Genomic DNA, 57,467 nt, shown 5'->3' with positions numbered 1-57,467 from the left:
TGGATCTGCACTGGTCCAGAACTGCGCGGCACGGCTTGGCCCGTGCGCGAGCAGTTCACGCTCGGCCAGCAAGCGTTTAACCTGCCGTGCGACCGCAGCGCCAGTATCGATCAGGCTGATGTCGTCGGGGATCATCTGCTTGAGCAACGGCTTGAGGAAGGGGTAATGCGTACAGCCGAGAATGATGGTATCCGCACCCGCGCCAAGAAGCGGTCGAACATAATCTTCAAGTAACTGGCGCAAGGCGGGACTGTGCAGATCACCCTTCTCGATCAGTTCCACCAACCCTGGGCAAGGTTGGGTGATCACCCGTACATCGGTAGCGAAGCGATCGAGCAACGCCGCGAACTTCGCGCTCTGCAACGTACCTGTCGTGGCCAGCACTCCGACTACACCACTACGTGTAGCGGCGGCAGCAGGTTTGACCGCGGGCTCCATGCCGACGATAGGCCACTCGGGGTAATCGCGTCGCAGGTCCGCTACGCCGGCGACCGTTGCGGTGTTGCAGGCCAACACCAAGGCCTTGGCGCACTGCCGCTGAAAGAAATCAGCCATGACGCTGCAACGTTGCTGAATAAATTCCGGGGTTTTCTCGCCGTAAGGAATATTCCCGCAATCGGCGACGTACAAAAGAGATTCGTTGGGCAACAAACGCTGGATCTCGGCCAGTACCGAAAGCCCGCCGACTCCGGAGTCGAACACGCCAATTGGCGCTTCACGCATGCTTGGCCCCACAGACGCTGCAGCCCGGATCACGCTTGACCCGCAACTCACGGAAACGCGACCCCAGCGCATCGATCAACAACAGGCGCCCTACCAGCGGTTCGCCAAAACCCGCCAGCAATTTCAGCGCTTCAAGGGCTTGCAGGCTGCCGACCAGCCCCACCAGCGGGCCCACCACGCCGGCTTCGCTGCAGGTCAATTCGGCTTCGCTGCCGTGCCCATACAAACAGTGGTAGCACGGACTTTCCGCGCGGCGCGGGTCGAACACCGACAACTGCCCTTCCAGACGAATCGCCGCGCCACTGACCAGCGGTTTGGCCGCGGCCACGCAAGCCGCGTTGACGGCTTCACGGGTAGAAAAATTGTCGGAACAATCGAGGACCAGATCCACCCCGGCCACGACAGCTGCCAGGGAGTCTTCATCCAGTGCCGCGCGATGGGCAACCAGTTGAACCTCAGGATTGATGGCCGTCAGGCGCTTGATCGCCGAATCGACCTTGCTCATGCCGACGCTGTCAGTGTCGTGGATGATCTGGCGCTGCAGATTGGTCAAATCGACCGTGTCAAAGTCCGCCAGATGCAATTCACCAATACCCGCGGCGGCGAGGTACAGGGCTACCGGTGCACCAAGACCGCCAAGGCCGACGATCAGAACGCGGCTGCCCTTGAGTCGCAACTGACCATCGATGTCGATGTGCGCCAGCAGAATCTGCCGGCTGTAACGCAGCAATTCCTGATCATTCAGCACGGCAGGCGCCCCAGACTGATGCGTTGATGACCGCCCAGATCGGTGCGGCTGTGGACTTCCTCAAAACCACGGGTCAGCAGCAGATCGCGTACAGCCTCGGCTTGATCGTAACCATGTTCGAGCATCAGCCAACCACCGGCTTCCAGGTGATCCGGTGCCTGGGCGACGATCAAGCGCAGATCGTCGAGCCCGTCGACACCGGCCACCAACGCACTGGCCGGCTCAAAGCGCACATCGCCTTCCACCAGATGCGGATCGGCCGCAGCGATGTAGGGCGGATTGCTGATGATCAATTGAAAACGCTGACCTTGCAGAGCGCTGAACCAATGACTGTTGAGCACCGTGGCGTTGTTCAGGTGCAAGCGCTGGCGATTGCGCTCGGCCAGGGCCACGGCCTCCAGCACGCGGTCTACGGCGGTGACCTTCCATGCCGGACGCTCGCTGGCCAGGGCCAGTGCGATGGCCCCGCTACCGGTACCGAGGTCCAGTACCTTTGCAGCTGTGGCTGGCAACAATTCGAGTGCGGCCTCCACCAGCAACTCGGTGTCTGGACGCGGGATCAGCGTGTGCGGCGCCACCTCCAGATCGAGCTTCCAGAAGCCTTGCTGGCCAAGAATGTAAGCCACCGGCTCACCGCCACGTCGACGTTGCAGGTACTCGGCAAAGGTCAATGCCGCTTCGCTCGGGACGATGCGCTCCGGCCAGGTGTGCAGAAAGCTGCGGGACTTGCCCAACGCCGCCGCCAGCAACAATTCGGCATCCAGACGCGCCGTGGGCGAATCAGGCAAATCGGCGGCGCGCAACAAACTGGCGATGATCGTCATTTACTCACCTATCGCTGCCAATTGATCCGCCTGGTACTCGGCCAGCAGCGGCTCGATCACCGCTTCGACGCCCCCGGCGAGGATTTCGTCGAGGGAGTACAGCGTCAGGTTGACCCGGTGGTCGGTGACTCGACCCTGGGCAAAGTTGTAAGTACGGATGCGTTCGGAACGGTCTCCGGAGCCCACCAGCAATTTGCGCTCGCTGGCGATGGCATTCGCAGCCGCACTGGTCTGCTGATCATTGAGCTTGGCCGACAACCAAGCCATCGCCCGAGCGCGGTTCTTGTGCTGCGAACGTTCTTCCTGACACTCGACGACGATGCCAGACGGCAAGTGGGTAATACGGATCGCCGAGTCGGTCTTGTTGACGTGCTGACCGCCGGCGCCGGAGGAGCGATAGGTATCGATCCGCAGGTCTGCCGGGTTGATCTCGATCGCTTCCTGTTCGTCCGGTTCGGGCAATACCGCCACGGTGCAGGCCGAAGTGTGGATGCGCCCTTGGGACTCTGTCGCCGGGACCCGTTGCACGCGATGGGCGCCGGATTCGAACTTCAGCTTGCCGTAGACGTTTTCGCCCTCGACCCGGGCGATGACTTCTTTATAGCCACCGTGTTCGCCCTCGTTTTCCGAGAGAATTTCCACGCGCCAGCCGCGACGCTCGGCGTAGCGAGAGTACATACGGAACAGGTCACCGGAGAAAATCGCCGCCTCGTCACCACCGGTGCCGGCACGGATTTCGAGAAACACGTTGCGCCCATCGTTCGGATCCTTGGGCAACAACATGCGCTGCAGACTGGCTTCCAGTTCGACCAGGCGCTCCTTGGCCTCGCGGACTTCTTCCACGGCCATTTCACGCATGTCAGGGTCGCTGTCCTTGAGCAGTGCCTGTGCACTTTCGAGATCGTCCTGCACTTTGAGCAACTGTTTATAGGCATCGACAATCGGTTCAACTTCCGCGTATTCCTTGGAATAGGTGCGGAATTTGTTCTGATCGGAAATGATCTCGCCATCGCCAAGCAAGGCGGTCAATTCCTCGAAACGGTCCTGGAGGACATCCAGTTTATTGAGCAGTGACGCTTTCATTGCGGTTTTTTATCCGAAAAGCTTTCCGATGAACCCTCATTGAGGGCAAAGAGTTCCTGGGCCATCGCCAGCGCATCGAGGCGACCTTCGGCAGAGAGCTTTTTCAACTGCACGCTCGGTGCGTGCAACAACTTGTTGGTCAGGCCACGGGCCAGTTGCACCAGTACCTCTTCGGCGCTGCCACCGTTGGCCAACAGGCGCTGGGCCTTTTGCAATTCTTCGTCGCGCAGGCGTTCGCTCTGTTGACGATAGGCCTTGAGCACGTCCACCGCCGCCAATTCGCGCAGGCGGACCATGAAATCCTCGGCACCGATCGAGACCATCTCTTCCGCGGCCTGCGCCGCGCCTTGACGGCTCTTCAGATTCTCGGCCACCACCTCGTGGAGATCGTCGACGCTATAGAGGTAAACGTCGTCCAGCTCGCCAACTTCAGGTTCGATATCGCGAGGAACGGCAATATCCACCATGAAAATCGGTTTGTGCTTGCGCAGTTTCAAGGCACTTTCCACGGCGCCCTTGCCGAGGATCGGCAACTGGCTGGCCGTGGAACTGATGACGATATCGCTGCGCACCAGTTCGGTCGGGATGTCCGAGAGCAACACAGCGTGGGCGCCGAACTGCTCCGCCAGGGTGCTCGCCCGCTCCAGCGTACGGTTCGCCACCACGATACGCTTGACCCCAAGATCATGCAGATGGCGGGCGACCAGGGTAATGGTCTCGCCGGCGCCGATCAGCAAGGCCTGGCTGCGTTGCAGGTCGCTGAAAATCTGTTTCGCCAGGCTGACTGCGGCAAACGCCACGGACACCGGGTTCTCGCCGATAGCGGTGTCGGTACGGACTTGCTTGGCCGCATTGAACGTGGCCTGGAACAACCGTCCGAGCAACGGACCGATGGTGCCCGCTTCGCGGGCCACGGCGTAGGCCGATTTCATCTGGCCGAGAATCTGCGGTTCGCCCAGCACCAGCGAGTCGAGCCCGGAAGCGACGCGCATCATGTGACGAACTGCCGCATCATCTTCGTGCACATAACTGCTCGCGCGCAGCTCTTCGAGGCTCAGTTGATGATATTCGGCCAGCCAGCGCAGCACGATATCGGCCGACAGGTGATCCTGTTCTATATAGAGTTCACTGCGATTGCAGGTGGAGAGGATCGCAGCTTCGCGGCTGTCGGTCAGTCGGCAGAGCTGCTGCAGGGCCTCAACCAGCTGCTCAGGGGTAAAGGCCACGCGCTCGCGGACGTCTACAGAAGCAGTCTTGTGGTTAATACCGAGTGCAAGGAAGGCCATTCAAAGTCGCTGATGGTGACGTGAAGCCGGCAATTGTCCTACTTCGTCAGATTCAGGACAACTATTCGATATCTATCGCTCTGGTAGGCATCACCGCCTACTGAGATCCGTTCTCGTTAAAGCGCGACAGATATAGGCCGAGCGGGTAAATTGGCGGGCCGGTTATGTTTGACCCAAGGCTTGTGTCATGATGATCCGACCGCAGGTTAGTCGTCCTCTTCCTATATGAATAGATCTTCCGCGTTGCTTCTCGCTTTTGTCTTCCTTAGCGGCTGCCAGGCCTTGGCACCCGTATCGTCGGACGGTACGCCGCCGGCCGAGGACAGCACTCCGGCGCCTGAAAAACCCAAGGTTTACAGCTCATTCAGCGAAGACACGGTCTTCAGCCTGCTGAGCGCCGAACTGGCTGGCCAGCGCAATCGTTTCGACATTGCCCTGGACAACTATGTAACCCAGGCCATCAACACTCAGGATCCAGGCATTTCCGAGCGGGCATTTCGCATTGCCGAATACCTGGGCGCCGATCAGGCCGCCCTGGACACCGCACTGATTTGGGCAAAAAACGCCCCGGACGACCTTGAGGCGCAGCGGGCGGCAGCGGTCCAGTTGGCGCGCGCAGGCCGCTACGACGACTCCATGGCCTATATGGAAAAAGTCCTGCAAGGCAAAGGCGACACCCACTTCGACTTTCTCGCCCTGTCCGCGGCCGACACCGACCAGGACACACGCAATGGTCTGATGAAGAGTTTCGACCGTTTGCTACAGCGCCACCCGAACAACGGCCAGCTGATTTTCGGCAAGGCCTTGCTGCTGCAACAGGACGGTGATTCCCGAGGCGCGCTGACCCTTCTGGAAAACAATCCGCCGGACGACGGCGAAATCGCTCCGATCCTGCTGCGCGCACGCCTGCTGCAAACCCTCGATCGCGGCGATGAAGCCTTGCCGTTGTTGCAAAAAAGCATCAAGAAATACCCGGACGACAAGCGCCTGCGCCTGACCTATGCCCGCATGCTGGTCGAACAGGACCGCATGGACGACGCCAAAGCCGAATTCTCGAGCCTGGTTCAGCAATACCCGGAAGACGACGAACTGCGTTACTCCCTGGCACTGGTCTGCCTGGAAGCCAAGGCCTGGGACGAGGCCAAAGGCTATCTCGAAGACCTCATCGCCCGTGAAAGCCATGTTGACTCCGCGCACCTGAACCTTGGGCGTATCGCCGAAGAGCGCAACGATCCTCAAGGTGCTTTGATCGAATACGGCCAGGTCGGTCCGGGCAACGACTATCTGCCAGCCCAATTGCGTCAGGCCGATATCCTGATGAACAACGGCAAGACCGCCGAAGCCCAGAGCAAGCTCGCGGCCGAGCGTGACGAACAGCCGGACTACGCGATCCAGCTGTACCTGATCGAAGCCGAAACCCTGTCCGCCAACAATCAGGGCGACAAGGCCTGGAACGTCCTGCATCAGGCACTGCAGAAGTACCCGGACGATCCAAACCTGCTTTACACCCGAGCGATGCAAGCAGAAAAACGCAATGATCTGGCGCAGATGGAAAAAGACCTGCGACTGATCATCAAGCGCGACCCGGACAACGCTATGGCGCTAAACGCCCTCGGTTACACCCTGTCCGACCGAACGACGCGTTATGCCGAAGCCAAAGCCCTGATCGAACAAGCCCACCAGATCAACCCGGAAGACCCGGCGGTACTCGACAGCCTCGGCTGGGTGAATTTCCGTCTTGGCAATCTGGACGAAGCGGAGCGCCTGCTGCGCAAGGCACTGGAGCGCTTCCCCGACCAGGAAGTCGCCGCCCACCTGGGCGAAGTCCTGTGGGCTAATGGCAAGCAGAGCGAAGCCAGACAAATCTGGGGCAAGTTCCTCAAGGAACAACCCGACAGCCCTACCCTGCGCAGCACCATCAAGCGCCTGACCGGATCAGAGACTCTTTAAGATTATGTTTTTGCGCCACATCATCGTTTTCAGCTTCATCGCCCTGCTTGCCGGCTGCGCCGGCATGGGTGCCCGTGAATCGGTTGGCGGGCACGGCAACGCCAGCCAATGGCGTGAGCACAAACAACAACTGACCAACCTTGACGGCTGGCAGATCGACGGCAAGATCGGCATTCGTGCGCCGAAGGATTCGGGCAGTGGCACACTGTTCTGGCTGCAGCGCCAGGATTACTACGACATTCGCCTATCAGGCCCTTTGGGTCGTGGCGCCGCACGCCTGACCGGACGCCCCGGCAAAGTCTCCCTTGAGGTCGCCAACCAAGGCCGCTACGAAGCATCGACCCCGGATGCGTTGCTTGAAGAGCAACTGGGCTGGAAGCTCCCCGTCTCCAACCTGGCCTGGTGGGTCCGCGGGCTCCCGGCTCCAGACAGCAAAAGCAACCTGACCCTGGATGGCGACAGCCGCCTGGCCAATCTGGAACAGGACGGCTGGCAGGTCGAATACACCGCCTATACAGAGCAAAACGGTTACTGGTTGCCCGAGCGGATCAAACTCCACGGCACCGACCTTGATGTCACCCTGGTAATCAAGGCTTGGCAACCACGCAAACTGGGAAGCTGACATGACAGCCAATCGACTGACCCTGCCCTCCCCGGCCAAGCTCAATTTGATGTTGCACATTCTTGGTCGCCGCGAAGACGGCTACCACGAACTGCAAACGCTGTTTCAGTTTCTGGATTACGGTGACGAAATCACTTTTGCCGTGCGCGAAGACGGTGTCATTCAGTTGCATACCGAATTCGAAGGCGTCCCCCACGACAGCAATCTGATCGTGAAAGCCGCGAAAAAACTTCAGGAGCAATCCGGCTGTTCGCTCGGCATCGATATCTGGATCGAAAAAATCCTGCCCATGGGCGGCGGGATCGGTGGCGGAAGTTCTAATGCGGCAACGACGCTGCTCGGCCTGAACCATCTCTGGCAACTGGGCTGGGACGAAAATCAACTGGCCACGCTGGGCCTGACGCTCGGCGCCGATGTCCCGGTTTTCGTGCGTGGTCACGCGGCTTTTGCCGAGGGCGTGGGAGAGAAACTGACGCCGGTTGACCCCGAGGAACCCTGGTATGTCGTGCTGGTGCCGCAAGTCTCTGTAAGTACGGCAGAAATTTTTTCTGATCCGTTGTTGACACGTAACACGCCGCCCATTAAAGTGCGCCCCGTTCCCAAGGGAAACAGTCGAAACGACTGCTTACCGGTGGTAACAAGACGTTATCCAGAGGTACGTAACGCCTTGAATTTGCTAGGTAAATTTACCGAAGCAAAACTCACCGGAACTGGAAGTTGTGTGTTTGGGGGCTTCCCAAGCAAAGCTGAAGCTGATAAAGTCTCGGCCCTTCTTACAGAGACCCTTACAGGGTTTGTAGCAAAAGGAAGTAACATTTCGATGTTGCATCGCAAGCTACAAAGTCTGCTCTAAAGGAATCGAGTACTCGGTACTCGTTGCAACAGATACAGGGGCGTCGCCAAGCGGTAAGGCAGCAGGTTTTGATCCTGCCATGCGTTGGTTCGAATCCAGCCGCCCCTGCCATTTTCCTATACTCATCCAGGTATACCCTCAGCCTTCAGGTACTGCGCGTGTCCAAGATGATGGTCTTTACGGGGAACGCTAACCCCGATCTGGCTCGGCGTGTCGTACGTCAGCTGCATATCCCTCTCGGTGACATTTCTGTCGGTAAATTTTCCGACGGCGAAATTACAGCCGAGATCAATGAAAACGTCCGCGGTAAAGACGTCTTCATTATTCAGCCGACTTGCGCTCCGACCAACGATAACCTGATGGAACTGGTAGTGATGGCTGATGCCTTCCGCCGCTCCTCGGCTACTCGTATCACTGCTGTTATTCCTTACTTTGGTTATGCCCGTCAGGATCGCCGTCCGCGTTCCGCACGTGTGGCTATCAGCGCGAAAGTCGTTGCTGACATGCTTACCGTAGTCGGCATCGACCGTGTTCTCACGGTTGATCTGCATGCTGACCAGATTCAGGGTTTCTTCGATATTCCGGTAGATAACATCTACGGCTCCCCGGTTCTGGTGGATGACATCGAAGATCAGCGCTTCGAAAACCTGATGATCGTGTCCCCGGACATTGGCGGCGTCGTGCGTGCACGTGCCGTTGCCAAATCCCTGGGCGTGGATCTCGGGATCATCGACAAACGCCGTGAGAAAGCCAATCACTCTGAAGTGATGCATATCATCGGTGATGTCGAAGGGCGTACCTGCATCCTGGTCGATGACATGGTCGATACCGCCGGCACCCTGTGCCACGCGGCCAAGGCCTTGAAAGAGCATGGCGCTGCCAAGGTTTTCGCCTACTGCACGCACCCGGTGCTGTCGGGTCGGGCGATCGAGAACATCGAAAATTCCGTGCTGGACGAGCTGGTGGTGACCAACACCATCCCGCTGTCCGCTGCTGCACAAGCCTGTGCGCGTATCCGTCAACTGGATATCGCACCGGTCGTTGCCGAGGCGGTCCGCCGCATCAGCAATGAAGAATCGATCAGCGCGATGTTCCGCTAAGGGCCCTGCCCTTCTCGAACATCTCGTTGACGAAAAGCGCCCCGCCCCGGCATTCCTGCCGGGGCGGTGCTTTTTTGCCCATACCGTGTCTGGCGCTGGTCGCAAACGCCTGCCGGTGATGGCTATTTTGGAGATACAAAATGACTGAATTTACTCTGAACGCTCAAGCGCGTACTGACCTGGGGAAAGGTGCGAGCCGCCGCCTGCGTCACGCTCTGAACATCCCTGCCGTTGTATACGGCGGCAACAAGCCTGCTGAATCCGTGACCATCCTGGCCAAGGAAATCGCCAAGCTGTTCGAAAACGAAGCAGCTTTCAGCCACGTTATCGAGCTGAACGTCGACGGCACCAAGCAGAACGTCGTTGTTAAAGCCATGCAGCGTCACCCAGCCAAGCAATTCATCATGCACGCTGACTTCGTGCGCGTTGTTGCTGGCCAGAAACTGACCGCTATCGTTCCAGTGCACTTCATCAACGAAGAAGCTCCGGTCAAGAAAGGCGGCGAGATTTCGCACGTAGTTGGCGAGATCGAAGTTTCCTGCGAAGCCAAGGACCTGCCTGAGTTCATCGAAGTCGACCTGGCTAACGCTGAAATCGGTTCGATCATTCACCTGTCCGACCTCAAAGCCCCTAAAGGCGTTGAGTTCGTTGCTCTGGCACACGGTGATGACAAGGCTGTTGCCAACGTCCACGCTCCACGTGTTGCTCCAGAAGCTGCAGAAGGCGCTGCAGAGTAATTTCACTCTGTACGCCGGAGTGACGGAAACATCGCGGACTGGAACGTAGCGAGAAAGCGGGCGGGAACGCGGAGTTTACATTCATGGTAAATGAGCAATTTTCGTCCACTTTCGCCGCTCGCACTGTTTGCAGCGAAGTTATCCACCACTTCAAGGAAGGGCCCCTATCGTGACTGCCATCAAACTGATCGTTGGCCTGGGAAATCCAGGCGCTGAATACGAACAGACCCGGCATAACGCAGGGGCCCTTTTTGTTGAGCGCATCGCGAACGCCCAAGGCGTCAATCTTGTGGCTGACCGCAAATATTTCGGCCTGACCGGGCGCTTTTCGCATCAGGGTCAGGATGTTCGTCTGCTGATTCCCACCACCTACATGAACCGCAGCGGCCAGGCCGTAGCGGCACTTGCCGGTTTCTTCCGCATCAAGCCCGAAGAAATCCTGGTGGCACACGACGAACTCGACCTGCCTCCGGGCGTTGCCAAACTCAAAGTGGGCGGCGGCCATGGCGGTCACAACGGGTTGCGCGACATCATTGCGCAACTGGGCAATCAGAATACCTTTCACCGCTTGCGGCTTGGCATTGGCCACCCGGGCGTTGCCAGTATGGTTTCAAACTTCGTCCTGGGTCGTGCGCCACGCGCCGAACAGGAAAAACTCGATGCCAGCATCGATTTTGCCCTCGGCGTGCTGCCGGATATCCTCGCCGGTGAATGGAACCGCGCGATGAAAAACCTGCACAGCCAGAAGGCCTGACTCTTACCCGAGGGGAAACACCATGGGATTCAATTGCGGCATCGTCGGCCTGCCTAACGTCGGCAAGTCCACCCTGTTCAACGCCCTGACCAAATCCGGTATCGCGGCCGAGAACTTCCCCTTCTGCACCATCGAACCCAACAGCGGTATCGTGCCGATGCCGGATTCGCGCCTGGATGCCCTGGCAGCCATCGTCAATCCAAAGCGCATCCTGCCGACCACCATGGAATTCGTCGACATCGCCGGTCTGGTTGCCGGTGCGTCGAAAGGTGAAGGCCTGGGCAACAAGTTTCTGGCCAACATCCGCGAAACCGATGCCATCGCCCACGTGGTCCGCTGCTTCGAAGACGAGAATGTGATTCACGTCTCCAACAGTGTCGACCCGAAACGCGACATCGAAATCATCGATCTGGAGCTGATCTTCGCCGACCTCGACAGCTGCGAAAAGCAACTGCAGAAAGTCGCGCGCAATGCCAAGGGCGGTGACAAGGATGCCGTGGTCCAGAAAGGCCTGCTGGAGCAATTGATCGCTCACTTCACCGAAGGCAAGCCGGCGCGCAGCCTGATGAAGAACATGAGCACCGAAGACAAACTGGTGATCAAGGGCTTCCACCTGCTGACCACCAAGCCGGTCATGTACATCGCCAACGTGGCGGAAGACGGCTTCGAAAACAACCCGCACCTTGACGTGGTCCTGGCCATCGCTGAAGAAGAAGGCGCAGTGGTTGTACCGGTCTGCAACAAGATCGAAGCGGAAATCGCCGAGCTCGATGACGGCGAAGAGAAAGACATGTTCCTCGAAGCCCTGGGCCTCGAAGAGCCTGGCCTGAACCGCGTGATTCGCGCCGGCTACGAAATGCTGCACTTGCAGACCTACTTCACTGCCGGTGTCGAAGAAGTCCGCGCCTGGACCGTCCGCGTCGGTGCCACCGCACCACAAGCCGCTGGCGTGATTCACACCGACTTCGAAAAAGGCTTCATCCGTGCCGAAGTAATCGCCTACAACGACTTCATCCAGTTCAAAGGTGAAGCCGGTGCCAAGGAAGCCGGTAAATGGCGCCTGGAAGGCAAGGACTACATCGTAAAAGACGGCGACGTGATGCACTTCCGCTTCAACGTATAAATCACCGTCCCAAGAAAAAGCCGCGTTTGATACGCGGCTTTTTTGTGCCTGAAATTCCTGTAGGAGCCCATTACGCCTTTTTGGTTCGCGGCAAAAAGATCGCCAACACCCCCAGCAACGGCAGGAACGAACACAGAAAGTAAACGTACTCGATGCCGTGAATATCGGCCAAATGCCCCAGCAGTGCAGCCCCGATCCCGCCGAAGCCGAACATCAGGCCGAAGAACACCCCGGCGATCATCCCGACATTGCCCGGCACCAGCTCCTGGGCATACACCACGATGGCCGAGAACGCCGAGGCCAGAATGAAGCCGATCACAACGCTGAGAACGCTTGTCCAGAACAGGTCCACGTGCGGCAGGATCAGGGTGAACGGAGCGACGCCGAGGATCGAGAACCAGATCACCGCCTTACGCCCGATCCTGTCGCCAATCGGTCCGCCAAAGAAGGTCCCCGCCGCTACCGCCCCAAGGAACAGGAATAGATGCAACTGTGAACTGGCCACCGACAGGTCGAATTTCTCGATCAGGTAAAAGGTGAAGTAACTGGTGAGGCTGGCCATGTAGAAGTACTTGGAAAACACCAGCAGCCCAAGCACCACCAGCGCACTGATCACCCGCCTCCTGGACAAGCCATGCGTCGCAGCCTGGCCTTGCTTGAGCTTGAACAGGTTCAAGTGGTTGGCGTACCAGCGGCTGATTCGATAGAGCACAAACAATGCAAAAACAGCAAACAGCCCGAACCAGGCCACATGCCCTTGACCAAAGGGAATGATGATCGCCGCTGCCAGCAACGGCCCCAACGCCGAGCCCGCATTACCGCCGACCTGGAAGGTCGACTGCGCCAGCCCGAAACGCCCGCCCGAGGCCAACCGCGCGATGCGGGAAGCCTCCGGGTGGAAGGTCGATGAACCGATGCCGATCAGTGCTGCCGCCAGGAGAATGAGCGGAAAACTGCCGACTACCGACATCATTACAATCCCGATCAAAGTGCAGACCGTACCCGTCGGCAACAGCCACGGTTTCGGATGCCGGTCAGTGTGATAACCGACCCATGGTTGCAGCAACGAGGCCGTCAGCTGAAAGGTCAAGGTGATCAGGCCGACCTGGGTAAACGTCAGGCCATAGCTGGCCTTGAGCATCGGATAAATCGATGGAAGCACCGACTGAATCAAGTCGTTGATTAAATGCGCCAGCGCCACTGCACCGATGATGCGCATGACCAGCGGACTGCTTTGCGAAGAAGCGGACGCTGACGCAGGGGCGGACTGAACGTTGCTGATAGCCATGAAAAATTCCGGACAACAGGTAGATGCACACAGGCAGGTGCGTCAATGTGCCATTTTTCGGAGCACAAGCGCCATCCCCTTAGCCTGCTAACGACTTCGTTTTTCATTGACGGAAAAGTGATAGCTCATGGCCATGGTCTGAATCTTGCCTTGCTTATCCGCTTGAACGCGGCCTCCTTACAAAGGAGACCGAGAATGGGAAGTTTCGCCACAGAGTCGGCCTACAGAGCTGGCAAAGGTGAACTTTCGAGGCCTTTTAAAGGGGCACAAGTCCGGGTCGCAAGCACTCAGACGCACGCCATCGGTGCGTGGTGTCCAAAGGAGTCATGGGGCATGCAGGCTTTTTTATCACCGGGGATCGGACTGCTGGGGCGTTTCGGCTTTGCACGCAAATTCCAGTTATTGTTTCTGTTGTTTATCCTGCCGCTGGCCGGCAGCCTGTGGATGATCGGTCAAGACTATCGCGACAAGCTGAACCTGATCTCCGGAGAACGTGCCGGGGTTCGACAACTGCTTGCCCTCGATGCACTCGATAATCTGCTGGCCGCACAACGTGATCGCGCCGCACGATGGCGCGCGACCGAAACCAATCGCCAACCAACACCTGCCACCCTCGCATCCATGGCCGCGTTCGATGCCGTGCAGCCCGCCGTCGCGCAGGCCGCTTCGGATCTGCATGACTCGCTGCAAAAAGAAGGCGCCGAGGGCGAAACCCTGGTCCGTTACCAGACACTGCAAAGTGCCCTCAACGGCCTGGACTCCAAGAGCTTGAGCAGCGTCGGCTGGTGGCCGGACGGCTATGATCGCTTCACCAGCGCCTTGAGTGCCTTGCAAGCCTTGCGCGAACAAATCGCCATGGATAACCGCCTGACACTGGCACCTTGGCTGGAAACCTATCTGCTGACGCAGATTTCCACTCAGCACGCACCAGACCTGATCGAACGGGTCGGTCGTCTGGCCAGTGTCGGCCAGGCCTCGGTCGTATCCGGACAATTCACGCTGCAAAGTCGCCTGCAACTTCGCGACTTGCGCAGCCGCATCGGCGATGCCCGTGAGCAGTTGGTGAAAACCGCCGGCCTGCTCGAAGCCCGACTGCCCAACGCCTTGCAAGTTTGGGCCGGTCAGTACCATGACAGTCTCAAGCACCTCGATGAAGGCCTGAAAGTCCTCGATGACGGTGTATTCGGTGGCAGCATCAACCTCAAGCCGGAAGACTTCGAGCGCAGTCTGGACGCCCTGCTCACCGACCTCGCGGCGCTGCGTCAACAATCGTTGGTATCGCTGGATCAACGCCTGGATTACTACCACGGCTCGGCGATTCGCCAATTCATCGTCGTCGCGAGCATCTTCGGTTGCCTGCTGCTGGCCGCGCTGTATCTGTTCATCTGTTTGCAGGCGTCGATCCGTCGCGGCGCCAGCGGCATCACCCTGTTGGCCGAAGCCCTGCGCGACGGCAATCTGAGCCTGCAGGCACCGGTACAGGGCCGGGACGAATTGGCGGCTATCAGCACTGCCCTCAATGTCGCCGTCCTGCAACTGCGCACCAGCCTGCTGGGTGTCGATCACGAAACCCTGCAATTGAGCAATGCAGTGCAAACCCTCAATCATCACTCCAGCGACGCCCTTGGCGAAGTGGAAGCACAGCAACAGCAAATCAGTCAGATCGCTGCAGCGGCCACGCAACTGGCCGCCACCTCCCAAGGGGTGGCCGAGAGCTGTGAACGGGCCACTGGCAGCGCCCAGCACACCCAGCGCATTGCCGCCGACAGCAGCCGTGACAGCCAGCGCACGACGGCGAGTATTCAGCAGCTCAATCAGCGCTTGAACGACACGGCTGCTGCCCTGGGCAGGGTTAGTGAGCAAGGGCAGCAGATTCAACTGGTGGTCGATACCATTCGTGGCGTTGCCGAGCAAACCAATCTGCTGGCGCTCAATGCCGCGATCGAAGCTGCACGGGCGGGCGAACAGGGTCGCGGATTTGCGGTGGTGGCCGATGAGGTGCGCAGCCTGTCACAACGCACCCAGTCATCGACCGCCCAGATCGCCGGGACGGTCGATAGCCTGCGCAACACAGTGAACGAAGCGGTCAGCCTGATGGAGGTCGCCTGCGGCCAAGCACAATCCGATGCGCAATCGGTCACCGGCCTGGGTGAGCGCCTGGAGGAAATTGCCACTGCCGTGCAGGGCGTCACCGATACCCTGGCGCAGATCGCCACGGCGGTCGACGAACAGGCGAGCACCGCCGACGAAGTCAGCGGCAACATCCAGCAAGTCGATCAGGCCGCGGTTCGCTTGCTCGAAGGCGCGCGGGCCGTGAACCTGGCAGCCGACACCTTAAGCCAGGGCAGCAAGGCCTTGAGTGCCAATACCGGCAGGTTTCAGCTCAATTGATACCCTCCCTTGAGCCGTTTTTTCGGCTCAGGAGGATAAGCGGTTGAAAGTGTAGAGAAATATTTTAGATTTACGCTTGACGCATCTGCATTACCGGTGAATAATGCGCGCCACTTGGCTACATAGCTCAGTTGGTTAGAGCATAGCATTCATAATGCTGGGGTCCGGGGTTCAAGTCCCTGTGTAGCCACCAAGTGCCGATTTACAGATGTCTCAGGATGTCTATAAATCAAAACAAGAAGCCCGCCTAGTGCGGGCTTTCTTGTTTCTGGCTGTCCCTCCTTGTATCCCCCTATACCTTCCCTCCGTGTATCCCACTGTGTATCCTCGACAAATAATTGAACCGAAGGGATACAGGTCAGATGAAGCGTTCAGAGATCAAGCGCCGCCCCCTCTCCGATACCGCATTGGCCGGGCTAGAGCCTGACGCCAAGGAGTATCGCGAGCTCGACGGGAACAGCCTTTATTTCCGCGTGAAAACTGACGGTCAGAAGTCCTGGCAGCTCCGGTACAAGAAGCCTGACGGAAAATGGTCATGGCTCGGGCTGGGTGGTTATCCCGATGTGAGCGGGTCGGTGGCCAGGCAGAAAGCTGCCGAGCTGCGCGCCGACGCTGCTGATGGAAAGAACCCGATAATTACCAAGCAGGCTCGCAAGAAAGCGGAAAGGAACACTGCCGCCGAAACATTCGAGCCGCTGGCAAGAGAGTGGTACACCTCACGGCTCAACAACTGGGACGCAGGCACGTCGAAACGAATCATGGGCGCCTTCGAGCGTCATGTTTTCCCCGTGTTCGGTAAGCGCCCCTATGCCGACATCACCCCACTCGAATGGATGGAATTTCTTCGAGGGATGGAGCAGCAGGGAATCCTCGAGCAGATGAGCCGGGTTCGCTCGTACTGCAGAGACGTCTACGACCTGGCCAGAGTGACCGGCCGTGCAACTCACAACCCGCTTGAAGGCCTTCAAAAATATCTCCAGTCAGGTAAGGCAGAGAATTACGCCCACGTGTCGCCGGAGGAACTGCCGGGCCTGATACGCGCCATCGCAGCTTACCCCCATGCCCACGACGTGCGCCTGGGTCTGCGACTGCTGAGCCTCTTCGCCGTGCGACCCAGTGAGTTACGCGAGGCCCGATGGTCTGAGTTCGACTTCACCAAGAAAATTTGGACGATTCCCGTCGAGCGAAAAGGGCGGAAGAAAGGACTTGAGCACCTGGTACCGCTTTCGACTCAAGCGATCGAGGCCCTGGAGGAGCTGCGCAAGTACACCGGCAGCTATTCCCTCCTCTTTCCAGGTCGCAGTGACCACACCAAGCCACGGAGTGACACCGTGTTTCTGATGGCACTCCGCCGGATGGGATACGAAGGCCGGCAAACCGGACATGGCTTTCGGCATATCGCGTCGACAGTGCTCAATGAAAACGGATTCGACGAGAACCATGTCGAGGCCCAGCTCTCGCATAAGAAACCTGGCGTCGCTGGCATCTACAACAAGGCCCAGTATCTGCCGCAGCGCACGTCGATGATGCAATGGTATGCGAACTATCTCGACGGACTGGCCGGAGGCGTAATTGTGCAAGGCGACTTCGGAAAGAGGGCCTGAACCGGGCCTTCCACGGTTCTCGTAGACGCATATAGACTGAAATCCATCGTTGTTCGAACACGCGGTATTCGGACAGACAGTGCGTTTTGGCCAACCTAGCTCGACGGAGCGAAAAGCGGGCACTCATCCGCCTGGTTGGTCAACCTTTTGAGTAATGCCGGAGGGCATTGATGGTGAGTAACCAGCCAACAGCAGATCAGTTTAATTTCTTAGCCAAAGCCGGTCCTTTGTTCCGAGACAAATTATTGAGACGGCTCCGGGATAGGTTCTTGCAGTTTGAAGACACCACCCCTACAGAGGCGGAGATCGTTGAGCTTGTTAGCTTCACCGTGTGCTCACTCAAAGAAGAGAGCGAGGCAGCATTAGGAGAGGAAGGTAATCGTTGCTTGGATTGGCTGGTCAGTGAGCCGGCATTTGCTCTCGCATCCAAAACTCTAGGCTATGAAAGCTTCAGCATTGAAGAATGGAGAGAGTTCTTTGACATGGAGATTCGGCGCAGCGTCAGGAACAAAAATTTCTCAGCATCTAAAGCATTCGGGTTTGCATCAAAAAGCAGCCAGTACCTCAGAAATGTTTCTAGCATTGCAAAAGCGCTGAGCGGATACCTTTCTGGGGCTCGCCACAGGGAAGTGTTGGATGGACCTGCCACGATCCAAAGAATGAAAGAGCTTCTCCTTGAATTTGAGCAATTGGTAGAAGTCGATTGGATGCCGGAAAACCTCAAGGAAAGCTTGAGGTACAAAATAAGCGTGCGCAGCGCAATTAGACTGCTAGACGAGCCAGATGTACTGGAGAGCCCGGTCAGCAGGCGAAATGATGCAGATTTGCCGACAAGATTGCTGGCGTCTGAGCTACTGCGAATCAACTATGAGTATCAGCGCTCATTCCATAAAAAAGCAGTGTTTCATCTGATGGGCCTATCTTTCATTGAAAGACCTTTAGAGATGAGAACGATAGAACGCCTGGCAAAAAACGAAATGGATGCCCTCCGGGAGTATGTGGCGAAACGGATCGCCGACAAAAGAGGCCTCGATTTTGACTATGTTCTGACGACACTAAAGACGAACAAAAGCCTCAGCTTGCCGGACTAAAACCTCCAGTGAAATGAGAGCGCTTTGTCGTGCTCAAGCGCTCTCGAAATTGCGAATCTGTCTCCCGTCATCTACAGCAATAACGGGAACGCGCCATGCAAAACGTTCACACCCCGCACCAAGGCTCAGCGTCTTCTGCGCAGGGCTTCGACCCATCCTTCACCATAATCCGCATGCCGGATCTTGAAGCGATCACAGGCCTCGCCCGCCCCACCGTGTACAAGCGCCTCAAAGACGACCCAACTTTTCCTCGACCTGTCCCGCTAAGCGATAGCAAATCGCGTGGTGCGCCCGTTGGCTGGATTTTGGCCGAGGTGCTTGTCTGGGTTCGCCAGCGCATCGCACTTCGTGGGGAGGCTGCGTAAATGACAGACAAAAAAATGGCCGACCAACAGGCCAGCCACGAAAACTCTCACGTCAAGAATACCAGCGGAAACGCACAACGTGCTCGTCTTTTGGAGCGCCTGAAAGCCGGTCCGATTGACACCTTCACCGCCGTTCGCGAGTTGAACATCGTTCGCCCTGGTGCTCGCATCAACGAGCTGCGCGCGCTTGGCCACAAGATCCTCACCCACCGCATGACGCTGACGGACGATCAAGGTCGGACGCACTCAGGCATGGCGCTGTACTACCTCAGCACTAACCCGCCTGCCGGGGTACCCGTATGACGTCTATGCTCATGACCAGCGATAGCCGGTCGAAAACTCCGCTTGCGGTGATGTGGCGTCGGCGTTATGGTTCAAGGGTCGCGGTAAATCCCGTGACCGACCTTGGCCGGTCGACTATCGTTAGGCGCACAAGCGCCCACCATCCGATTGCTGGCGCTTTTTTTGCGTCCGCACAATCGTTTTATGGCGGCTGTGCGTGGGACACCTTCGGGTGTGCCGGGTGCCTAACGTCCCGGTCGGCCAACCCGCGTACAGCTGCCACCCATCTTCGCTTGGCCGCGAAAAGTGGCAGCTCCTCAACGTTAGGAGCTACACCCATGAAACACGCCCTCATTCCGTCCGCAATCCGCGCTTTTGCTCACCGCCGCATGGCCCTGAGCGCTCTCCGCGCAAACCTACCCCTCTCCTCCCGCCTCGCCCGTTACAACTCCAACATGGCCATCGCCCGCACTCTGGAAGCCATTGGAGGTGTGCAATGAACACCAAGGCCAAAGCATCCAGCTACAAAGAGATCGCGGACGAAGCGTCTTACCAGGTTGCCTGTGACCGAGAGTTTACCGAGTGGATGTACGCTCTCATGACAGCAGTCCGCGACGACCTCAAGCACTCATCGGGAGCTAATTCTGCAGCGCTGTCCAACCTCGGGGTGTACCTCTCCGAAAGCCACTTGGCCGACTCAAAACGCGCCCTCGAACAGTTCACCAATAGTCTGCAGAATCTCGGGGGTGCCGTATGAACGCCCCGATCCTCATGCCCAACGACTCCCCAGCCGATGACCTGAGCGACGTGCAGGACATCCTCGTTCTACTGAGCCTCGCACTTGCCCTCATCGCCTCGCCCACCACGCCAATAATCGTCGCGCGCGTCACTGCCGTCATGGCGCAGCACACGGCTATGGCTTGGGCAGAGCTACTCGGCGATCTGATCGCCGCGCAAGGAGGTGCACAATGAGCCGCCTGCTTTCGACTTCGGTAAACGCCGAACGGGAACACGCATCTCAGTGGTGGAGTGCCCTCAATCACTTGCGCCTTTCCAACGAGTTGCCGGAGTGGGTTCGCGCCCAAGGCATCGGTAGCGATTCCGACTATCAGGAGTCTTTGCTCGAGAGAAGCATCGTCAACCAGGCCCTGTTTGGCGTCGACGAGATCCAACCGGGAGACGACCTCGAGCCATGCGCCTATGAGCGTCAGAGTCTCATTGATCTGATGGAGTTGGAGCGCACTCGCTCCCTGACCTGGTGGACCATGCTCAGCGAAATGCGGGCGCGTAGACAGCTACCGGATTGGGTTGTGACTAATCGCATTGGGAACGGCCCGGATCATGAACGGTGGTCTGACAAAGCGGGCCTGGTCAACCAGATGCTGTTCGGACAATCAAACGTTCGCCACTTGGCGACGCTGCTTCGGTTGCCTAAGGGACCACGCCCCGATTCTCGCCAGCGCACAGCGTCGGTGACTCCCGTGAATTGCTGATTCGATAAGGGTTTAAGCACATGAAAATTCAAAATGGCGCACAAGCGCCAACGGTATCGGCTTGCCCGAATAAAGCCACTGAGCTGTTCTATGTGACCCACCCGAAAGCGCTGAAGGCGTTGCTTGGCCCGTTCCTGACGGAGTCTGACGCCGAGTGCGGGCGCGTAGTTATGCGTAGCGCTGATGCTCAAGTGACGGCCTGTCTCGTTGAATCCATCGACGACATTACGCACTGGCACGCCGTGAATAATGGCCGGGTTTGCCGGGTCTTCGCTGGGAGCGCCAGTCATGGATGACGCAGCGATCCTATTCCGTGATGCGCTCCAGGCCGTCTACGGCTCACTCGACTGGCTCCCCATAGCTGATAGTGCTATCCACCGGTTCCGCGTTCCAGACGACAAGCCCGGCACCCGCAACGGCTGGTATGTCCTGTACCTAGACGGAATCGCCTCTGGGGCGTTTGGCAGCTGGAAAGCTGGCGATGCCAGCACCTGGTGTAGTCGTGAGCCAGTGGACGCCCGGGAGGCCGCGCAGATCCGCGAGCGAATTGATCAGGCACGGCGACAGCGCGAAGCCGAGCAACTCCGGCGCCAGCAGCAGGCAGCCGAGCTGGCCGACCGCTGGTGGCGCAACGCGCGACGCGCCTCGCCCGATCATCCCTATCTCGCCGCCAAGGGAGTTCGCCCCCACAGCCTGCGCCAGCGCGGCACTGATCTACTCGTCCCGCTATACCTCGATGGCCGCTTGGTCAATCTGCAGCGTATCGCTCCAGACGGCGCCAAGCGCTTCTTGCCCGGTGGCCGCGTGAAAGGCACGTATTCGCCGCTAGGCATCATCGAGCCCGCTTCCGTGCTCTGCATATGCGAAGGGTGGGCGACAGGCGCCAGCCTCCACCAACACGGCGGATATGTCGTCGCCGCTGCCATGAACGCGGGCAACCTAATCCCAGCGGCAATGGGTCTTCGCTCGCGCTACCCGGACCAGCCATTTGTTATTGCGGGAGACGATGACCGACTCACCGACGGCAACCCGGGGCGCACTGCAGCGAATGCAGCCGCGGCGGCAGTGGGTGCCCAAGTGGCTTTCCCTGGGTGGCCAGACGATGCGCCTGATGACCTCACCGACTTCAACGACCTCGCAAACTGGAAGCTCGCCAATGGCCAAGCCTGATACCAACGTAATCAACCTTCGGCCAGAAGCCGCGACGATCGCCCCTGCTCGTCCTTGCTGGGCGGTGTACGAGCACTGGGTGACCAACGAGAACGGTCGCAAGCTGCGCCCAGGCGTATACCGGCACAGCTTCAAGCGCACCGCGGCCGATCAGGATGACGCGGAGAACGACGCCGCCGACCAGCCGATCACTGATGAGTGGATCTCCACCCCTGTCACAGTTGTAGCGCGCACCACCAACAGTGACGATGGTAGTGAGGGGCGACTGCTTCGCCTAGTCACCGAGGGCGGGATCAAGGAATGGATCATCGCCATGGAAGTGTTCGGCGGTAGCGGCGAGGACGCCCGACGCGCTCTGTTCGGTATGGGCGTCATCATCGCACTGAAGAAGCGCGGCACGTTCATGGAGTACCTGCTCGACCAGCACCCCGCCGAAGTGTTTGCTACCACCTGCCGACCAGGCTGGCATGATTCTGGCGCGTTCGTGCTGCCCGGGCGAACGATCGGCAGTGCCAATGTGCGGTACCAGGCCAGCAACAAGGCGCAGGTGCTATTCAGTCAGCGCGGCGAGTTGGCGCAGTGGCAGTCGCAGGTGGCCGCCAAGTGCGCGGGTAATCCGGTACTGACCCTGGCGATCGGTTGCTCTCTGGCCGGCCCGCTACTGAGTTTGGTCGGCGTACTGGGGGGCGGCGTTCACCTGGTGGGCGACAGTTCAAGCGGCAAGTCGCTGGCGCAACTTATCGGCTCGTCGGTTTGGGGTGACCCGGGCGTGTTCGCGGCAAGTTGGGACATGACCAAGGGCGGACTGGAGATCGAGGCGTCGAGCCGGAACGACACCATCTTGCCGCTGGACGAGATCAAACGCGCCGACCCTAAACGGGTGCAGGAAATGGCCTACTCCCTCGCCAACGGCCAGGGAAAGGGCACCATGACCCGAGAGCGCGAAGCCCGGGGAAAACTGAGCTGGCGCCTGCTGACGCTCTCCAGCGGCGAACGGTCCCTCTCTGAGCACGCAGCCATTTCCGGTAATGCCGCCCACGCAGGTGCCGAACTTCGCATGGTCGACGTAAACGCTGGCACCCGCACGCACCGGGCCTTCGATGAGCTACACGGACTTGAGGGAGCGGATTTTCACCGCCAGCTCACCGTTGCTGTAGGCGCCCACCATGGTCACCTTGGGCCTGCCTTTGTGGAGCACCTGGTCGCCGCCGATGACAAGCCCGGCCTGCTCAGCGACTTTGACAGAATCCGTGCACAGTTCGTCGAGGACAACGCCCAGGCCGGGCGCGTTGCCGATCGGTTCGCCGTGATCGCGCTGGCGGGCGAGATGGCCATCGCTTATGGCTTGCTTCCATGGGAGCCCGGTACCGCCCTCGCCGATTGCCGTTTGCTTTATGGAGAATGGCTCTCCCGTGTTGGTGGGGGTAACGCCGAGGACCGCCAGATCCTGGCAGGCATCATCGACTTCATCGACAAGCACGGCAGCAGCCGGTTCTCCGATGTCGACGCCACGGAGGTGGACGCCAAGGTGTTCAACCGCGCCGGCTATTGGGAGCTGGTGGCGGGCAAACGGCTCTACTTGTTCAACAAGTCCGCACTCACCGAAGCCGCTCACGGGTTCGGCCTAACTCGCGTGATCAAGGCGCTAGAGGTTGGCGGGGCCCTGGCCAAGCGAGACACCGACCGGGATAGCCGCAAGACCAAAAAGTACCGCATCCCCGCCGGTGGTTCCGCGCGCCTGTACGTTATCGATCCCGAAGCCATGGACAGCGAAGGAAGCGGCGCATGAGCACTATCGACATCAAGTGCGAATGCCCGAGTTCATAGGAACCTACAAACGTGGGGAACAGGGGGAACGGGGGAACAGCCAGTAAAACCGTGGGCTGTAGCCGTTCCCCCTATTTGAATGTATGGGGAACAGGGGGAACACAAACATGTTTTTGAATATAGAACCTCAAGCATTTCTGAGCATTTGGTTATCACTGTTCCCCACAAAAAACCTTGGGGAACGGAATCCCCCTCTGAAAGCCCCGGAAACACTGGACGTTCCCACTGTTCCCCCGTTCCCCCGTTTTTTTTCTACAGACACATTTGGGCATTGGAGCAGATCAGGCGGGCTTACCGTATGAGCCTGCTTTCCTCGCTGCTTGATCACATGCCACCACCCATTGCGTCGGAGCCACCAGGAAGGCGCACACCAACGCTGACGCGAGTTCGTAGTACTGGATATGCACCCGCTACATCACCCCACATGACTGCCGCTACAGCCACACCTGAGTGGCGTCATGCCCGGGACCAATACCTGAACCACATCATGGTGTGTAGAGCCTGTTATGCGCCGACATCGCGTTACTGCCTGGCTGGTGTCGACCTGCGCGCCAGCTACGAAAAAACCACGATGGAGCAGCCTCAAAAGCCGGACGAGTGACAAGCCAAACCACTGTACAAACGTACAGATAAGGCCTAATCTGACCAAATCTGGCCTTATTAGGTTATAACCTTACGTCGGAGAATTAAGATGAGCGCAAGTTCCAAGTTCCGAGGTCACCAGACCAAGCCAACCCGCGCAGAGATCAGCGCCGCTTATGAGCGCCTGCGCATCGCAGCTAACTCTGGAAGCGTACAAGCGAACGCCGCACTGATCGCCTTGGCGGAACGTCGTCCTCTGCTTCCTATGGAGGTCTTGGTCGCATGACCCTTCCTCAACTTACCCAAGGCCCTCAAGCCTCCCCTCTTCCGCGCCGTCAGCAAATGTCGGCCCAGCATCGCAACACGTGGAGCTGATATGGACGGACTTCTCGATTTCGTGAAAACGCCGGAGGGCCAAGGGCTTCTTTCGGCTGCGTTTGGCGGCCTCGCAGGCGCTCGCCGCGGCGCTCCTGTGAACACCTTGGGCATTGCCGGCCTCGCCGGGATCAATGGCTATAGCGGTGCGTTGCAGCGTGATTCGACCGCCCAATATCGCAACATGCAGGCCCAGCAGATCCAGGCCAATCTTGCGCAGAAACAACGACAGAATGACTGGCTGCAACAGCACATGCCTGGGAGTTCTCCTCCAGCACCCTCCAGCAACACCCAGCCTACAGTTGGCCCCGATGGCGTCCAGACCTTCCCTCAGCCTGACCGTCAATCGCCAATCCAGATTGGCGGTGCTGATGGGAGTCAAATGCCTGGCTCCTCTACGATGCCGAACGCTGCACCTGGAGCAATGCCGCAAGGTCGGCAAGCCCCCGGCGCATTCCCTCTCACCCTGAATGACATCACGACCTATCAGATGCTTGGCCTGGACGGTGGCGGCACCTTGCTGGATCTCTACAAGCAGGCCAACAACCCGCAAGAACGCAAAGGCGGCAACTACTACGTCGACCCGCGCACCGGCACACAGATCTACATGCCGAAGATGGCTGAAGGCGTAATGATTAATGACCAGGGTCAGGCGGTACCCGTCCCCGGCGCCGCGCAAGCCAATGCTGGCTACAAGGGCGCGGAAGCTGGCTCAGTGGCTAGCGCACAATTCCCGTACAACGTGGCACAAAAGCAGGCTGAGCAACGTGGTGCTGCTGGCTATGACCCCGTCAAGGTTGTCGGCCCCGACGGGAACGAATACTGGTCAAACCGCCTCTCCGTATCTGGCGGTGCAGCTGGCTCGGGCGGTCAAGGTAATGGGCAAGGTCCATTTGTGGCTGGGCGTAATCCAGTGGCCCAAGAGGCCACCAAAGGGCTGAACAACGACTTCATTTCTAACTCATACCGAACAGCTCTCGACGCAGGAAAAGCTGCTCAGGATATGAACGGAAATATCACCGCCATGAGGACTATTCCGATTGAAACCGGCTGGGGGTCTGATGCGAAAGCGGCGGCCGCTAACGTACTGACTAGCCTTGGGGTTGCGCCAAAAAATGCTGAGCTGTTTGGTGCGAACGCTCAAAAATACAGATCAGTTGCGATGGCACAGATCAACAAGCAGTTGCAGGATAACAAAGGCACTCAAACGGAAGGTGATGCAGCCAGGGCGCTGCAAACATTCGCCTCTCTGGAAAAAACGCCGATGGCCAACGCATACATCCTCGATTTGGCGCAGGCGAAGAACAACGCAGCCATCAGAAAGGCCGACTATTACGAAAAGGCAGTGAAAATTGCCCAAGAGCGTGGACTGCCGCTCTCCGAAGTCGACGCACAGTATCGCAAGGTACAGCAATCAATTTGGACAGACCCTGTCATGTCCCGCTGGCTGCCTCAAGGTAAACAGTGATGAGCGGCCTCTTCGCGCAGCTAGAGCAGAAAAACGGCCTGCCGTCCGGCTTGCTTGATGCCGTGTGGTCGGCCGAATCCAGTCGCGGCGAGAACATGCAGTCCCCGAAAGGTGCCCAGGGCCATTTCCAGTTCATGCCGGCAACAGCCCAGCAGTATGGCCTGACCGATCCGAACAACCTCCAGCAGTCGGCGGCCGCAGCTGCCCGCATGCTCTCCGACATGATGCAGCAGACCGGGAGCGTCCCTGGCGCACTGGCTGCCTATAACTGGGGGATTGGCAACGTTCAGCGCAAGGGAATGGACGCGGCCCCGTCCGAGACTCGCAACTACATCCAGAAGGTGACCTCGAACATGTCTCAGCAATCAGACCCATTTGCCGAGCTGAATCGTGAATTCAGCCAGGCCGCCCCTTCCCAGCAGCACGACGACCCGTTTGCCGAACTGAACAAAGAATTTATGACACCCGCGGTGACGACGGCACAACCTGCAGCTACCAGCCAATCCGTTCAGGCCGCTCCTACAGGTGTCCCTCAGCCCCCCAGCGCTTCACCAGATCGCCTCGCTGGCCGAAACTGGCTGGAGAAGGGAACGCTCGGCGCCGGCAAGGCGGTTGCCGACCTGATGGAGGGCGTCGGCCTTGGTGGTGTGCTCTGGCCGCGTGGTTGGCAGCGCGCGCCGGGGGCGGATGACGACCTGATGTCTGACCCGGCAGGCCTCGGTGGCAATATCGGCGGTCAGATTGGTCTTGCATACCTGGGTGGTCGAGGACTGCAGGCAGGCGGCAAAGCTATCCAAGCGGCGAGCGCAGCCCGCGCCATGCCAGCGGTAAAGACCGTTGGTGGTCTAGTTGAGGGGGCTGGCAATGCCTTGATCAATCCTGGGAGCTATAAGCAAGCAGCAGGCGGTGGGGCAGCCTTTGGCGTACTTTCTCAGCCTGGTGATGCTGCTACCCGCGCCACCAACGCAGTAACTGGGGCGGTAGGTGGGACCTTAGGTATGGCGGTTGGTCGTGGCATCGGCAAAGTAGCTGGTGGCGTTAAATCGATGATCACGCCTGTAGCGCCCGTTGAAACGCAGATTGCGACGAAGCTTGCGCAAAATGGCATCGATTTCAGTTCTCTGCCAAAGGCCACCAAGGATCAGATGATTGCCATCGCCAAGCGCAATATGGACGATATCGGGCTGGTTGATACTGATCAGCTCGCACGGATGGCGGACTTCAACAAGCTAGAAATTACCCCTATGCGTGGCTGGGTGACGCGTGATCCTAAAGACTGGTGGAAGGAAAACAACCTGAATACCGTCGACAGCCAGGTCTCTGCACGCTTCAAGGATGCAAATACCTCGTTGCTGCAACACGTCTCCAAAGGAGTCGGGGATGCAACTGACTATGAGCGCGGCCGGGTGCTGCAAAATACGGTGACTGGCTATGATGATGTGCTCAAGAACAAGGCTGACAATCTATACCAGGCCGCACGAAACAAAGCAGGCCGCGACATACCCCTCGATGCATCTCGATTCGTAAACAATGCCTCGGTAGATCTTGATCAACAGATGCTTGGCTCAAAGCTGCCAGCCGATACACTGACTTGGTTCCAGAAAGCAACCGGAGGCCAGGAGCCGTTCGATATGGGTACGGCCCTGCAGCGCCTCCAGGCATTGAATGGGCGCATCTACGGCACGAACGATCCGGCTGAAGCCAAGGCGTTAGGGATCGTCAAGAAGCACTTAGTCAACGAAATCGAAGGCCACGGTGCGTCACCAACAGGCGCTCAGGCTGACCTGTCGAATGCATTCAAGGAAGCCAGGGGCGCCGCAGCTGACCGTTTCCGTTTTCAAGAGGCGAGCCCGCTGATCGAGAAAATCATCAAGGGCAATTACGCGCCCGAGGATTTGCCTGCTCTTGTTGGGAAAATGAAGGTCGATCAGCTCAAAAACCTTTCCTTGCTTGAACAGCAGCGCGGCGTGCCGATTATGAGCTCATTGCAGGATGCCGCTCGTGTCTACATACGCGACGCCTCGACGCTTCAGAGCGAAACCGGAGGTGCCTTCTCCGTCAATGGCATGCGTAAAGCGCTGGATAAGATCGGCCCTGAAAAAGGCCAAGCATTGTTTGGAAAGGATGGTTGGGAAGACTACCAGGCCGCGCTCCGGGCTGCCGGAAATATCCATAACGCGCCGCTGAAGCCAGTAGGTTCAAGCACATTCCCCAACTACCTGCGCATGCCGCTGGGCGTTCTGAAAAAACTTCCGGTGCTCCCTGGTTTGTTGGATGTAGTCGCGTCAGGGGCCGGGAAGGTGAAACAAATGGCAGACGCCAATGCAGCCTTGAATCCATCGATGAAAATTAACGTTCCGCGCCGACCACAGCAAAGCCTGCTGCCACTGCTCACTGCGCCAGGCTTGCTGGGAATCACGGAACAGTAGTCGCTCAGTCTTCATCGGGGTTGATCAGGACGATTTTCCTGATCCTGCTGCCTTTCGGGAGGTGCTTTTTGGCCAGATAAGTCAGCAGGTCCTCTAGCTTCACCAGCAGTTGAACGCCGATGAATACGGCTGAAAGTTGGAGTGCATGCAGCAGATGCTGGCTCAAACGAACCTCCTAGGCATAACGCCCTCACTCAACCAAGCCCGCTGACGTGGGCCTTTTTACTGAGATGACCAAAACGTCGATCCATGTTTCGACCACGGCAGTCCACCGCGGCTGGCACCACCTGCCCGACCGGCACCCTATTCGTCAGTTAGTCTAGCCGTTCAGCGGCACAAGGAAGGTCAATAAGATTGACCGTTAATCGGACTAGTCGCGCTTCGGTAACCAGTACAAGTAACCACCTCGCTGGTTACCACCCGACAACCGGTATCCACTCTGGTATCCACGGTTTCAGGTCATTCCGGGGTGGATACCAGAGATGGTGACCAAGCGCCGTGACCACCATCAGTGACCACTTTCGACTGGTCACCAAACAGCTAGTTTCCACCCTGGTTGCCACGGTTGGTTGCCATTCTTGGGTGGTAACCAAGGCATGGTTATGGAGGCTATGGTTACAGGCAAGGTTTCAGCCGAAGTGATGGGTTTTTGGGGCCCATAAAAAAGAACTCGGTGACCGGCGCAATAGCCGCGCTCAGGCCGATGACTGTACCAAGTCAGGCTGTTACAGAGACTGTTACAGCAAAACGTGCCTGTTTCACGCAGTGCTTCACGCACCCTGAGTGCGTGAAACCCCTGAAAGTACGCAGGCAGGTACGCACCATTGGTACGCGTTTGGGGTTCGTAAATAAGTACAAGTTCGCGCTCGAAGTTCGCACTTCTGGTTCGCACCCGCTAATGCGAACCATGCTGACAGTTACCAGCGCGGTTAACACGAAAAGTTACCAGAACGGCCGGTTGCCAGGCGTCAGGTTGCCACCATAGTTTCCACAGAAAGTTGCCATTCAGAACTGGCAACCAGACGACATGACCGCCGATTTACTCGGGAGGTTTCGGCGGCGCTACCCATGACATCAGAGCCTCAACGCTGCCAGTGCTCACGAGCAATTCTTTCGCCTCGTGCACCTTTTCTAAGAGTTCAGCGCGAGCGTCGTCATTCATATTCACAGAATGGGTGGCGATATCGTCAAAAAAATCCTGCAGTTTTCTATCAGAACTCCACTTGTCGATGATCTTCAGTAGATTGCGTAGTGATTCTTCCCGGGCTTGGATGATCAGAGAGCGCTCGTAGCGCGCTGTCGCTATTGCGCGCTCTGCATCCCACCTCTTTCTCTCCTCTGCCGCCTGCCGGTCAGCCTCAGCAATCTGAGGCCCTAAGATTTTCGCCCTTTCCACCAAAGCCAATACGATGCCGTCGAGTTGTTTCGTAAGACTAACTTTGTCCTCAGTCCAGGTATGAGCCCAGTCCACCCGTCCATAGGGGCTATAAGCCCTAAGGCACAGTCGTTTGGAAGCAACACGCTGAACACTCCGCGGGTAAAACGTCTTCGTCTTTCGGTTCCACAGCCCAGGCTTGAGCGCTTTAGCCTCCTTGACGGGCAAATACTGGCCATCGAGGTAGACCATCTCTTTTTCCACCGTCGCCTCGTAGACAGTCAGCCCTATCCCTACATCGTCGATGAATACGATTGTTGGTCGAGCTGGCGCCCAGATGTTTGTCTCGAAAACCGATCGTTTCAGCCGCCCGTCCTCATCTCCAAGCGCCTTACGTGTAAAGCCGCTTTCGCCGCATGCGATTGAGATTCGAAAGTTCGCTTCACGGAAACAGTTCGCAAGCTTCAGCAGAACTGACGCAGCCCTCTGAAGCGTGGGCTCAGTGACTACAAGGTCGGGGAGGTTACGTTTCGCGGATTTGAGGTAGCCGTCGCCAGCGACTCTGCCGCTCGTGAATGAATCCAGTGAGCCCATCACCATCGTACGCCTGGCAGCAGCGTTTTTCGGAGCGACTTCAACCAGTTCAGTTCCCGTTTTACGCGGCAACTGGTCACCCTTCCTCCACTCTGTAGGATCACCTGGTTTGGACTTGGGCAAGGGTGGAGTCTTTAGTCTCTGTCCTGATTGCGTCCTTGCCCAATAGCCTCGTGGTGGACAAGGTACGTTCAGGCGAGCACAAACCCGCTTCAGGAACACCGCGGAAACTCCGTACTTGGGAGCGAGGGAGACCATAGGGGTGGTCCAAACCTCGGAGTACAGGGTATCTCTGTGGACGCGATCTTGATCCATCTCCATCTGCCTCTGAATTTCGCCCAGAAGGGGGATCACGCTGACAGTTTTCCCTTGGGTGGTCAAAACGGCATCCACGAAGAAAACCGGTGTAGTCCTTCCATCGCCTCGGCCGACACCTGCATCGAGGCTGCGCTAAGGTTTCAAAGCCGCGACCTCGTGTCCGGCCGGCCAGCTTGGAATCCATTAACCATGGCCGCTCGCTGCGCCAGGCTGACCGTTACCCTCATCGAGTGTAGAAACCTACACTCTGTGTAGATCTCAACACGCTGGCGCCGGCGCTCATTCGTGAAAACAATCCCCAAAGATGAACCGAGTCAATTGCCGACGACTCCCCCGGAAACAAGGTGGTGGGAACGCCACTGTGTGGCATTAGGACCACACTCGCAATCATGTGAAATCGGTCAACCAGGCTCCCTTTGGATTGACTCCTACGCCGGCTATACACAACCCCCCGGGCATCGCTTAAACAATGGCTATACACAACCCCCCAAGCATCGATGATTTTCTCGGGCTCAGAATGGCCGCCGAGCAGTGAGCAGTGAGCAGTGAGCAGTGAGCAGTGAGCAGTGAGCAGTGAGCAGCTTGTGTCAAGCGCTGAGTGTCAATGCTAATGAACCAACGCTGCTACGCTTTCATTTTCTCGAATGGAGTCGAAGCGATGCCTTCCCCTGAATACTCCCTCCCGGATGTCCTTGAACGCATGTATCAAAACCAGCTCGCTTTGGAGGCCGCATTGATGGAGCTGACGTTGTTGGCCGAAAGCCAGGGACATGCCGAAGCTGGCGACAACATTCGGACTGCCCTAGACGTGATCGGCGAAAACGCCGGGCATATCAATCAGGGGTTGGCCAGACTGAAGGCTCAAGGCGCGGCATAAACCAAAGTCAGAATCAGGGATCGCTTAGGGATGAGGGCAAGATATGACTGAGAGCATTGATCGTTTCCTGCGCCTCGACGAGGTGCTGCACATCACCGGTCTGGGCCGAAATACGGTTTATCGGCGGATCAGGGAGGGTACGTTCCCAAAACAGGTCAGGATAGGCCCCAACTCGGTGGCCTGGCGCCAGTCTGCAATCGCGCAATGGATGCTTGATGTCACCCTGGAGGATGAACACCACACGGAACACTCACCGCTCAATCCAACGAAAATTTCCAGATGACCATAAAAAAGCCCCGCATAGCGGGGCTTCTTGTTGATGAGCGCTCAAGCTCGCACTTCAGGGACCGGTTTACCCTGTCGCTTGCATTCCGCTCGCAGCTGCTCATCGGCTCGGATGTACTCGACAAGACGATTTGTCAGTTCGCTGCTTGGCTGCGATCGCTTGATCTTACTCAGATCGAGATTGCTGAGAGCTACGGTCGACATACAATTTCCCTTTAGAAGGTCAGGACACAGTCACGGTTTTGGTAATACGCACGTTTCAAGTGCACGAGGTGGTGCCAATAATCAGCGCCGTCGTGCTTCAGGCTCTCCTCCACTTCAGGTGTGTACCCTAGAGCCTGAAGAAGTTCCTCAAATAACTCATCAAACATCTGCTCGCTCATCAGCATGATGGCCTTGAGCGGATGTCCTTCCTCCAGCTCATCCCGAAACAGAAAATGAGAAGGGGATGCCAAATTCATCTGTCTCGGTCTGTGGTACATGACGACAGATGGCTGATCTGGATGGAGCGCTTTGACATTGTCTTGAGTTCTGATAGCAAACCAGATCCAGATGAACGCCGCGGCGCTCATGATGTGACGATCTATCAGAATCTCTACATTAGCCTTCGTTCCACGAATTGCAAGGACCAATGCGCATGCTGCCGGGACCTCACCACCCATGTTGGACTTTAGATGAACTCTGATCAGGTCGCCCTCGTCGGCACGCTTAATCGCATCAACAATTGGAGCGACCGTAGCCTGCGAGATCTCCTTGGACAGCTCAAAATCCATACGAACCACTTAACCAAAGCCTGCACGATAATTCGCGCCTGGGCGAAAAAGTCGTCGGATTCTATAGATCAAAGGCAAACGAGGAAAGTGAAAGCGCATCGTTATGCCATCATATTTCGTATCGGCCGACGAAATGCTTCCTTTAGTAGTCCCGCGCCGCTGATGAGCAAATCCCCAAAACTCGTAGGTCCAAAGCTGCTGGTTTGATGCCGTTCGTCGGAGTGGCCCTGCTTGCCAAATGATCAATTACGGACACTTTCTGGAGAAAAGAAAAACGGCCAAAATCCACCTAGCAGCAAGCGCCATGTATCCCCATTTGTATCCCCCGCACAAACGACAATAAAGATATCCAGCAAACACAGGCACTTGCCCACTCAGTTCAAGTGTCTGTGTACCACCAAGTACTAAAAACGGCTTACCGAAAGGTAGGCCGTTTTTTTATGCCTCAAGAAAATGGCCGCTCATTGGCGTATGAACATTGTAGGAGCGAGCATGCTCGCGATGGACTCAAGAGCACCGCGTTCAACCAGCAAACACGCGTAATCGTTGACGACCATCGCGAGCATGCTCGCTCCTACAAAAAGCCATGCCTCAGATACGAATCGCCGGCAGAGCCGCCAGTGCCCGCTCCCATATCTGCCAGGTCCGCAACCAGACCATGGCCTGCCAATCGCTATCCGTCGGATAGAACTGCTCAAGCAGATTCAGCTTTATCTCATGCCCTACCCCATCACTCGGATTGCCATGCAGGTGCAGCCAGTGATCATCGCGCAGGTAACGATGCACCTGCGGCCCCGGATACGTTCCGCACTCGATGACAAACGGCATCAACCGCACCTGCGGCAGTGCATTGAGCAACGCCTGCGAGGTGTAGCCGGTCGCCGTGGCTGCCACGCCGGTTTCGCTCAGCGTGTCGGCACCGGTATGCAAGGTGTAGAGCCACGGACCAAAAACCGCCTGGGCATCGGCCAGCGCCGGATAGGCTGATTCAGTGATCGTCAACAACATCGGATGGCCGTATTCGCCGGCGCCGGTGTGCAAGTCAAAGCACATGGCGACTTCGGCATGAGATACATGTTTGTGAACGATCTGCTGCAAGGTGCGATTCGACCAGCTCGGTGCCAGCCCGCCATAAAACAATCCGTCGGGATGTCGATGCTGGCCGCCTTCGACAATCGACATCACCGCCGGCCAGCCGTGACTGCGGATTTGTTCATCGAGTAGCGCATCGGCGCGATCACGCTCGGGGCCGTGCAGCTGCGGGCACGCATAAATTTCATGCAGTGCGTCATAGGCACGGTTATCCGGCAAAGGACCGTCGAAATTCAGGTGGTTCCGGTTCAGATCGATATTGTCTTCATTGACCCGGCGCAACCACGCCATACCCCACGGATTGATCGAATGGATCATCACCACGGCGACATCGGTCGGCAATGAGCGCTTGCCCAGCTCCTGCAGCCATTTGACCTGACAGCCCGAGCCATAAAAGCCTTCGACGCCATGGGTGCCACTGAGCGCAATCAGCAGGCGCTTGGCGCCAGGGTCACCCAGTACCGCCACGTCAGTGCTCAATTGTTCACCGAACGGCCCTGGGAGCGGGTGCGGATACTCGGTCAGCGTCGCCCCGGCCGCTCTGGCCGCCGCAAGGAATTGTTCACGCTGTGAGCGGTAGCTTGGCTGGGTCGGAAACTCGTTGTGCATAGTTGCCTCTTGTTGATTGTTCTGGCCTGGCTATTGGAAATGACCCTACAGAAATTCCATCCATTGATGAAGGACAAAAGCGACTTTGTCGCGGCCCCCGGTTTGCACCATCGGGTGGTGCCCGATAAAGTCCGTTGACCCCTTTTCCAACGGACGGAGTGCCCAACGTGTTTTCAGCCTTCCGCTTGAGCCGCTTTCGCCTGTCAGCGCTGTCGCTGATTGCCACCGCCTTAACGCTGGCCGCCTGCAACGCTCCGCCCTCCTCCCCTTCGGTTTCGACGTTGCCGCTTGCACCGGAAAACGCTTCCGGTTTTCGCACCGACCTGCAAACCCGATACGCCAATAAACATATGGCGGCAGCTGCTAACCCGCTGGCAGCCGAGGCCGGACGCGAAATGCTTCGTCGTGGCGGTTCCGCCATCGATGCGGCGATTGCGATGCAGGCCGTATTGACGCTAGTCGAGCCGCAATCGTCAGGCATCGGTGGTGGCGCGTTGATCGTGCTCTGGGATGGCAAAGCCGTGCGCACTTACGATGGCCGTGAAACGGCACCGGCCGGCGCCACCGAGAAATTATTCCTGCAGGCCGACGGGCAACCGATGCCTTTCACCCAGGCGCAGATTGGCGGGCGCTCGGTGGGCACACCTGGCGTCTTGCGCGCTCTCGAACTGGCCCATCAAAAACACGGGCGTTTGCCCTGGGCACAGCTGTTTGAACCGGCCATCGAGCTTGCAGAGCAAGGCTTTGCCATCTCGCCGCGCCTGCATCTGCTGATCGCCTCGGATTCACAGTTACGCAACTCACCCGACATGGCGGCGTATTTTCTGAATGCTGATGGCAGCCCGAAAGCCATCGGTACACGCCTGAAAAATCCGGCATTGGCCACGGTGTTTCAGCGCATCGCCAAAGAAGGGCCGGATGCCCTGTACAAAGGCGCCATCGCCCAGGAAATCGTGACCAAGGTTCAGGGCCACGCCAACCCGGGCAGCCTGTCGCTGAACGATCTCAAGGACTACCGCGCCAAGGAGCGCGAGCCCCTGTGCACCGACTACAAACGCTGGCAGGTCTGCGGCATGCCGCCACCGTCATCGGGCGGGATTGCCGTGGCGCAGATCCTCGGCACGCTGCAAGCCCTTGAGACCCGCGATAAGCGCTTTTCACTGGCGTCGATGACACCGGTCAAGACCAGCGCCCCCGCGGGCCTCGAGCCGCCCCCTGACGCCGTACATCTGATATCGGAAGCCGAGCGTCTGGCCTATGCCGATCGTGCCCAGTACGTAGCCGACACTGACTTTACGCCGGTGCCCGTTAAAGGATTGGTGGACCCAGCCTACCTGACCAGCCGCGCCGCGCTGATCGGCGAGCGCAGCATGGGAACGGCCAAACCGGGGACGCCACCGGGCATTCAGGTTGCTTATGCCATGGACCGTTCGCCACTGCGCATTTCCACCTCGCAAGTGGTGGCCGTCGATGACCGCGGTGGCGCCGTTTCCATGACCACTACCATCGAGTCGGCCTTCGGCTCGCACCTGATGGTTCAGGGCTTCCTGCTCAATAACGAGATGACCGACTTCTCGTTCATTCCTGAGGAGAACGGGCAAAAAGTGGCAAACCGCGTCGAACCGGGCAAGCGTCCACGCTCATCCATGGCCCCAACGCTGATCTTCGACCGCCACAGCGGTGAATTCCTCGCCAGCGTCGGCTCACCCGGCGGCTCGCAAATCATCGAATACGTCGCCAAAACCACTGTCGGCTTGCTCGACTGGAATCTCGATGCACAAGCGGCCATCAGCCTGCCCAACTTCGGCAGCCGCAACGGCCCGACCGAACTGGAGCGCGGCCAGTTCAGCCCGGCACTGATTCAGGCGTTGAAGGACAAGGGGCACAACGTGAGCGAAATCGACATGACCAGCGGGACCCAGGCGATTGTTCGGGTCAAGGATGCACAGGGCAAAGCATCACTGGCGGGAGGCGCCGACCCTCGGCGGGAAGGTGAAGCGTTGGGGGATTGAGTCGCAAGCGGGTACAAGAAAGGGCTTACCGATCGGTAAGCCCTTTCTCATGGAGAATCTGAACTCAGGCTGGCACACCCAGAATGATGTGCGAAGCCTTGATCACTGCCGTCGCGCTCACGCCCGGTGCCAGGCCCAGTTCTGCCACGGCCTCGCGGGTGACGATCGAGTAGACCTCGGTGCCACCGTCGAGCTTGATCACCACCTCCGCGTTCACCGCGCCATCGCTGACCTTGGTGACCTTGCCTTCCAGGCAATTACGCGCCGACAGGCGAATGTCGCTGGAGTCGGTCATCAGCATGACCCACGGTGCCTTGACCAACGCAACCGCTTCCTTGCCAACCGCCAAGCCGAGGTTCTTCACGCTTTCCATCGTGACCACGGCCACCAGTTCGTTGCCACCGGGCAACTTCAGGGAGATTTCGGCGTTGACGGCACCGGACTGCACCTGGCTGATGGTGCCTTTAAATACATTACGGGCGCTGACCTTCATGATTTTGTAGCCTCTGATGGTTATTTTTGTATACAAAATACCGCATCATCTTGTTTTAACACGCATGACGCAATGTCGCACCTCGCTTAACGACTGATTTTCAGCTTCCGTCGAGCCTGGTGTTTTTCCAGCGCCAGGTCGATCAGTCGTGTGACCAGTTCACTGTAGGTCATTCCAGTGGCTTGCCACAGTTTCGGGTACATGCTGATGCGGGTGAATCCCGGCAACGAGTTGATTTCGTTGATCAGCACTTCACCGCTATCGGTCAGAAACACATCGACCCGTGCCAGCCCGGAACATCCCAGCACCTGAAACGCCTCGACAGCCATGGCGCGAATGCGTTCGCTGGCCTCTACGCCGATTTTGGCTGGCACCACCACTTCAGCGGCCTTGTCGTCGATGTATTTGCTGTCATAGGAATAAAACCCGCTGTGTACCACGATCTCGCCACAACCGCTGGCGATGGCGTCTTCGTTGCCAAGCACCGCGCATTCGATCTCTCGACCGCTGACAGCAGACTCGACCAATACCTTTTCATCGAATCCCAACGCCAGCTCGACTGCCGCCGCATATTCGGTTTCGTTGGTAACCTTACTCACCCCGACGGAAGAACCCTGGTTCGCCGGTTTGACAAACAGCGGCAATCCCAACTTACCCACAACCTCGGCGAATGGATTGCGAGCCGCAGTAGTGCGGGTCAGGGTCACGAACGGCGTGACCGCAAGCCCGGCGTCCCGCAGCAGGCGCTTGCTGACGTCCTTGTCCATGCACACCGCCGACCCCAGCACATCGGAGCCGACAAACGGCAAGTCGGCCATGCGCAGCAGGCCTTGCAGACAACCGTCTTCACCGAGGGTGCCGTGAACGATCGGGAAAATGACATCAACGTGCCCCAGCATCTCCTGGCTGGCCGTTTCCACCAGTTGCTGGCTCGCCTTGCCCGGAACCACCGCCAATTCGCGGTTGGATTGATTGAGGGCAATCAGAGCCGGGTTTTCCTGATTCAGCAGGAAGTTCGAGGGGTCGTTGAGGTGCCAGTGACCCTGTTTGTCGATCCCGATCAGCACAGGCTCGAAACGCGAACGGTCCAATGCATCGACGATGTTTTTAGCCGACTGTAGCGACACTTCATGTTCCGCAGAGCGCCCCCCGAAGATAATGCCTACACGCAGTTTACTCATTCAAATCACCTCAACGATTGGCCACCAGATGCGCGCCGAACAGCAGGTAACAACTGCCTGCGAAGCGATCCAGCCATTTTCGGGAACGGTCATATCCGCGCATCATGCGACGGCTTGAAAACAGCAGTGCCACGCTGCAGTACCAGCAGAAAGACAAGGTCGCCATGGTCAGTACCGCCAGCAACAGCAACATCGGCGGCATGGAAGCAGGCATCGCGGTGGCAAAAATGGTCGCAACGAATAAAAGCCGATTTTGGGTTGGTCATGTTGCCCAGAAAACCCTGCCCATACACCGATAGCAAGGTGCGTTGCGAATTGCCATTTGAGCGATCACCCGCAGTCATCGCGGGCTTGCGCTTGAACTGCTTCAAGCCCAGATAAATCAGGTAACAACCACCGGCGATCTTGAAACCCAGATATAGCGCCGGTGCTGCGCTGAACAATGACTTGATGCCCATGCCACCTGCCAGCCCCCAAAGCACGGTGCCCGTCGCCACGCCCAGTGCGGCGACGACACCGTGATGCTTGGACTGACTCACGGCCAATTGAGCGATATTGAAAAAATTGGGTCCCGGCGTCACCACCGCGACCGCCCACAGCAACGACAGCGACAATAACGGAGCGGCGTAGCTCAAATTCGATTGATCCATTTCATTGATCACTGTGTGGTAGATGTGTCGGAAGCAGTGCCAGGTCAATCCCGAGCGCAACCTCTGCGTTTACTCGTCGTCAGGCAAGTGAATCAACAGGTCGCCGGGCTGGCAGTTCAGGTGTTTGCAAATCGCATCCAGGGTCCCCAGCCTCAATCCCTTGACCTTGCCCTGCTTCAACAGCGACAGATTCGCCTCAGTAATACCGATAGCGGCAGCAAGGTCCTTGGATTTGACTTTGCGCATTGCGAGCATCACATCCAGCTGAATGACAATTGACATAGAAATCTCAAACGAAGGAACGGTATTCGGAGTCCACTTCACTGGCCTGCCTGAGAATACGCGCGATGATTGATATACATGCAGCCAGAAACAAAGCCACGAAAGTAGAGGCCGTGAGGCTGATTGTTATCAGACGCTCACCAACAGGAGCGTTCATCGTGACCCACAGACTGAGCAGCGGCTCGCACAGAAAATCCAGCACCACCCAAAGCGCTACGGCCCTTCCAACCAAACCCAAGTGAGCAGCGGCTGCACTGGAAAAATAGTCACCACGCGAATAGCTTTGGAACAAGCGACGCAAGTGCGCCAACCCGTACGCCAGCGCCAACAACGGTACGCTCGACAATAATATGCAACCCAATCGCTGCCACCATGGGAACAACATAGCCTGGTCGGTGATATGTGAGAGTTGGCGATCGGTCAACGCAAAACCAAGCCCCCATCCGTCCTTCTCCGCCAGAAATGGAAAGAGCCACAGCACACTGTTGAGTACCAGCATTGCAACTATAAGAACAAATGTCACTGCAGCCATGCGTTGACTCAATTGAGCAAGACGATTGGAAGACATGCCCCACCTCACAAGAATGAAAGTGAGCAGAACTTAGACCTATAATTATCGCAAAACAATAATTTATTGCCGTAATACACACATAGAAACGTATCTATGTGCACTGCCTGCGACGCGGCACCGGACTCGGCTACGGAACCGTCTTGCTTATGGCAACAGGGTTTTGCCGTCCACCGGCTCTCCAATGGTCAAAAAGTGCCCGCCCGCAACATGATGCAAGGTGCGCAGCGCGTCATGGCCCTCGAAGTGCCAGCGTCCGTCGCTGAACACGCGCTCATCGGCCTGGGCGGCAATCACTTCGGCAACGAACAGGTCATATTGCTGATGGTTACCGGGCTCGGGCAGCAGTTTGCATTCGAGCCAGGCGACGCAGCCGTCGAGCATCGGCGCTTCGATCAACTCGGCCTGGAAGGTGGGCAATCCGTAGATCTGGAACTTGTCGCGCCCGTGTTCACGGGTCAGCTCCAGACCGGAGGTCGAGCCGACGGTTTGCGCGATATCGGCTTGGGCCGCGCAGGGGACGTTGAGTACGAAGGTGCCCGAAGCTTCCAGCAGCTGGCGGGTCCAGGTGGACTTATCCAGCACCACGGCGATTTTTGGCGGTTCGAAATCCAGCGGCATGGCCCAGGCCGCCGCCATGATATTGCGCTCGCCACCGTGGGCGGCGCTGACCAGCACGGTCGGCCCGTGATTGAGCAATCGATAGGCCTTGGGCAAAGGGACCGGGCGGCGGTGAGAGGCGCTCATAAATGTCTGCTCCTTGGGAAAGGAGCCGATTGTAGCGGGATAAGCCCCCCCAAAAACCTGTAGGAGCGAGCTTGCTCGCGAAGAACGTCAGGACAACGCGGGCATTCAGACAGCACGCGTTATCGTTGGCCTCCATCGCGAGCAGGCTCGCTCCTACAAGGTGACGCCTCAATTTGATAACTGGTTGGCGAATTGCCCCACGGCGTTCACTACCTTTTGCGCGCCGTCCTGGATCTCGACGATCACCGTGCCCGCTTCTGCCGCCAGCGCCAGCCCCTGCTCCGCCTGAAGCTTGCCGTCGGTCATCAGGGCCACGGCGTTGCGGGCCATGTCCTGGTTCTGCCGCACCACCAACACGATCTCATCGGTGGCCTGGCTGGTGCGCGAGGCCAATTGCCGAACCTCGTCCGCCACCACGGCAAAACCTCGACCCTGCTCACCGGCGCGGGCGGCTTCGATAGCCGCGTTGAGCGCCAGCAGGTTGGTCTGCTCGGCAATACCGCTAATGGTTTTGACGATGGTGCCAATCACCAGCGACTGCTCGTTCAAGGCCTCGATGCCATCGCCCGCGGTTTGCATGTGCTTGGCCAGGTCACGCATCACGTTGACCGCCTGCGTCACCACAGCGTTACCTCGTTGGGCACTTTGGTCGGTTTGCTGCGAGGTGCTGTAGGCAATGTTCGCGGCTTCGGCGACGGCCTGTTCCTGATTAACCTGATCGGTAATCACCGTGGCGAACTTCACCACTTTGTAGAGCTTGTTGTTGGCATCGACCACTGGGTTGTAGGACGCCTCCAGCCAAACCGTACGACCATGGCTGTCGATACGCTTGAACCGGCCTGCTACGTACTCACCCGCGTTCAGGCGGCGCCAGAAATGCTGGTAGTCGGCACTGTTGGCATCCTCTGGCAGGCAAAACATGCGGTGATGCTTACCCTTGATCTGCGCCAGGCTGTAACCCATGCCGGAGAGAAAGCGATCGTTGGCCGCCAGCACGTTGCCATTGAGATCGAATTCGATCACCGCCGTCGAACGCACCAGTGCGCCGATCAGGTTTTCGTGTTCCCGGGAGGCTTCGATGGTGCGGGTCAGGTCGCTGGAAAAAATCGAGAAATGCTTGATCCGGCCATCGGAGGACCGCACAGGCTGCACGATCGAACGCAACCAGGCTTCCTCGCCCGTACCACGCGACAAACGCACGGCACCGGCGAAGTGCTCGCCACGGGTCAGCGCGGTTTTGAATCGTTGGTGGAATTCATCGGTTTTCACATGATCGGGGACGATGTCTTCAATGGGCCGGTCGATCAGGTCGTGGCGTTTGTAGTGCATTTCGTCGAGGAAGTTCTGATTGACCGATTGCACCCGCCCATCAGAACCAACCGTCAGCACCAGCATCTCGCTTTCCAGACTTTCCTTAACTTGCTGAAGGCTGGAAAGTTCTTCACGAAGAGCCGACAGCTCCTGCTTCAAGCGTTTATTGAACATGGGGACGCACCGATGGACTGGGATAGAAAGCGATATGCAGCCTAACCATCGGCCTTGTGAGTCATTTCTGAAGAGTGCTTCAGCGTTGTCCTACAAAAAAAGTTGCACGACGTCAGACGCTCATTTCGATCACATTGCTCCTGCCGTCGAGCAACCAGCCACTTTAGGCATGCGCGTACCGAAATACGCCGCACTGCCCACGCCCACTGCCCCCATCACCGCACAGAAAATCACGCAGATCCATGGGCTCCACGGCATCAATCCGATCAACAGCAACGGTGTGATACTCGCCCATGCGGCGTAGGCAATGTTGTACGTGAAAGAAATACCCGAAACACGAATTCGCGCCGGGAACAGACTGACCATCACCGATGGCACCGCCCCAACCACTCCGCAAGCGAGGCCGGCCACCGCGTAGGCCAGACCGACCCATTGACCACCGCTGATCAGGCACGTATAGAGCACGCCGATGCCCAACGGCAGCAGCAGGCTGTAGAGCATGACGGTGCGCCAGGCGCCGATACGGTCGACCAGCAACCCGGCGAGCACGCAGCCAATGTTCAGGAAAACGATGCCCAGTGCGCTCAAGGCGAAGGTGTGGCTGGCGGTCATGCCGAAGGTTTTCTGCATCATGGTCGGGGTGATGACCACGAACACCACCACCGCCGAGGTCAGCACGCAGGTCAGAATCATCGCCGGCAACATCGCCAGTCGATGCTCACGCAGGACGGCCCGCAGCGGCAGTTCGACAGCATCTTCACGTCGCGCCTGCATGGCCATGAACACCGGGGTTTCGCTGAGCCAGCGACGCAACCAGACGCCGATCACACCAAACACACCGCCCAGCAGGAACGGCAAGCGCCAGGCGTAATCGAGAATTTCAGCCGGGGTGAAGGCTTGAGCCAGGAACGTTGCGGTCAAGGCCCCAAGCAGATAGCCAAAGGTCAGTCCCGCCTGCAAAAAACCCAGGGCGTAACCGCGATGGCCAACCGGCGCGTGCTCGGCAACGAATACCCAGGCGCTCGGCACTTCGCCGCCCACGGCCGCCCCCTGCAGGACACGCAGCAACAACAGCAACAGGGGTGCGAAATAGCCGATCTGTGCGTAGGTCGGCATGATCCCGATCAGCAGGCACGGCAGCGCCATCATCAGGATACTCAGGCTGAACACCCGTTTGCGCCCCAGACGATCCGCGAAATGCGCCATCAGGATGCCGCCCAGCGGTCGCGCCAGATAGCCGGTGACGAAGATCCCGAAGCTTTGCAGCAGCCGCAGCCACTCGGGCATTTCCGGCGGGAAAAACAGCTGGCTCAAGGTCAGCGCGAAAAATACGAAAATGATGAAGTCGTAGATTTCCAGCGCCCCGCCGAGGGCTGCAAGCCCCAGGGTCTTGTAGTCCGAGCGGCTGAACGGCGCCGGACGCGAATCGATGTTGGCAGTCATTGAAAGAACTCTGACACAGGCAAAAACCAAGGCGCTCATGGTCTACGCAAACGCGCCTGCGGACAACCCGTTAGACCAAAGTCCCATAACCGTAAATCAGCCCCACAAAAAACCTGCGCTTGATTTACTGTAAGCGCCTGTCTAGACGGGCCCGTACCGCCCCGAAGACCACAACAAACATAAAAATCCGAGGTATTCCCGTGGCCGCTGATATCGAAGATAGCCGCTCCGCCCGCTTTGCCCTGCGCTGCTCAAGTTTTGCCGAACGCTGGTTTCCCGACTCCTGGGTGTTTGCCGCCCTGGCGGTGATTATCGTCGCCGTGGCCACCCTGTTCATGGGTGCCAAACCCACTGACGCCGCGATGGCGTTCGGCGATGGTTTCTGGAGCCTGATCCCCTTCACCATGCAGATGGCGTTCGTGGTCATCGGCGGTTATGTGGTCGCCAGCTCGCCGCCGGCGGTGAAACTGATCGATCGTCTGGCGAAGCTGCCGAAAAACGGCCGCTCTGCCGTCGCTTGGGTTGCATTGATTTCCATGGTCGCCTCCCTGCTGAACTGGGGTTTGTCGCTGGTGTTCGGCGGTTTGCTGGTGCGTGCCCTCGCCCGCCGTACCGATCTGAAAATGGACTACCGAGCAGCCGGAGCTGCGGCTTACCTCGGGCTAGGTGCGGTGTGGGCCCTGGGCCTGTCATCGTCCGCGGCACAATTGCAGGCCAACCCGGCCAGCCTGCCGCCGTCGATTCTGTCGATCACCGGGGTGATTCCGTTCACTCAAACAATCTTTCTTTGGCAATCCGGTGTGATGCTGCTGGCACTGGTCGTCATTTCGATCATCATTGCCTACGCCACTGCCCCCGGCCCCGCTTCGGCGCGTGACGCCAAGGCCTGCGGCGTCGACCCAAGCTTCAACCTGCCACCCCTGCAACCGCGCACCCGTCCTGGCGAATGGCTGGAGCACAGCCCGCTGCTGACCATCCTGTTGGTGTTGCTGGCTGCCGGTTGGCTGTTCCATGAGTTTTCGACCAAACCGGCAATCAGTGCGATTTCCGGTCTGAACACCTACAACTTCCTGTTCATCATGCTCGGTGCCCTGCTGCACTGGCGCCCACGCAGCTTCCTCGACGCCGTGGCCCGTGCGGTGCCGACCACCACCGGCGTGCTGATCCAGTTCCCGCTGTATGGCTCGATCGCCGCGTTGATGACCACGGTCAAAGGCACCGACGCGCAGACACTGGCCCACCATATCTCGACCTTTTTCGTCAGCATCGCTTCCCACGACACTTATGCCGTGCTAATGGGCGTGTACTCGGCGATTCTCGGCTTCTTCATCCCGTCCGGCGGCGGCAAGTGGATCATCGAAGCGCCCTACGTGATGCAAGTAGCCAACGACTTGAACTACCACCTGGGCTGGGCCGTGCAGATCTACAACGCCGCCGAAGCACTGCCCAACCTGATCAACCCGTTCTACATGCTGCCGTTGTTGGGCGTACTGGGATTGAAAGCGCGGGACTTGATCGGGTTTTCGTTCGTGCAGTTGCTGGTGCACACACCGCTGGTGCTGGTGTTGCTGTGGGCACTGGGGACAACCCTGGCATACAGGGCGCCGGTAATGCCGTAACACTAAAAGGAGCCGATATTTCTATCGGCTCCACTCTTTGTCCGGCCATGTCTGCTTCAATAGGTGTTGGATCTATACGCTGAAAAGGACCTGTGCATGTTCAAACTTGCAGGACTCTCCCTTGCCGCCCTCGCCCTGAGTGCCACCGCCCACGCCGATATCAGCCTGAAGCTGGGCGACACCGAACGCGTCACCCGCCTGTTCGCTTATCCCAACAACTGCAACGTGATTTGCTTTCGTAACTGGACGCTGGAGCAAACCGTCGAGCATTACCTGACCCAAAGCGTACAGCGCGACGGTTACAGCGATGCGAAGGTTCTGGTCAAAACCGATAAGGGCCAGCTCTACGCCGACATCAGCGGAGTACCCAGAAGCTATGAAAAACCATTGGCAGCACTGCTCGACGCGGGCGATCTGGCCTATAACGGCGCGAGCAAACTGAATGCCGACGGTAAATGGGCTTATAGCTGGAACCTGTTCCTGCCACTGGGCCTGGCGCTGGAAAACCGCAGGACCGTCGAGTTGCTGCACTTTCCACCGGACTATTCACTGACCCAGGCCCAGGACTACCTGAAGTCCGCCACGACAGATCGCTGGGCTTCGCTACTGACCATCAATGGCATTCCGGCCGAACAGACTCCGGGCTTCCAGACCATCATCGATATCGCCCCGATTGCCGCACCGTCCAACGCCGGCAAGGATTTGGAAGGTGTTTACGACTACTTCAAGGACTACCAGACCTCCATGGTCAGGGACGTCACCCAACATGCCAGCGGCGAGCCATTACCGATGGTCGCCTTCGGCACGCCGGTGCGTAACTGGGTCAAGCAGCAATACGGACCGACCGTGAACGTTCTGGGTTTGGTCAGCATCAGCCCTCGCGAAGGGGTGAAGGTTCCAGTGCTTGGTGCCAACCACCCAAGCTATATCTGGTACGCCGCTGACCCGACAAGTTATACAGGCAAAGATGCCCAGGCCAAGGCCGACACGGCAGGCCTGAAAGTCATGAGCCAGGATTTGAGTGCCGCCTGCTGGCAGGCCGCCATGGGCCGCGACCCGGAGAGCAATCCCGACATCGAGCTCAAAAGCTGCACGCAAAACTGGCAAGTGGCCGAGAAGGAGAAAACCTGCCAGTTGTTCTACACCTCGATCCGCAACCTGACACCGGCGCAGGCCACAGGTAAATGCGCGTCAGCGACCATTGCGCCCCAGCTCAAACAGCTTAAGGCGCCAGCACCCGCCACCACAGTTCCGGCTCCGGGGCTATAAAACGATGAACGGCAGACCAATTATCATCAATGACAACTGGCCTGCCGTTTCGACTGACGCCGGCAGTAGGCGCACGCTCGGCTCCTACAGAGCTTACAGCGGCTCGAAAGGACGCAAACGATACTGCGGCGGCAATTGCTCGAATCCGCTGATGGTGGTGTTCAGGCTTTTCCAGCGACCGTCCTTGATACCGTAGATGCAGCCGTGGATCGACAGGTTCTGCCCTCGGTGCCAGGCGTTTTGCACGATGCTGGTGTGGCCGACGTTGGCCACCTGCTGGATCACATTGAGTTCACAGAGGCGGTCGACCCGCTCTTCTTCGGTGGACAACTGGGCGAGTTCTTCGCGCTTCTCATAATAAAGATCGCGAATCGAGCGCAGCCAGCCATCGATCAAGCCAAACTGGCGATCCTGCATCGAGGCGCGCACACCGCCACAGCCATAGTGGCCCGTGACGAGAATGTGTTTGACCTTGAGCACATCGACTGCGTACTGAATCACCGACAGGCAGTTGAGGTCGGTGTGCAACACCACGTTGGCCACATTGCGGTGTACGAACAGATCACCTGGCAGCATGCCGACGATCTCGTTGGCCGGCACTCGCGCGTCGGAGCAGCCGATCCACAGGTATTCAGGGGTTTGCTGGCGCGCCAGCTTGGCGAAGAAATCCGGATCTTCCTTGGTGATCGCGTCAGCCCAACGCTCGTTGTTATCAATCAGGTCTTGTAAGTCGTGCATGCTGGGAAGCCTCAAGAATGATTCGCTGCTTTGACAGACAACCGCCCGTCGGGGTCACGAAAGGATCGCCGGTGTTTTGTTGGAATTCTCATCTGCCCGGTGAGTCCACCGTAATAAGACTCAACGTATGAGGCTCTTTTTAGTACGAGGACTTGCCATGACTGATTCACGACGTCCATACGATGCAGTGCAACCGGAACCCATCGATGATAACGAAGACCGCATGGGTTCGGTGCATGAGCTGGATTTCGACGACGAACAGCCCAGTGCGAAGATTGGCGACGAGTTGTCGGAAAAGGAACGCGAGCAGTGGATGCCGCGCCGGCGCGTACGGGTAGGCGGCATGATCGACCATGAGCCCACTGACGACGACATGAGCCCGGAAACGCTAATCCGCGAAGATGGCGCCCGGGATGCCCATGAGATGGGTGGTGACAGCCAGGCCGATTGGGATTTGAGCATTGTCGATGAACGCGACATCGGAGGTGGCAAGGGGCTGGATGAAGCGGAATTGGCGCGGCGCGATCCACTGGACAGAAAGCGCTGATCTTCAGCGCCTGACAGATCGACTTCGCGAGCAGGCTCGCTCCCACAGTGATTGTGTTTCGTCCACGAAAACCGTGACCAACCCAGGCCCCTGTGGGAGCGAGCCTGCTCGCGAAGCCCTTAAACTCAATCCACCAAAGTGCAGGCCATGACCACCGCATCTTCGCGCCCGCCCACCGCCGGGTAGTAATCCCGACGCCGGCCAATCTCGTTGAAGCCATAACGTTCATACAACTTGAACGCTGCCGTATTGCTGTCGCGCACTTCCAGGAAACATTCCCGGGCATCGGCCTTATAGGCAATCGACATCAAATGCTCCAGCAGCGTCAAGCCCAGGCCACGGCCCTGGTTTTCCGGCTTGACGGTGATATTCAGCAGATGTGCTTCATCCAGAATGATCTGCACCACACCGTGTCCGACCTGTTGCTGGCCTTCGAACATCAGCCAGATCTGGTACTTGCCCAGGCCGTCGAGAAAAATGCCGCGGGTCCAGGGATGGCTGTAGGCGGCGTATTCGATTTTCAGTACAGCTTCCAGGTCCGCCTCGGTCATCGGGCGGAACGATACAGCATCACTCATTCGATTCGTTCCAGCGCGCCATCAGCCGACGCATGGCTTGCCAGACATCAGCCTTACGCTGTGGCTCTTCCATTAATGATTCCAGGCCCGGCAAGGCCCAGACCGAACCCAGGCCTTCGACCTGGAGTTCGCGGTTGTAGGATTCGGCGTCGGCCTCACCGGCAAAGCGCACCGCCGGCAGGCCGATCAGCCATACGCAAACGCAGGGTGCATCTTCCAGTCGGGCCGAAAGAAAACCCTGCACGAAGTCGCGAGCGGCTTCCGGGCCCTGATCCATGGAGCCGCGCACCAGCAGCGGCCAACGCACCGGCTCGCCAATGATTTGCGGGCTGTCCGGCAAACCGGCGGCGCGCAGCATGTCCTTGAGCAACAAATAGGCAGGATCGCGACTCTGGTAGGCTTCGCCTGTAGGTAACTCCACCAGCAGCAGGCAACGCCCGGCACGCAGCAATTGCAGGGCGAAACGTGGTGGCGGTACAGGTGCGACTTTAGCGACGACCGGTGCTTCTTCGGACGCCTCCACCGCTTTACCCGCCGGGCGCGCACTCGCCGACGATGGCCGGGGCACCTCGATTTTCACCCGTTCGGCCGGTTTGACCACAGGTTCCACGGGGGCATCGACCACAGGCGCGTGCGCTACGGGAGCAACGACCAACGGCTCGGGCGGCGCCAGCAATTCCGGCCGCGATGGCGCAGCAAAGGGCAATTCGGTGCGCGGCAGCCAGTTGACCACCTGCATGGCGCTCAGATAGGCGCGGCGACGGGACTCGATAAGCAAAGGTCAGCCACTTGTGGATAACTAAAGTGCGCAGATTCTACCGTTCTTCGCTCAAGATCGCCCGCTGTTGATCGATGCTCCTTACCGAAAAGAAGCCGACAGTCCGTCCCGAGAGTGAATCGACACGCCCTCGATGCAGTACAATCGCGGCTTTTATTCGCCAACCAGCCGGCCATTCCGATGATCGAACCCAAGCGCGTCTTGCGCGCCCTCGCTGAACACTGGGCACTTCTGGAGCCACTGTGCGAGCACTTCGACCAAGGCACCCTGAGCCTCAACGAATTGCGTTCACAGTTGGCCGCCCAGCAACTGGACAGTACGCCACAGGACATCACCAGCCTGCTGGACGTGTGGATTCGCCTCGATATTCTGGTTCCCGTGGCGAAAAGCCCGAACCGTTTCGAACTCAACGCGCAAATCCACGACTTCCTCGCTTACCTGCGTCGTGAACACCGCTTGGGTCTGTGCCTGGAAATCGAAGCCTATCTGCGCCATCTCGAACGACTGGCCGGTTATATCCAGGACGCCTTCGACATCCGCGACGGCAACGACCTGGCCCGCCAACTGCGCCTGCTCGACATGCGCGTGCGCGATGTGCTGAAAAAACTCGCTAACGATGAACAGGCTCTGGTGGCTGTCGCCGAGCGGGCCAAAACCAGCGACCGTCAGATCCCGTTGCGCCAGCGTTATGCCGAAGTACTGGCCACCTGGGACGAATACGTCGAACCGATGATCCAGTTGGTGAACGCCGACGGCGCCTTCGAGCAAGGCGTGCGCAAGGTCGAAAACGTCCTGTTGAAGATGCTCACCGAACAGCAGCGCCTCGGCCATCTGGTCGATGACGACATGCTGCTGCGCACCCACGCGCGCATCCTCGAAATGCAGACCAGTGCCCAGTTGACCCTGCGTCATGCGCGTGAACTGCTGCTGCCGCTGCGTGAAGAAGCGCGCCGGCACAACGCCGTAACCCGTGGTGCCGCGCTGGCCCTGTCGATGATCCGTCGCAAAGGCATCGACGCCGTGCCACAAGCGGCCATGCCGATGTTCACCCGACCGCAAAGCACCTTCCTTGGCAGCGCCAGTCAGGTCGAGGCCTACGTATATGCCCTGGCCCGTTTCGAACCGAAACCGGCACGCTTCCCCAAGGCACATAAGACCCACAAGGGCGGTGATGCACCGCGTGCGCCACGCACGGTCCGCGAGATGCTCGACCGTTGCGAAGACGCCCTGCCAATGCCGGACCTGATGACCTGGCTGTTGGAACAGGAGCCGGACGGCGCCACCGACGAGTTGCTGTACTGGTTCTCGCGCCTGTCCCGGGAAAAACGCTTCAAGCGTGAGCGCCTGGAACGCCGCGAATACTACACACACGAGCACCAGGTCAGCCTGCGCTCCTTCGCCCTGCTCTCGGCTGGCGATGACGTCACCGAGAATTCTGCGAGCACACCACATGCATCTTGATCTATCCGAACTGTCCCAACTGGCGCCCATTTTTCGCGAGTTGTTCAAGGGCTACCACGTCAGCCGCCGCGATCCGGAGCTGTACGCGCAACTGTCGAACTTCCAGGATCAGTACCGCACGCTGTTCAAGGCGCTGGGTTTTGAACTGGTGTGCGACACCCGTGGTTTCTACTATTTCGTGCCGGACCTCGCCGCGGCCGCTGTGAACAAGACGGCCCAGCGTCTGGCGTTGTTCACCTTCATCCTTGTCGAGCACCTGGCTGACCAAGGCCGCGACCCGATCTCCGTGCTCGACGGCGGCAGCCTGGGTCGCGAAGAGTTGCCGTCGTTGCTGGAAAAGTACCGCGACCTGTTCATCCAGGCCGAAGTGCAAACCGTTGAGGAACTCGAAGAAAAAATCATGCGCCGCATGACCCAACTCGGTTTCGCCAGCGAAGAAAACGGCGTGTACCGTTTCCTGCCGCCGATGCACCGTTTCCTCGACGTTTGCCTGTCGGTACAGCAAGACCGCGATCTGGCAGCCAGCGTGCACAGTGTTCTGCCGCTGCCGACACCCGTTCTGATCGACGAGGAAGCCGAAGCGAAATTCCTGAAGACCGACGATCCGCTCGATCTGTCCGAATTTGAAGAAGAAAGCGAAGAAGACGCACTGGCCCGCGCCATTGCCGAAGAACAGGAGCTCGACGCATGAGCAAGGAACGCTACGGCATTCGCCGCTTTGCCCTTTTGAATACCGCCGGCTACAGCCTTGGTCTGTTCCCGCTGGAGGAGCCGCTGTCGGTCTATGGGGCGAACAACCTCGGTAAATCCGCCTCGATCAACGCGCTGCAGTTCCCGATTTTGGCGCGCATGTCGGACATGAGCTTCGGCAAGTACAGCCTGGAACAATCCCGACGCTTCTATTTCGCCTCGGACACCAGTTACATCCTCGTGGAAGTCTCGCTGCCCCACGGCCCGCATGTGATCGGCGTGGTCGGTCGCGGTCCGGGCGGCGGTTTCGGCCACCAGTTCTTCGCCTACGCTGGCAAGCTGGAGCTGGCTCACTACCAGAAAAACGACACCTGCCTGCGCCAGAAGGAGCTGTTCACCAACCTTGAGCGCGAAGGCCTGAAAGCTTATGAACTCAAGCCGGACGAACTGCGCCGATTGCTGGTCGGCGGTCATACGTCGATTCCGCTGGACCTGACGCTGATCCCGTTGCGCTCCACCAGCGAACAGAGCCTGAAGACCTTCCGCGCACTGTTTATCAACCTGCTACACATGCGCGAAATCACCGCGGCCAAGCTCAAGCAACTGTTCCTCGATGCCTTCGAGCACAGCCTGCGCTCCGGCAGTGTGGATTACATCGCCGCGTGCGAAGAAGCCTTCCGCGACGTACGACGCATGGAGCAGGACTACAACTCGCTGGTTGCAGCCGGTCCTTTGGTCGAAGCGTTGGCCAACGGCGTGAAACAACGCGACGTGCTGCGCGGTAAGCTGCATCGCCTGTCGCCGCTGCTCGACTCGTTGCTCGGCACCTGGTCGGACTACGCCAGTGCGCGCAAGGAAGAGCTGACCATCCAGGCCGAGCACTACCGTCGAGAGCAGGACGAACTGCAAAACGATCAGCGTGGCGGCACCCAGGAACTGATGCGTCTGGAGCGGGAAATCACCGGCATCCAGCGTTGGCTTGGCGAGTTGTCGGTGCTCAAGCATCGCTTCGCCCTGGTCGACGACGTCAAGGTTCTGGAACAGCAACTGCTGGCCGCCAAGGACGCTCACGACGAACTGGCCGGCGCACTGGCGCAATCCCGTCAGTTCAGCGCCGAAGACCTGGAAGAGCGCCTGCGGGATCTGGAAAAACGCCTGAAGTCGGTGAAACAGCAACTCGATCACGCCGACAACAACAGCTACGCCCGCTTGCGTGAAGAGTTCTCCCAGCAGGATGTCGAGCGCCTGATGCGCCTGTTCAACAGTGCCTTGTTCAGCTTGCCACTGGGCGAGCACGGCATTGCGCTGGACGAGAACGGCGATTGGGTCAAATCCGTGGAGTTGATACTCGACGGGTTCAAGGGCGAGCGCTTCGAAGTGCCGGGCCTGTCCATCGACCTCTCGCACATCGAACCGCCAGCCCTGCAAGCCTTGGCTGATCGGGCGGCATTGCGCGACCAGAAAGAACGCCTGGAAAAAGAACTCAAGCAGCTGAAAACCCAGCAGGCCGTCGCCGCCGACCGCGCCGCGAGCAAGACCCAGACCGAGGCGCTGTACCAGCAGGTACTGGATGCGCAGAAAGCACTGGAAGATTTCCGTCGCACGCAGACCCTGAGCGCCGAGGAAGGCGACAAGCTAGAACAGCTCGCGCAGATGGAAGCCGCGCAGGACGAATTGAAGCGCTCAAGCGATGCCTTCACCGAACGCGTCCAGCAACTCTCCGCGAAGCTGCAACTGGTGGGCCGGCAGATCGCCGACATGGAAGCCAAGCAACGTACCCTCGACGACGCATTGCGCCGCCGTCAGTTGTTACCGGCGGACCTGCCGTTCGGTACGCCGTTCATGGACCCGGTCGACGACTCCATGGACAACCTGCTGCCGCTGCTCAACGACTATCAGGACAGCTGGCAAGGCCTGCTGCGCGCCGATGGACAAATCGAAGCGCTTTACGCTCAGGTACGCCTCAAGGGTGTGGCCAAGTTTGACAGCGAAGACGATATGGAGCGTCGCCTGCAATTGCTGATCAACGCCTATGCTCACCGCACCGATGAAGCCCTGACCCTGGGCAAGGCGCGTCGTGCAGCCGTCACCGACATCGCCCGAACCTTGCGTAACATCCGCAGCGATTACGACAGCCTCGAACACCAACTGGCGCTGTTCAACCGCGAGATCAACAAGCGTCAGGTGTCCAACCTGCAAAGTTTCCGAATCGTCCTCGCGCCGAACAAGGAAGCGCTCAAGCACATCGACCAGATCATCCACAGTGCCGGCCAATACGAAGAAGGCGAGACACTGTCGGTGTTCGACCTGAGCCAGAGCGCAGAGCAGGACAACAAGAACGAAGAAGCCAAGGAATACCTGGCACGGCTGGTGGCAGCCAACCACAACCAGCTCGGTCTCAAGGATTTGTTCGAACTGGCGTTCGAGATCACCAAGGTCAACGGTCAACCGGTGATCCACACCGACATCGACGGCGCCGCATCCAACGGCACCACCATGACCATCAAGGCGCTGACCAACATGTACTTGTTGCTGCACCTGATGGATCGAGATCTGGCCGGGCGTGTGCGCTTGCCGTACTACCTCGACGAGGCGGCGGACATCGACGAGAAGAACCAGGCAGCCTTGCTGGAAACCAGCCTGCAACTGGGCTTCGTGCCGATCCTGGCGAGTGTGAAACCACAAGTCTGCGCCAGTGTCGCCATTGACCTGGAAGGCGGCAGCAGCCCGGCCGGTATCTACATCGACGAGGCGGACTGGAAGTACATTCGTCGTCACGATCAGGTGAAGGCGACCCTCAATGTCGAAGCCGATGAGCCGGAGCTGGATGCGGTTTGATTGGATTTAATTGAGGACAACAAAAAGGCCGCGATCCAATGGATCGCGGCCTTTTTTGTAGGTGTTCATTTGGCTTTTCGGTGAGCTTAAAGGCCTATTCGCGAGCAGGCTCGCTCCCACTCTGGATCGGCGCTGGCCACAAATGTTGTGTTCACAGCATTTCCCTTGTGGGAGCGAGCCTGCTCGCGAAGGCGTCATCACTGACGCCCGGGTACAGCCTGCTATTTACCAAGGGAAATCTTCGGCGCCCAAGTCAGCCATTCCTCTTCGAACTTGTCGAACAATGGGAACGTCTGCTGCGGTCGTGCCACACTGCCCATGCGCTCACCGTCCGGCGTGGCAAACGCAACGCCTCCCTGAATCATGGTTTCCAGCGATTCGGTTCGCACTGTCGCCCCCTTGAACAGCCCGACATCAAAATCAAAACCACTGGTGTTCCAGAATCGGGTACCGCTGCGCACCAAAGGTGCGTACTTCGGCTCGATCAGGATGTGAATCAACACCCGGTCCGCCGTTTGGCCAAGTTCATAGCCTGTCACCTTGCCCACCGTGATTTCGCGATAGGTCACCGGCACCCCGGCTTTCAGCGAACCACGGCGGGCTGCACTCAAGACAAGGCTCAAGCCGGCTTCCTGTTTAGCGGATTCAGGCGGATTGGGCAGTGCGGCAAAGTTTTTCTGCGGACCAAGGTTCTTCGGTGCCGGCTGCACTTCGATGTATTGCCCGGTCACCAGCGTCTCAAGGTTTGACGTTTTGATCAGCCCCAACTCCGGCTTGACCACCCAGAACTCGCTGCCGACCCGGGCGATGCGCTCGGGCACTTCGGTGATGCGTGCCGTCAGCAGTACTGATTGCAAATCATCGCTGAGGTCAACATCTTCAATCTTTCCGACATCCAACCCTTTGTATCGAATCGGTGTGCCGGTACGCAAACCATCAGCGCGGTCGACCTTGATCGTGATCATCGCGCCCTTTTGCGTGGCGTCTTCATGGCTGGCAAACAACCGGAAACGAGGAATGCGCTTCTGCAACGGGGCCTTGGCTTCCGGCGTTTCGAAAGCAATGCCGCCGGCCATCAGACTTTGCAACGACTCGCTCTTGACCTGGATTCCGCCGGTCAGCCCTCCAGTCAGCGTAATGCCGCTGGCATTCCAGAATCGCGTCGAGGCATTAACCAGGTTTTCGTACTCCTTCTCGATGTGGACACCGATCACCAACTGGTTTTTCTTGCGCGAAAACTGATAGCTCTGCACCGAGCCCACCTTGACCTGTTTGTAGAGGACCGGGCTTCCGACCTCCAGCGAACCAAGGTTTTCGGTGAACAACACCAGGTGCAAGCCCGGTGAACGCAAGTCCAGCGGTGGTGCCTTGGGTCGGGCGACAAACTCCCGTTGCGGTGCTGCGCCTTTGTCCCCGGGACGCACGGCGATGTAGTTACCCTTGACCAACGCCTCAAGCCCCGTGATGCCGGCCAGGGAGATCGAAGGTTTGACCACCCAGAATTGGGTGCCGTCGACCAGGTAATCCTCAGCCAATGGGTCCAGCGTCAACTCGGCAGTGGCACCGGAAAGATCCGGATCGACCTTGAGCCCCTTGAGCGTGCCGACCTGAATCCCCTTGTACATCACCGGCGTGCGGCCGGCCTGCAAACCTTCAAAGTCACTGAGCTTAACCTTGACCTTGATTCCGGCCGCCGCGGCATCGAAGTCTTCGTAGAGACGGAACGGCAGACTCGGATCGGTCGGTGGGCTGTCCTTGCGGTTCTCCGGTGTGGCAAAGGCAATACCGCCAGCGACAATGCTGGCCAGGGATTCGCTGCGCACTTTCACGCCGGACAGATTGGCATCGATGCTGATCCCGCTGGCGTTCCAGAAACGCGTGTGCTTGCGCACCAATTTGGCGTAAGTCGGTTCGATGAACACCTTCAGTTCAACAGTGCTCTGGTCTTCGGACAGCAGGAAACTCTTGATCTGACCGACCTTGATTTGCTTGTAGAACACCGGACTGCCACGGTTCAGCGACCCCAGTCGATCGGCCTTGATCGTCAGGTGCAGACCGGGTTGCGCGTCGGACAGTGGCGGTTCTTCAGCCAACGCCTTGAATTTTCGGGTCGGCTCGCCCTCACCCGGGCTGATCGCCACGTAGTTGCCGGAGACGAGCGTCTCCAAACCCGTAATACCGGCCAGGCTCACGCTTGGTTTGACCAACCAGAAACGTGTGCTGGTACGCAGGTACTGCTCCACATCCTTGTTCATCTCGATGGTCGCGATCACGCCTTTGGAGGCGCCTTCGTCATCCAGCTTGAGCGCCTTGACCTTACCGACTGACATGCCTTTGTAGACCACTTCGGTCTTGTTGGCTTGAATGCCTTCGCCGCTCTCGAAGCGCACTTGGACCTCGATACCAGTCTCGGTGTAGGCACGCCAACCAAGCCAGCCACCAATAATCAGAGCGATCAGGGGTAACACCCAGATGGCGGACCAGTTCGAAGCCGGTCGGGTTTTCGCTACAGGCAAATCAGTCATGGTCGTCGTCCGACTCCGTGTTATCCCAAATCAGTCGGGGATCGAAAGTTACTGCGGCAAGCATTGTTAAAATCACCACACTGGCGAAGGCAATAGCGCCTAGATCGGCCTCGATACTGGCAAGCCGTCCAAAATTCACGACCGCCACCAGAATGGCAATCACAAAGATATCGAGCATCGACCAACGGCCAATGAACTCGATAAACCGATACATCCAGATACGTTGCCGGGCCGAGAGAGGCTGGCGACGCTGCACGGAATACAACAGCAGTGCGATACCTACCAATTTGAAGGTGGGCACCAGGATGCTGGCGATAAACACCACGGCTGCGATGGGAATCATGCCGTGTTGAACCAGAAGAATCACACCGGACATGATGGTGCTGGGATCTCCCTTGCCCAATGAGTTCACGGTCATGATCGGCAGGACATTGGCGGGGATATAGAGAATTGCCGCGGTGATCAGCAATGCCCAGGTCCTCACCAAACTGTTTGGGCTTCGGGCATGAACCAACGCCCCGCAGCGAGTGCAGACCTGCTCGTCGGTATCAGGCTCCTGCCTGTTCAATTCATGGCATTCAGCACAAATCAGAATGCCTGCATCAATCGCCCGCATGGGCATCCTCTCCTGATAATGCCTGCCAGATCTGGTGAGGCGACATCACAACCTCCAACCAGACCTGAACCAATAACAATCCGATGAAGCAAGCTAACCCGAGTCCTACGGTCATGGCTGCCATATCTGCCAGCTTTACGATCGCCACCAGCACGCCCATGAGGTAAACCTCAAGCATTCCCCAGTCGCGTAGATGGTGATAAATCCGGTAGAGCAACAAACCGTAACTGCGGCCGACATCGAATCGGATGCTCAACAGCACAATCAATTGGCACAGTAGCTTGAGCAGTGGTATCCCCATGCTGCACAGGAACACAATCACTGAAACGCTTTGCATACCAGTGTCAAAAAGGGCAATAACACCGCTCCAAACCGTGTCTTGCGAGGATTGCCCGAGCAGATTGAGTTGCATGATGGGTAAAAAGTTCGCCGGGATGTATAGCAAGAGTGCCGCGATCACCAAGGCGAGACTGCGTTGCACGACATTATGTCGATGGGCGTAAAGCTCGTAACCACAGCGCGGGCACAGGGCTTTTTCGCCATGGGCGAGTTCGGGCTTGCGCATCAGCAAGTCGCACTCATGACACGCCACCAAATCGTCGAGCGGTAATTCTGACAGCCCGGAGGCGTCAACCGGATCTGGCATAAAGGCTCTGGCTCCGAAAAAGTTGGGACTATTCTAGTGTTCTGAATCGAAAATAACTGTGCAATTTGTGCAGACATCGTGCTTTTTCTGCGGGCAAAACAAAACCCCAACTGCTTTCGCAATTGGGGTTTCGGAATTTAATCTTGACGATGACCTACTCTCACATGGGGAAACCCCACACTACCATCGGCGATGCATCGTTTCACTTCT

The 57,467-nt window shown here is 58.3% G+C and carries 52 protein-coding genes, 2 tRNA genes and 3 pseudogenes (1 of these 57 running past the window's edge); 32 read left to right on the top strand and 25 right to left on the bottom strand.

The features are described 5' to 3' along the window. The 5 genes in view from murI to hemA are tightly spaced (each overlapping or abutting the next) and all read right to left on the bottom strand, a layout consistent with a single transcriptional unit that may run on beyond the window. Positions 1-723: the 5' portion of a glutamate racemase gene (gene murI / locus ACSFE6_RS04425; RefSeq protein WP_435426442.1), read on the bottom strand. It extends 69 nt beyond the left edge of the window; 723 of the gene's 792 nt are visible here — the first part of the coding sequence; the start codon lies at positions 721-723; the stop codon falls past the left edge of the window. Continuing rightward, entirely contained in the window at positions 716-1,471 is a 756-nt protein-coding gene (locus tag ACSFE6_RS04420) for a molybdopterin-synthase adenylyltransferase MoeB (protein WP_435426441.1), read from the bottom strand. The genes murI and ACSFE6_RS04420 overlap by 8 nt, the downstream gene beginning before the upstream one ends. After that, positions 1,465-2,295: a peptide chain release factor N(5)-glutamine methyltransferase gene (gene prmC / locus ACSFE6_RS04415; RefSeq protein ID WP_435426440.1), complete on the bottom strand. Its 831-nt coding sequence runs from the start codon at positions 2,293-2,295 to the stop codon at positions 1,465-1,467. The genes ACSFE6_RS04420 and prmC overlap by 7 nt, the downstream gene beginning before the upstream one ends. Beyond that, entirely contained in the window at positions 2,296-3,378 is a 1,083-nt protein-coding gene (prfA, locus tag ACSFE6_RS04410) for a peptide chain release factor 1 (RefSeq protein WP_435426439.1), read from the bottom strand. After that, complete coding sequence (hemA, locus tag ACSFE6_RS04405; protein WP_435426438.1) at positions 3,375-4,664, bottom strand: glutamyl-tRNA reductase; 1,290 nt, start codon at positions 4,662-4,664, stop codon at positions 3,375-3,377. The genes prfA and hemA overlap by 4 nt, the downstream gene beginning before the upstream one ends. Positions 4,665-4,889: 225 nt before the next feature. Here hemA and ACSFE6_RS04400 point away from each other — a divergent pair, with 225 nt between their 5' ends. The 8 genes from ACSFE6_RS04400 to ychF all read left to right on the top strand — a co-directional run bounded on the left by ACSFE6_RS04400 (position 4,890) and on the right by ychF (position 11,803). Next, positions 4,890-6,614 (top strand): tetratricopeptide repeat protein, encoded by a 1,725-nt coding sequence (locus ACSFE6_RS04400; protein ID WP_435426437.1) that lies wholly within the window; start codon positions 4,890-4,892, stop codon positions 6,612-6,614. 4 nt (positions 6,615-6,618) lie between these two features. Next, positions 6,619-7,236, top strand: coding sequence for a lipoprotein insertase outer membrane protein LolB (gene lolB / locus ACSFE6_RS04395; RefSeq protein WP_435426436.1), 618 nt, complete (start codon positions 6,619-6,621; stop codon positions 7,234-7,236). A 1-nt stretch (position 7,237) separates the two neighbouring features. Continuing rightward, on the top strand, positions 7,238-8,089 hold the full coding sequence (gene ispE, locus ACSFE6_RS04390; RefSeq protein ID WP_435426435.1) for a 4-(cytidine 5'-diphospho)-2-C-methyl-D-erythritol kinase: 852 nt from the start codon (positions 7,238-7,240) through the stop codon (positions 8,087-8,089). A gap of 36 nt (positions 8,090-8,125) precedes the next feature. Beyond that, positions 8,126-8,200: transfer RNA gene (locus ACSFE6_RS04385), tRNA-Gln, on the top strand. A gap of 47 nt (positions 8,201-8,247) precedes the next feature. Further along, positions 8,248-9,189 carry a ribose-phosphate pyrophosphokinase gene (locus ACSFE6_RS04380; RefSeq protein ID WP_003171603.1) on the top strand — a complete coding sequence of 314 codons (942 nt, stop codon included), beginning with the start codon at positions 8,248-8,250 and terminating at the stop codon, positions 9,187-9,189. A 140-nt stretch (positions 9,190-9,329) separates the two neighbouring features. Further along, positions 9,330-9,926 carry a 50S ribosomal protein L25/general stress protein Ctc gene (locus ACSFE6_RS04375; protein ID WP_435426434.1) on the top strand — a complete coding sequence of 199 codons (597 nt, stop codon included), beginning with the start codon at positions 9,330-9,332 and terminating at the stop codon, positions 9,924-9,926. A gap of 169 nt (positions 9,927-10,095) precedes the next feature. Continuing rightward, the gene (gene pth, locus ACSFE6_RS04370) at positions 10,096-10,680 is read left to right on the top strand and encodes an aminoacyl-tRNA hydrolase (protein WP_020799735.1); all 585 of its coding nucleotides are present in this window, start codon (positions 10,096-10,098) and stop codon (positions 10,678-10,680) included. A 22-nt stretch (positions 10,681-10,702) separates the two neighbouring features. Then, positions 10,703-11,803: a redox-regulated ATPase YchF gene (ychF, locus tag ACSFE6_RS04365; RefSeq protein WP_435426433.1), complete on the top strand. Its 1,101-nt coding sequence runs from the start codon at positions 10,703-10,705 to the stop codon at positions 11,801-11,803. A 70-nt stretch (positions 11,804-11,873) separates the two neighbouring features. On the opposite strand, the gene ACSFE6_RS04360 is transcribed toward ychF, so the two are convergent. Further along, positions 11,874-13,091, bottom strand: coding sequence for an MFS transporter (locus ACSFE6_RS04360; protein ID WP_435426432.1), 1,218 nt, complete (start codon positions 13,089-13,091; stop codon positions 11,874-11,876). 45 nt (positions 13,092-13,136) lie between these two features. On the opposite strand from ACSFE6_RS04360, the gene ACSFE6_RS04355 reads away from it, so the two are divergent. The 15 genes from ACSFE6_RS04355 to ACSFE6_RS04285 all read left to right on the top strand — a co-directional run bounded on the left by ACSFE6_RS04355 (position 13,137) and on the right by ACSFE6_RS04285 (position 28,168). After that, entirely contained in the window at positions 13,137-15,482 is a 2,346-nt protein-coding gene (locus ACSFE6_RS04355; RefSeq protein WP_435426431.1) for a methyl-accepting chemotaxis protein, read from the top strand. A 116-nt stretch (positions 15,483-15,598) separates the two neighbouring features. Beyond that, positions 15,599-15,675: transfer RNA gene (locus ACSFE6_RS04350), tRNA-Met, on the top strand. Positions 15,676-15,844: 169 nt separating this feature from the next. Then, positions 15,845-17,086, top strand: coding sequence for a tyrosine-type recombinase/integrase (locus ACSFE6_RS04345; RefSeq protein ID WP_435426430.1), 1,242 nt, complete (start codon positions 15,845-15,847; stop codon positions 17,084-17,086). Positions 17,087-17,256: 170 nt separating this feature from the next. After that, positions 17,257-18,177, top strand: coding sequence for a hypothetical protein (locus ACSFE6_RS04340; protein WP_435426429.1), 921 nt, complete (start codon positions 17,257-17,259; stop codon positions 18,175-18,177). A 95-nt stretch (positions 18,178-18,272) separates the two neighbouring features. Then, positions 18,273-18,542 carry a helix-turn-helix transcriptional regulator gene (locus tag ACSFE6_RS04335; RefSeq protein WP_435426428.1) on the top strand — a complete coding sequence of 90 codons (270 nt, stop codon included), beginning with the start codon at positions 18,273-18,275 and terminating at the stop codon, positions 18,540-18,542. Then, positions 18,543-18,845: a helix-turn-helix domain-containing protein gene (locus ACSFE6_RS04330; RefSeq protein ID WP_435426427.1), complete on the top strand. Its 303-nt coding sequence runs from the start codon at positions 18,543-18,545 to the stop codon at positions 18,843-18,845. Positions 18,846-19,320: 475 nt separating this feature from the next. Beyond that, complete coding sequence (locus ACSFE6_RS04325; RefSeq protein WP_435426426.1) at positions 19,321-19,581, top strand: hypothetical protein; 261 nt, start codon at positions 19,321-19,323, stop codon at positions 19,579-19,581. After that, on the top strand, positions 19,578-19,796 hold the full coding sequence (locus tag ACSFE6_RS04320; RefSeq protein ID WP_435426425.1) for a hypothetical protein: 219 nt from the start codon (positions 19,578-19,580) through the stop codon (positions 19,794-19,796). The genes ACSFE6_RS04325 and ACSFE6_RS04320 overlap by 4 nt, the downstream gene beginning before the upstream one ends. Then, complete coding sequence (locus tag ACSFE6_RS04315) at positions 19,793-20,317, top strand: hypothetical protein (protein ID WP_435426424.1); 525 nt, start codon at positions 19,793-19,795, stop codon at positions 20,315-20,317. The genes ACSFE6_RS04320 and ACSFE6_RS04315 overlap by 4 nt, the downstream gene beginning before the upstream one ends. A 20-nt stretch (positions 20,318-20,337) precedes the next feature. Then, positions 20,338-20,613 carry a hypothetical protein gene (locus ACSFE6_RS04310; protein ID WP_435426423.1) on the top strand — a complete coding sequence of 92 codons (276 nt, stop codon included), beginning with the start codon at positions 20,338-20,340 and terminating at the stop codon, positions 20,611-20,613. Then, positions 20,606-21,487: a toprim domain-containing protein gene (locus tag ACSFE6_RS04305; RefSeq protein ID WP_435426422.1), complete on the top strand. Its 882-nt coding sequence runs from the start codon at positions 20,606-20,608 to the stop codon at positions 21,485-21,487. The genes ACSFE6_RS04310 and ACSFE6_RS04305 overlap by 8 nt, the downstream gene beginning before the upstream one ends. Beyond that, positions 21,474-23,276: a DUF927 domain-containing protein gene (locus ACSFE6_RS04300; RefSeq protein WP_435426421.1), complete on the top strand. Its 1,803-nt coding sequence runs from the start codon at positions 21,474-21,476 to the stop codon at positions 23,274-23,276. Before ACSFE6_RS04305 ends, ACSFE6_RS04300 begins: the two co-directional genes overlap by 14 nt. Positions 23,277-23,738: 462 nt before the next feature. Then, positions 23,739-23,915, top strand: coding sequence for a hypothetical protein (locus tag ACSFE6_RS04295; RefSeq protein ID WP_435426420.1), 177 nt, complete (start codon positions 23,739-23,741; stop codon positions 23,913-23,915). A gap of 357 nt (positions 23,916-24,272) precedes the next feature. Next, the gene (locus ACSFE6_RS04290) at positions 24,273-25,739 is read left to right on the top strand and encodes a hypothetical protein (protein ID WP_435426419.1); all 1,467 of its coding nucleotides are present in this window, start codon (positions 24,273-24,275) and stop codon (positions 25,737-25,739) included. Continuing rightward, on the top strand, positions 25,739-28,168 hold the full coding sequence (locus ACSFE6_RS04285; protein ID WP_435426418.1) for a lytic transglycosylase domain-containing protein: 2,430 nt from the start codon (positions 25,739-25,741) through the stop codon (positions 28,166-28,168). The genes ACSFE6_RS04290 and ACSFE6_RS04285 overlap by 1 nt, the downstream gene beginning before the upstream one ends. 4 nt (positions 28,169-28,172) lie before the next feature. Here ACSFE6_RS04285 and ACSFE6_RS04280 read toward each other — a convergent pair whose 3' ends face one another. Together ACSFE6_RS04280 and ACSFE6_RS04275 are read right to left on the bottom strand one after the other, a co-directional pair. Further along, on the bottom strand, positions 28,173-28,334 hold the full coding sequence (locus ACSFE6_RS04280) for a hypothetical protein (RefSeq protein ID WP_155292754.1): 162 nt from the start codon (positions 28,332-28,334) through the stop codon (positions 28,173-28,175). 873 nt (positions 28,335-29,207) lie between these two features. Further along, positions 29,208-30,260, bottom strand: a complete 1,053-nt coding sequence (locus ACSFE6_RS04275) for a hypothetical protein (protein WP_435426417.1) — start codon at positions 30,258-30,260, stop codon at positions 29,208-29,210. An 853-nt stretch (positions 30,261-31,113) separates the two neighbouring features. Between ACSFE6_RS04275 and ACSFE6_RS04270 the strand changes: the two genes are divergently transcribed. Together ACSFE6_RS04270 and ACSFE6_RS04265 are read left to right on the top strand one after the other, a co-directional pair. Next, entirely contained in the window at positions 31,114-31,332 is a 219-nt protein-coding gene (locus ACSFE6_RS04270) for a hypothetical protein (protein ID WP_435426416.1), read from the top strand. Positions 31,333-31,375: 43 nt separating this feature from the next. Next, positions 31,376-31,615: a helix-turn-helix transcriptional regulator gene (locus tag ACSFE6_RS04265; protein WP_435426415.1), complete on the top strand. Its 240-nt coding sequence runs from the start codon at positions 31,376-31,378 to the stop codon at positions 31,613-31,615. A gap of 217 nt (positions 31,616-31,832) precedes the next feature. Here the strand turns inward: ACSFE6_RS04265 and ACSFE6_RS04260 are convergent, their stop codons facing one another. Together ACSFE6_RS04260 and ACSFE6_RS04255 are read right to left on the bottom strand one after the other, a co-directional pair. After that, positions 31,833-32,390 carry a hypothetical protein gene (locus tag ACSFE6_RS04260; RefSeq protein WP_435426414.1) on the bottom strand — a complete coding sequence of 186 codons (558 nt, stop codon included), beginning with the start codon at positions 32,388-32,390 and terminating at the stop codon, positions 31,833-31,835. 591 nt (positions 32,391-32,981) lie between these two features. Next, the gene (locus ACSFE6_RS04255) at positions 32,982-34,091 is read right to left on the bottom strand and encodes a DUF2817 domain-containing protein (protein WP_435426413.1); all 1,110 of its coding nucleotides are present in this window, start codon (positions 34,089-34,091) and stop codon (positions 32,982-32,984) included. 167 nt (positions 34,092-34,258) lie between these two features. Between ACSFE6_RS04255 and ggt the strand changes: the two genes are divergently transcribed. Beyond that, complete coding sequence (ggt, locus tag ACSFE6_RS04250) at positions 34,259-36,103, top strand: gamma-glutamyltransferase (protein WP_435426412.1); 1,845 nt, start codon at positions 34,259-34,261, stop codon at positions 36,101-36,103. A gap of 64 nt (positions 36,104-36,167) precedes the next feature. On the opposite strand, the gene ACSFE6_RS04245 is transcribed toward ggt, so the two are convergent. The 9 genes and pseudogenes from ACSFE6_RS04245 to ACSFE6_RS04205 all read right to left on the bottom strand — a co-directional run bounded on the left by ACSFE6_RS04245 (position 36,168) and on the right by ACSFE6_RS04205 (position 42,952). Beyond that, a complete protein-coding gene (locus ACSFE6_RS04245) occupies positions 36,168-36,596 on the bottom strand; it encodes a TOBE domain-containing protein (RefSeq protein ID WP_433737119.1) in 429 nt (142 codons plus the stop codon). An 86-nt stretch (positions 36,597-36,682) separates the two neighbouring features. Continuing rightward, the gene (gene ddlA / locus ACSFE6_RS04240) at positions 36,683-37,777 is read right to left on the bottom strand and encodes a D-alanine--D-alanine ligase (protein WP_435426411.1); all 1,095 of its coding nucleotides are present in this window, start codon (positions 37,775-37,777) and stop codon (positions 36,683-36,685) included. 10 nt (positions 37,778-37,787) lie between these two features. Next, positions 37,788-38,427 (bottom strand): annotated as a pseudogene (locus tag ACSFE6_RS04235) (LysE family translocator). Positions 38,428-38,496: 69 nt separating this feature from the next. Continuing rightward, positions 38,497-38,709 (bottom strand): helix-turn-helix domain-containing protein, encoded by a 213-nt coding sequence (locus ACSFE6_RS04230; protein WP_435426410.1) that lies wholly within the window; start codon positions 38,707-38,709, stop codon positions 38,497-38,499. A gap of 7 nt (positions 38,710-38,716) precedes the next feature. Then, positions 38,717-39,277, bottom strand: a complete 561-nt coding sequence (locus ACSFE6_RS04225) for a DUF2975 domain-containing protein (protein ID WP_435426409.1) — start codon at positions 39,275-39,277, stop codon at positions 38,717-38,719. Positions 39,278-39,424: 147 nt separating this feature from the next. After that, positions 39,425-40,024, bottom strand: a complete 600-nt coding sequence (locus tag ACSFE6_RS04220) for a flavin reductase family protein (RefSeq protein WP_435426408.1) — start codon at positions 40,022-40,024, stop codon at positions 39,425-39,427. A 168-nt stretch (positions 40,025-40,192) separates the two neighbouring features. Continuing rightward, positions 40,193-40,630, bottom strand: a pseudogene (locus tag ACSFE6_RS04215) (methyl-accepting chemotaxis protein); the annotation flags it as partial. Between the two features lie 150 nt (positions 40,631-40,780). Then, a pseudogene (locus tag ACSFE6_RS04210) lies at positions 40,781-41,419 on the bottom strand (PAS domain-containing protein); the annotation flags it as partial. A gap of 219 nt (positions 41,420-41,638) precedes the next feature. After that, positions 41,639-42,952 carry an MFS transporter gene (locus ACSFE6_RS04205; RefSeq protein WP_435426407.1) on the bottom strand — a complete coding sequence of 438 codons (1,314 nt, stop codon included), beginning with the start codon at positions 42,950-42,952 and terminating at the stop codon, positions 41,639-41,641. Positions 42,953-43,152: 200 nt separating this feature from the next. Here ACSFE6_RS04205 and ACSFE6_RS04200 point away from each other — a divergent pair, with 200 nt between their 5' ends. Together ACSFE6_RS04200 and ACSFE6_RS04195 are read left to right on the top strand one after the other, a co-directional pair. After that, on the top strand, positions 43,153-44,571 hold the full coding sequence (locus ACSFE6_RS04200) for a short-chain fatty acid transporter (protein WP_435426406.1): 1,419 nt from the start codon (positions 43,153-43,155) through the stop codon (positions 44,569-44,571). Between the two features lie 96 nt (positions 44,572-44,667). Further along, entirely contained in the window at positions 44,668-45,840 is a 1,173-nt protein-coding gene (locus tag ACSFE6_RS04195; protein WP_435426405.1) for a hypothetical protein, read from the top strand. 93 nt (positions 45,841-45,933) lie between these two features. On the opposite strand, the gene can is transcribed toward ACSFE6_RS04195, so the two are convergent. Further along, on the bottom strand, positions 45,934-46,578 hold the full coding sequence (can, locus tag ACSFE6_RS04190; RefSeq protein ID WP_435426404.1) for a carbonate dehydratase: 645 nt from the start codon (positions 46,576-46,578) through the stop codon (positions 45,934-45,936). A gap of 157 nt (positions 46,579-46,735) precedes the next feature. Between can and ACSFE6_RS04185 the strand changes: the two genes are divergently transcribed. Then, positions 46,736-47,125 (top strand): serine kinase/phosphatase, encoded by a 390-nt coding sequence (locus ACSFE6_RS04185; RefSeq protein ID WP_435426403.1) that lies wholly within the window; start codon positions 46,736-46,738, stop codon positions 47,123-47,125. Positions 47,126-47,250: 125 nt separating this feature from the next. On the opposite strand, the gene rimI is transcribed toward ACSFE6_RS04185, so the two are convergent. Next, positions 47,251-47,703, bottom strand: a complete 453-nt coding sequence (rimI, locus tag ACSFE6_RS04180) for a ribosomal protein S18-alanine N-acetyltransferase (protein ID WP_007981794.1) — start codon at positions 47,701-47,703, stop codon at positions 47,251-47,253. After that, positions 47,696-48,442 (bottom strand): energy transducer TonB, encoded by a 747-nt coding sequence (locus ACSFE6_RS04175; RefSeq protein ID WP_435426485.1) that lies wholly within the window; start codon positions 48,440-48,442, stop codon positions 47,696-47,698. The genes rimI and ACSFE6_RS04175 overlap by 8 nt, the downstream gene beginning before the upstream one ends. A 219-nt stretch (positions 48,443-48,661) precedes the next feature. Here ACSFE6_RS04175 and mksB point away from each other — a divergent pair, with 219 nt between their 5' ends. The 3 genes from mksB to mksF are packed head-to-tail and all read left to right on the top strand — an operon-like array spanning position 48,662 to position 53,470. Then, positions 48,662-49,942 carry an Mks condensin complex protein MksB gene (gene mksB / locus ACSFE6_RS04170; protein ID WP_435426402.1) on the top strand — a complete coding sequence of 427 codons (1,281 nt, stop codon included), beginning with the start codon at positions 48,662-48,664 and terminating at the stop codon, positions 49,940-49,942. Then, complete coding sequence (gene mksE, locus ACSFE6_RS04165) at positions 49,932-50,633, top strand: Mks condensin complex protein MksE (protein WP_435426401.1); 702 nt, start codon at positions 49,932-49,934, stop codon at positions 50,631-50,633. Before mksB ends, mksE begins: the two co-directional genes overlap by 11 nt. Beyond that, positions 50,630-53,470 (top strand): Mks condensin complex protein MksF, encoded by a 2,841-nt coding sequence (gene mksF / locus ACSFE6_RS04160; protein ID WP_435426400.1) that lies wholly within the window; start codon positions 50,630-50,632, stop codon positions 53,468-53,470. The genes mksE and mksF overlap by 4 nt, the downstream gene beginning before the upstream one ends. Before the next feature lie 221 nt (positions 53,471-53,691). Here mksF and ACSFE6_RS04155 read toward each other — a convergent pair whose 3' ends face one another. The 3 genes from ACSFE6_RS04155 to ACSFE6_RS04145 are packed head-to-tail and all read right to left on the bottom strand — an operon-like array spanning position 53,692 to position 57,257. Continuing rightward, positions 53,692-55,995 (bottom strand): MlaD family protein, encoded by a 2,304-nt coding sequence (locus tag ACSFE6_RS04155; RefSeq protein ID WP_435426399.1) that lies wholly within the window; start codon positions 55,993-55,995, stop codon positions 53,692-53,694. Next, positions 55,988-56,611, bottom strand: a complete 624-nt coding sequence (locus ACSFE6_RS04150) for a paraquat-inducible protein A (RefSeq protein WP_435426398.1) — start codon at positions 56,609-56,611, stop codon at positions 55,988-55,990. The genes ACSFE6_RS04155 and ACSFE6_RS04150 overlap by 8 nt, the downstream gene beginning before the upstream one ends. Beyond that, positions 56,598-57,257, bottom strand: a complete 660-nt coding sequence (locus ACSFE6_RS04145) for a paraquat-inducible protein A (protein ID WP_435426397.1) — start codon at positions 57,255-57,257, stop codon at positions 56,598-56,600. Before ACSFE6_RS04145 ends, ACSFE6_RS04150 begins: the two co-directional genes overlap by 14 nt. Between the last annotated feature and the right edge of the window lie 210 nt (positions 57,258-57,467).

Source organism: Pseudomonas baetica, from assembly GCF_051216495.1.
Lineage (GTDB): Bacteria > Pseudomonadota > Gammaproteobacteria > Pseudomonadales > Pseudomonadaceae > Aquipseudomonas > Aquipseudomonas baetica_B.
This window is presented reverse-complemented; position numbering and strand designations above follow the sequence as displayed.

Coding starts and splice junctions, on each gene's coding strand:
- ACSFE6_RS04185 (WP_435426403.1), top strand. CDS start 46,736: ATGACTGATTCACGACGTCCATACGATGCAGTGCAACCGGAACCCATC.
- ACSFE6_RS04305 (WP_435426422.1), top strand. CDS start 20,606: ATGGATGACGCAGCGATCCTATTCCGTGATGCGCTCCAGGCCGTCTAC.
- ACSFE6_RS04325 (WP_435426426.1), top strand. CDS start 19,321: ATGAACACCAAGGCCAAAGCATCCAGCTACAAAGAGATCGCGGACGAA.
- ychF (WP_435426433.1), top strand. CDS start 10,703: ATGGGATTCAATTGCGGCATCGTCGGCCTGCCTAACGTCGGCAAGTCC.
- ACSFE6_RS04295 (WP_435426420.1), top strand. CDS start 23,739: ATGACTGCCGCTACAGCCACACCTGAGTGGCGTCATGCCCGGGACCAA.
- ACSFE6_RS04360 (WP_435426432.1), bottom strand. CDS start 13,091: ATGGCTATCAGCAACGTTCAGTCCGCCCCTGCGTCAGCGTCCGCTTCT.
- ACSFE6_RS04150 (WP_435426398.1), bottom strand. CDS start 56,611: ATGCGGGCGATTGATGCAGGCATTCTGATTTGTGCTGAATGCCATGAA.
- prmC (WP_435426440.1), bottom strand. CDS start 2,295: ATGACGATCATCGCCAGTTTGTTGCGCGCCGCCGATTTGCCTGATTCG.
- ACSFE6_RS04220 (WP_435426408.1), bottom strand. CDS start 40,024: ATGAGCGCCTCTCACCGCCGCCCGGTCCCTTTGCCCAAGGCCTATCGA.
- mksF (WP_435426400.1), top strand. CDS start 50,630: ATGAGCAAGGAACGCTACGGCATTCGCCGCTTTGCCCTTTTGAATACC.
- ACSFE6_RS04260 (WP_435426414.1), bottom strand. CDS start 32,390: ATGGATTTTGAGCTGTCCAAGGAGATCTCGCAGGCTACGGTCGCTCCA.
- ACSFE6_RS04330 (WP_435426427.1), top strand. CDS start 18,543: ATGACAGACAAAAAAATGGCCGACCAACAGGCCAGCCACGAAAACTCT.
- ACSFE6_RS04255 (WP_435426413.1), bottom strand. CDS start 34,091: ATGCACAACGAGTTTCCGACCCAGCCAAGCTACCGCTCACAGCGTGAA.
- ACSFE6_RS04230 (WP_435426410.1), bottom strand. CDS start 38,709: ATGTCAATTGTCATTCAGCTGGATGTGATGCTCGCAATGCGCAAAGTC.
- ACSFE6_RS04225 (WP_435426409.1), bottom strand. CDS start 39,277: ATGTCTTCCAATCGTCTTGCTCAATTGAGTCAACGCATGGCTGCAGTG.
- mksB (WP_435426402.1), top strand. CDS start 48,662: ATGATCGAACCCAAGCGCGTCTTGCGCGCCCTCGCTGAACACTGGGCA.
- prfA (WP_435426439.1), bottom strand. CDS start 3,378: ATGAAAGCGTCACTGCTCAATAAACTGGATGTCCTCCAGGACCGTTTC.
- ACSFE6_RS04315 (WP_435426424.1), top strand. CDS start 19,793: ATGAGCCGCCTGCTTTCGACTTCGGTAAACGCCGAACGGGAACACGCA.
- ACSFE6_RS04375 (WP_435426434.1), top strand. CDS start 9,330: ATGACTGAATTTACTCTGAACGCTCAAGCGCGTACTGACCTGGGGAAA.
- ddlA (WP_435426411.1), bottom strand. CDS start 37,777: ATGAGTAAACTGCGTGTAGGCATTATCTTCGGGGGGCGCTCTGCGGAA.
- ACSFE6_RS04400 (WP_435426437.1), top strand. CDS start 4,890: ATGAATAGATCTTCCGCGTTGCTTCTCGCTTTTGTCTTCCTTAGCGGC.
- lolB (WP_435426436.1), top strand. CDS start 6,619: ATGTTTTTGCGCCACATCATCGTTTTCAGCTTCATCGCCCTGCTTGCC.
- ACSFE6_RS04270 (WP_435426416.1), top strand. CDS start 31,114: ATGCCTTCCCCTGAATACTCCCTCCCGGATGTCCTTGAACGCATGTAT.
- ACSFE6_RS04245 (WP_433737119.1), bottom strand. CDS start 36,596: ATGAAGGTCAGCGCCCGTAATGTATTTAAAGGCACCATCAGCCAGGTG.
- ACSFE6_RS04155 (WP_435426399.1), bottom strand. CDS start 55,995: ATGACTGATTTGCCTGTAGCGAAAACCCGACCGGCTTCGAACTGGTCC.
- mksE (WP_435426401.1), top strand. CDS start 49,932: ATGCATCTTGATCTATCCGAACTGTCCCAACTGGCGCCCATTTTTCGC.
- rimI (WP_007981794.1), bottom strand. CDS start 47,703: ATGAGTGATGCTGTATCGTTCCGCCCGATGACCGAGGCGGACCTGGAA.
- ACSFE6_RS04205 (WP_435426407.1), bottom strand. CDS start 42,952: ATGACTGCCAACATCGATTCGCGTCCGGCGCCGTTCAGCCGCTCGGAC.
- ACSFE6_RS04355 (WP_435426431.1), top strand. CDS start 13,137: ATGTGCCATTTTTCGGAGCACAAGCGCCATCCCCTTAGCCTGCTAACG.
- hemA (WP_435426438.1), bottom strand. CDS start 4,664: ATGGCCTTCCTTGCACTCGGTATTAACCACAAGACTGCTTCTGTAGAC.
- ACSFE6_RS04320 (WP_435426425.1), top strand. CDS start 19,578: ATGAACGCCCCGATCCTCATGCCCAACGACTCCCCAGCCGATGACCTG.
- ACSFE6_RS04285 (WP_435426418.1), top strand. CDS start 25,739: ATGAGCGGCCTCTTCGCGCAGCTAGAGCAGAAAAACGGCCTGCCGTCC.
- ACSFE6_RS04195 (WP_435426405.1), top strand. CDS start 44,668: ATGTTCAAACTTGCAGGACTCTCCCTTGCCGCCCTCGCCCTGAGTGCC.
- ACSFE6_RS04300 (WP_435426421.1), top strand. CDS start 21,474: ATGGCCAAGCCTGATACCAACGTAATCAACCTTCGGCCAGAAGCCGCG.
- can (WP_435426404.1), bottom strand. CDS start 46,578: ATGCACGACTTACAAGACCTGATTGATAACAACGAGCGTTGGGCTGAC.
- ispE (WP_435426435.1), top strand. CDS start 7,238: ATGACAGCCAATCGACTGACCCTGCCCTCCCCGGCCAAGCTCAATTTG.
- ACSFE6_RS04335 (WP_435426428.1), top strand. CDS start 18,273: ATGCAAAACGTTCACACCCCGCACCAAGGCTCAGCGTCTTCTGCGCAG.
- ACSFE6_RS04340 (WP_435426429.1), top strand. CDS start 17,257: ATGGTGAGTAACCAGCCAACAGCAGATCAGTTTAATTTCTTAGCCAAA.
- ACSFE6_RS04145 (WP_435426397.1), bottom strand. CDS start 57,257: ATGCCAGATCCGGTTGACGCCTCCGGGCTGTCAGAATTACCGCTCGAC.
- ACSFE6_RS04345 (WP_435426430.1), top strand. CDS start 15,845: ATGAAGCGTTCAGAGATCAAGCGCCGCCCCCTCTCCGATACCGCATTG.
- ACSFE6_RS04175 (WP_435426485.1), bottom strand. CDS start 48,442: ATGCAGGTGGTCAACTGGCTGCCGCGCACCGAATTGCCCTTTGCTGCG.
- ACSFE6_RS04310 (WP_435426423.1), top strand. CDS start 20,338: ATGAAAATTCAAAATGGCGCACAAGCGCCAACGGTATCGGCTTGCCCG.
- ACSFE6_RS04265 (WP_435426415.1), top strand. CDS start 31,376: ATGACTGAGAGCATTGATCGTTTCCTGCGCCTCGACGAGGTGCTGCAC.
- ACSFE6_RS04290 (WP_435426419.1), top strand. CDS start 24,273: ATGGACGGACTTCTCGATTTCGTGAAAACGCCGGAGGGCCAAGGGCTT.